The organism is Clostridium polyendosporum (assembly GCF_018332455.1).
Lineage (GTDB): Bacteria > Bacillota > Clostridia > Clostridiales > Clostridiaceae > Clostridium_AY > Clostridium_AY polyendosporum.
Map to the genome: position 1 here is coordinate 57672 of NZ_BOPZ01000009.1, position 50625 is coordinate 108296.

General features: G+C 31.2%; 34 protein-coding genes, 1 tRNA gene, 2 rRNA genes, 1 pseudogene and 1 riboswitch (1 of these 39 cut by a window edge). Of the genes and pseudogenes, 6 read left to right on the forward strand and 32 right to left on the reverse strand.

All coding sequences use genetic code 11. The annotated features are described in order from the left end of the window. The 3 genes from CPJCM30710_RS07125 to CPJCM30710_RS07135 all read right to left on the reverse strand — a co-directional run. On the reverse strand, positions 1-5514 hold the 5' portion of the coding sequence (locus CPJCM30710_RS07125; RefSeq protein WP_212903482.1) for a GH36-type glycosyl hydrolase domain-containing protein. Its footprint begins 3138 nt before the window's first position; the window shows 5514 of its 8652 coding nt (coding positions 1-5514); the start codon lies at positions 5512-5514; its stop codon lies beyond the left edge, outside the window. A gap of 440 nt (positions 5515-5954) precedes the next feature. Then, positions 5955-7250, reverse strand: a complete 1296-nt coding sequence (locus CPJCM30710_RS07130) for a M18 family aminopeptidase (protein ID WP_407644977.1) — start codon at positions 7248-7250, stop codon at positions 5955-5957. Between the two features lie 159 nt (positions 7251-7409). Beyond that, positions 7410-8870: an SH3 domain-containing protein gene (locus CPJCM30710_RS07135; RefSeq protein ID WP_212903483.1), complete on the reverse strand. Its 1461-nt coding sequence runs from the start codon at positions 8868-8870 to the stop codon at positions 7410-7412. Positions 8871-9151: 281 nt separating this feature from the next. Between CPJCM30710_RS07135 and CPJCM30710_RS07140 the strand changes: the two genes are divergently transcribed. Both CPJCM30710_RS07140 and CPJCM30710_RS07145 read left to right on the forward strand, forming a co-directional pair. Further along, on the forward strand, positions 9152-9721 hold the full coding sequence (locus CPJCM30710_RS07140) for a LemA family protein (RefSeq protein WP_212903484.1): 570 nt from the start codon (positions 9152-9154) through the stop codon (positions 9719-9721). Positions 9722-9723: 2 nt separating this feature from the next. Then, a complete protein-coding gene (locus CPJCM30710_RS07145) occupies positions 9724-10530 on the forward strand; it encodes a TPM domain-containing protein (RefSeq protein WP_212903485.1) in 807 nt (268 codons plus the stop codon). A 177-nt stretch (positions 10531-10707) separates the two neighbouring features. Here the strand turns inward: CPJCM30710_RS07145 and CPJCM30710_RS07150 are convergent, their stop codons facing one another. From CPJCM30710_RS07150 to CPJCM30710_RS07180, 7 genes are all read right to left on the reverse strand, one after another. Beyond that, positions 10708-12540 carry an LTA synthase family protein gene (locus tag CPJCM30710_RS07150; protein WP_212903486.1) on the reverse strand — a complete coding sequence of 611 codons (1833 nt, stop codon included), beginning with the start codon at positions 12538-12540 and terminating at the stop codon, positions 10708-10710. 280 nt (positions 12541-12820) lie between these two features. Next, positions 12821-14197 (reverse strand): DUF2334 domain-containing protein, encoded by a 1377-nt coding sequence (locus tag CPJCM30710_RS07155; RefSeq protein WP_212903487.1) that lies wholly within the window; start codon positions 14195-14197, stop codon positions 12821-12823. Positions 14198-14348: 151 nt separating this feature from the next. Continuing rightward, a complete protein-coding gene (locus tag CPJCM30710_RS07160; protein WP_212903488.1) occupies positions 14349-15071 on the reverse strand; it encodes an amino acid ABC transporter ATP-binding protein in 723 nt (240 codons plus the stop codon). Beyond that, positions 15055-15714, reverse strand: a complete 660-nt coding sequence (locus CPJCM30710_RS07165; RefSeq protein WP_212903489.1) for an amino acid ABC transporter permease — start codon at positions 15712-15714, stop codon at positions 15055-15057. Before CPJCM30710_RS07165 ends, CPJCM30710_RS07160 begins: the two co-directional genes overlap by 17 nt. Before the next feature lie 484 nt (positions 15715-16198). Next, positions 16199-17026: an ABC transporter substrate-binding protein gene (locus CPJCM30710_RS07170; RefSeq protein WP_212903490.1), complete on the reverse strand. Its 828-nt coding sequence runs from the start codon at positions 17024-17026 to the stop codon at positions 16199-16201. 252 nt (positions 17027-17278) lie between these two features. Then, a complete protein-coding gene (locus CPJCM30710_RS07175; RefSeq protein WP_212903491.1) occupies positions 17279-18781 on the reverse strand; it encodes a sensor histidine kinase in 1503 nt (500 codons plus the stop codon). Next, a complete protein-coding gene (locus tag CPJCM30710_RS07180; RefSeq protein WP_212903492.1) occupies positions 18774-19457 on the reverse strand; it encodes a response regulator transcription factor in 684 nt (227 codons plus the stop codon). Before CPJCM30710_RS07180 ends, CPJCM30710_RS07175 begins: the two co-directional genes overlap by 8 nt. Positions 19458-19743: 286 nt before the next feature. Here CPJCM30710_RS07180 and CPJCM30710_RS07185 point away from each other — a divergent pair, with 286 nt between their 5' ends. After that, positions 19744-21972, forward strand: a complete 2229-nt coding sequence (locus CPJCM30710_RS07185; protein ID WP_212903493.1) for a S8 family serine peptidase — start codon at positions 19744-19746, stop codon at positions 21970-21972. A gap of 232 nt (positions 21973-22204) precedes the next feature. On the opposite strand, the gene CPJCM30710_RS07190 is transcribed toward CPJCM30710_RS07185, so the two are convergent. The 5 genes from CPJCM30710_RS07190 to CPJCM30710_RS07210 all read right to left on the reverse strand — a co-directional run bounded on the left by CPJCM30710_RS07190 (position 22205) and on the right by CPJCM30710_RS07210 (position 27467). Further along, a complete protein-coding gene (locus CPJCM30710_RS07190) occupies positions 22205-22654 on the reverse strand; it encodes a DUF4342 domain-containing protein (protein ID WP_212903494.1) in 450 nt (149 codons plus the stop codon). 164 nt (positions 22655-22818) lie between these two features. Further along, on the reverse strand, positions 22819-24099 hold the full coding sequence (locus CPJCM30710_RS07195; RefSeq protein ID WP_212903495.1) for an ABC transporter substrate-binding protein: 1281 nt from the start codon (positions 24097-24099) through the stop codon (positions 22819-22821). Between the two features lie 293 nt (positions 24100-24392). Further along, on the reverse strand, positions 24393-25214 hold the full coding sequence (locus CPJCM30710_RS07200; RefSeq protein ID WP_212903496.1) for a carbohydrate ABC transporter permease: 822 nt from the start codon (positions 25212-25214) through the stop codon (positions 24393-24395). Then, the gene (locus CPJCM30710_RS07205; protein ID WP_212903520.1) at positions 25214-26113 is read right to left on the reverse strand and encodes a carbohydrate ABC transporter permease; all 900 of its coding nucleotides are present in this window, start codon (positions 26111-26113) and stop codon (positions 25214-25216) included. Before CPJCM30710_RS07205 ends, CPJCM30710_RS07200 begins: the two co-directional genes overlap by 1 nt. Before the next feature lie 103 nt (positions 26114-26216). Continuing rightward, positions 26217-27467, reverse strand: coding sequence for an ABC transporter substrate-binding protein (locus tag CPJCM30710_RS07210; protein WP_212903497.1), 1251 nt, complete (start codon positions 27465-27467; stop codon positions 26217-26219). Between the two features lie 948 nt (positions 27468-28415). Here CPJCM30710_RS07210 and CPJCM30710_RS07215 point away from each other — a divergent pair. From CPJCM30710_RS07215 to CPJCM30710_RS07225, 3 genes are all read left to right on the forward strand, one after another. Further along, a complete protein-coding gene (locus CPJCM30710_RS07215; RefSeq protein ID WP_212903498.1) occupies positions 28416-29264 on the forward strand; it encodes an AraC family transcriptional regulator in 849 nt (282 codons plus the stop codon). 253 nt (positions 29265-29517) lie between these two features. Beyond that, positions 29518-29919 carry an IS200/IS605 family transposase gene (gene tnpA, locus CPJCM30710_RS07220; RefSeq protein ID WP_212903499.1) on the forward strand — a complete coding sequence of 134 codons (402 nt, stop codon included), beginning with the start codon at positions 29518-29520 and terminating at the stop codon, positions 29917-29919. A gap of 18 nt (positions 29920-29937) precedes the next feature. Continuing rightward, complete coding sequence (locus CPJCM30710_RS07225) at positions 29938-31455, forward strand: transposase (protein ID WP_212903500.1); 1518 nt, start codon at positions 29938-29940, stop codon at positions 31453-31455. A 179-nt stretch (positions 31456-31634) separates the two neighbouring features. Here the strand turns inward: CPJCM30710_RS07225 and CPJCM30710_RS18310 are convergent. The 17 genes and pseudogenes from CPJCM30710_RS18310 to CPJCM30710_RS07310 all read right to left on the reverse strand — a co-directional run. Further along, positions 31635-31775, reverse strand: a pseudogene (locus tag CPJCM30710_RS18310) (LacI family DNA-binding transcriptional regulator); the annotation flags it as partial. A gap of 228 nt (positions 31776-32003) precedes the next feature. Then, positions 32004-33494, reverse strand: a complete 1491-nt coding sequence (gene galT, locus CPJCM30710_RS07235; RefSeq protein WP_212903502.1) for a UDP-glucose--hexose-1-phosphate uridylyltransferase — start codon at positions 33492-33494, stop codon at positions 32004-32006. A gap of 17 nt (positions 33495-33511) precedes the next feature. Further along, positions 33512-34501 carry a UDP-glucose 4-epimerase GalE gene (galE, locus tag CPJCM30710_RS07240; RefSeq protein ID WP_212903503.1) on the reverse strand — a complete coding sequence of 330 codons (990 nt, stop codon included), beginning with the start codon at positions 34499-34501 and terminating at the stop codon, positions 33512-33514. After that, positions 34501-35682 carry a galactokinase gene (locus CPJCM30710_RS07245; protein ID WP_212903504.1) on the reverse strand — a complete coding sequence of 394 codons (1182 nt, stop codon included), beginning with the start codon at positions 35680-35682 and terminating at the stop codon, positions 34501-34503. Before CPJCM30710_RS07245 ends, galE begins: the two co-directional genes overlap by 1 nt. 418 nt (positions 35683-36100) lie before the next feature. Next, positions 36101-38032 (reverse strand): Cache 3/Cache 2 fusion domain-containing protein, encoded by a 1932-nt coding sequence (locus CPJCM30710_RS07250; RefSeq protein WP_212903505.1) that lies wholly within the window; start codon positions 38030-38032, stop codon positions 36101-36103. A gap of 360 nt (positions 38033-38392) precedes the next feature. Then, complete coding sequence (locus CPJCM30710_RS07255) at positions 38393-40522, reverse strand: HelD family protein (protein WP_212903506.1); 2130 nt, start codon at positions 40520-40522, stop codon at positions 38393-38395. 427 nt (positions 40523-40949) lie between these two features. Further along, positions 40950-42929 (reverse strand): ATP-dependent zinc metalloprotease FtsH, encoded by a 1980-nt coding sequence (gene ftsH / locus CPJCM30710_RS07260; RefSeq protein ID WP_212903507.1) that lies wholly within the window; start codon positions 42927-42929, stop codon positions 40950-40952. Positions 42930-43054: 125 nt separating this feature from the next. Further along, positions 43055-44455, reverse strand: a complete 1401-nt coding sequence (gene pepV / locus CPJCM30710_RS07265; protein ID WP_212903508.1) for a dipeptidase PepV — start codon at positions 44453-44455, stop codon at positions 43055-43057. Positions 44456-44501: 46 nt separating this feature from the next. Then, the gene (gene lepB, locus CPJCM30710_RS07270; RefSeq protein WP_212903509.1) at positions 44502-45035 is read right to left on the reverse strand and encodes a signal peptidase I; all 534 of its coding nucleotides are present in this window, start codon (positions 45033-45035) and stop codon (positions 44502-44504) included. Next, positions 45032-45262 carry a DUF3006 domain-containing protein gene (locus tag CPJCM30710_RS07275; RefSeq protein WP_212903510.1) on the reverse strand — a complete coding sequence of 77 codons (231 nt, stop codon included), beginning with the start codon at positions 45260-45262 and terminating at the stop codon, positions 45032-45034. The genes lepB and CPJCM30710_RS07275 overlap by 4 nt, the downstream gene beginning before the upstream one ends. Positions 45263-45571: 309 nt before the next feature. After that, positions 45572-46867: a diaminopimelate decarboxylase gene (gene lysA, locus CPJCM30710_RS07280; protein WP_212903511.1), complete on the reverse strand. Its 1296-nt coding sequence runs from the start codon at positions 46865-46867 to the stop codon at positions 45572-45574. Positions 46868-47042: 175 nt separating this feature from the next. Then, positions 47043-47215: riboswitch (Lysine riboswitch) on the reverse strand. Positions 47216-47407: 192 nt separating this feature from the next. Further along, the gene (locus CPJCM30710_RS07285) at positions 47408-48094 is read right to left on the reverse strand and encodes a beta/alpha barrel domain-containing protein (protein WP_212903512.1); all 687 of its coding nucleotides are present in this window, start codon (positions 48092-48094) and stop codon (positions 47408-47410) included. Positions 48095-48349: 255 nt separating this feature from the next. Further along, positions 48350-48895, reverse strand: coding sequence for an NAD(+) diphosphatase (locus tag CPJCM30710_RS07290; RefSeq protein WP_212903513.1), 546 nt, complete (start codon positions 48893-48895; stop codon positions 48350-48352). Between the two features lie 153 nt (positions 48896-49048). After that, positions 49049-49741: a DNA/RNA nuclease SfsA gene (gene sfsA / locus CPJCM30710_RS07295; RefSeq protein WP_212903514.1), complete on the reverse strand. Its 693-nt coding sequence runs from the start codon at positions 49739-49741 to the stop codon at positions 49049-49051. A 494-nt stretch (positions 49742-50235) separates the two neighbouring features. Beyond that, positions 50236-50310: transfer RNA gene (locus CPJCM30710_RS07300), tRNA-Glu, on the reverse strand. Between the two features lie 6 nt (positions 50311-50316). Then, positions 50317-50434, reverse strand: a 5S ribosomal RNA gene (gene rrf / locus CPJCM30710_RS07305). Positions 50435-50553: 119 nt separating this feature from the next. Then, a 23S ribosomal RNA gene (locus tag CPJCM30710_RS07310) occupies positions 50554-50625 on the reverse strand; the annotation flags it as partial.

Consider the following 50625-nt stretch of genomic DNA (forward strand, 5'->3'; position numbering starts at 1 on the left):
AATATACTCTTCTCTTTCTCTTCTAGAAGTATTTAAAAATAAAAGATGAGAAGTTAGTGATTGATAAAGATTAGCCTGGAAGGATTTTATACCAAGGTATCTCATCTCTAAAGCTGCCTGCTGAAGAGAACTTATAAATACTCTATCTACATTATTTACATCCTTATACTTTTTAGCTAACTCAATAACTTCTTCCTTACTGTCTCCTACTGCTGTTATGTAGTTAACCGTTACTTCACCCCTTGGAGGAATTTCTACCCTTGCTCTCATTGATATAATTGGGTCAAGTACAATTCCTGTAGTGTTTTCTAGCGGTGCATCATTATCCATAACCTTCGGATTCTTTAAGTCTCTATTTCTTCCTATAAAGTTTATTCTAGAGGTTTCATATCCTAAGGCCCCTACTTTTTCTCCTTTAATACTTACTGTCTGCATTAGATGAGGCTTTTTCTGCCCCTTAGCTCTTGGCCTTCTGCTTACAATAACACAATCTTCATCCTTATCATATTCAGAAATAATAAATAAGTTTGAGAAGGTTGGATGAACAATATCTGCATTAAAAGGAGCAAGTGTTACTTCCATATAACTTGTAACTTCAACTACCCTAGAGTGTTCTCCATGATTTTTCAAGGTTATTCTTCTTATCTCTGCATTATCCTCATTAGATACAGCAACTTCTAAAATACTCTCTATATTACCTTCCTTCTTTGTGAATAATGCCTTATCAAGAGTAAATTGTACTCCATCCGCTTCACCTTCAACTCTGCAGGGTTCAAAGGTTGCACTCCAGAATTCATTAGAGTTTAGGTTTTTTAAATAGAAGAACATTCCCCCTGATTCTTGAGTAGAATCTCCCTTCCATCTATAAACTGTCATTTCTCCTTTTTTACTTATACCACTTCCACTATTGGTTATTACTGTTGAATATGTTCCATTTGACAGCGCTAAAGTTTCTGGATTTTCTGAAATTGGTCCATATTCTCTAACTATTAGTGGTTCCTCTTCTCCTTTGATTTCAGGAAGCTCAAATTCCTGCTTTCTTGTGAAGATTTCATGATAATATGGCTTTTCTTGAAGGAGAAGTTCATAAGCTTTAACCTGAGGTCTTCTATGAAATCTTTCTTGAAGTATGTTATCCTTTAGGAAATTATCTAACGCCATAAGAATCATACCCTGATGATGTACCATAAAACACTTTACAGGTACTTCCTTTCTTCCCTTTGGCACTCTCTCTTGAGTATAATCTAAAGCTTCATAGAAACCATATCTCCCCATCATACCTTTATTCGAAAGCTCTCTAATATTTTCTAAAGAAGTCTTTGGTTCAACTGGTAATGCCATTACTGTTGAATATGGAGATACAACAAGCTCATCTACGAGTCCTCTTTTTAAGCCTATACCTGGTACTCCAAAGGCTTTATACTGATAGTTCATAGCAGCATCAAAATGATAATAAGCGGATTCTGAAATACCCCAAGGAATCTTTCGACTATGAGCATATTTCTTTTGTGCAGCTATAACTGATCTATAGGTTACATCCCAAAGAGTTCCCTCATAACATTTCATTATTAGAGCAGGCATGAAATATTCAAACATAGTACCACTCCATGATACCAAGCTCTTTAAACTAAAAGAGGTTGTCATAGCTCTTCCTAGCTTGAACCAATGGTCATACTCTACATCTCCCTTAGCTATAGCAACAAAGGAAGCAGCTCTTGCTTCTGAGGCTAAAAGATCATAACAACTGCTGCCTAAAGTTTCATTTTCCATATCATAACCTATGGCAAATATCTTTCTATGAGAGTTGTATAAAACTTTAAAGTCTGTTTCTGAAGCAAGCTTTTCAAGATTTGTCTTTAATTGTTCTATTCTTATAAGCAGCTTATTTACCTGTTTTATTCCCTTTTCGAGATACTTTATTTTTTCATCCTTCTTAGATTCATTCACATAACAGTTTAAAACCTTTGCAAGATTATCTGTTGATGTTTCTGTTAACAGCTTATTTGCTTTTTCTTCTGTTTCACACCATGGAGCAAGTTCTGCTAACTCTCTAAGTTTAAGAACTACTTCTTTTTTCAACTTAGTTACCCAATAAAGGTTCTCATGAGATTTTTTCTGTTCTATATCAAGGCACTTATCTAATACATCCTTCAATAGTTTAATATAATTTTTAATATCAAAAGGCTTATCTAAGATCATATTTTTTTCATATGTAAATATCTCTTTATCGCTTATCTCCTCTTCTACAAGGGTTATTGTATCTATTAGTGCCTTTTGGCTTTCTATACTTATTAATGGAGCTTTTATATAGTCCTTTAAGGATTCTTCTATAACCCATAGATAACCTACAAGATTTCCACTATCTACAGTAGAAACATATCTTGGCCACAGCGGTCTTTTAGTTCTTGTATCATACCAATTTAGAAAATGACCATGGTACTTTTCTAAGGTTTCCATATTATCTATACTCTTCTCAATTCTATCTACTACTTCTGTAAGAGGTAAATATCCTAGATCATGAGCAACTAAGTTTGAAACTAAGCCCATTGCTATATTAGTTGGTGAAGTTCTATATGCAACTCCGTTATTAGGATCCTCTTGAAAATTATCTGGTGCAAGATAATTATTATCATCATTTACAAAGTCTTCATAATATGCCCAGGTTCTTCTTGAAAGTTCTCTAAGCAATCTATGATCTTCACCTGAAACCTCTCTCAAAGAAGCTTGATCTATGTCTTCTTTACTTACTACATAGGCAGTTAATGGGCTTAAAATCCACAGTATAGCTATAATCAGATTAGTTACTCCAACTTCTATGGATTTATTAAAAGTAAGTAATAAATATGCAATGCCTATTAAACTAGAACCCCACATATACTTTAGGTAGCTTACAAGATTATTCCTACAATTAGCTTCTACATCTTCAGCTGTCTGCCATTCTAAAAGATTTGTCTTTGATATACTTAATCTATAAACTGTTCTTATTATGGCATCTATCATCAATATACACTGGTTAGGTAAAAAGGATACGGTAAGAAATATCTGTTTCAAACTCTTAACAACAGTCCGCTGACGCTTCTTAGGAGTTATAACTAAATCAGTAAAAGCAAAGACAGCTATAGATAGTACTGCTAAAAAAACAAATGTAGACCAATACTCTCCATTGGTTAATAAAAGAGTCGTTAAAAATAAGCCTACTACAACCCAGGGAGCCACAAGACTTCTTCTAATATTATCAAAAATCTTCCACTTAGAAAGAGCTCCAAGTTTATAACTAAATAACCATGGAATCAACTGCCAGTCTCCTCTTACCCAACGGTGAAGTCTTGAAGCATTTGCCTTATAATGTGCTGGATAACCATCTACCAATTCTACATCTGTTAATAATGCACATCTTGTATATTCTCCCTCTAAAAGATCATGGCTTAAAATTTTATTTTCAGGCAATTCTTCTTTAAGTATTCTTAGAAAGACATCTATATCAAGGATACCCTTTCCTGTAAATATTCCTTCTCCAAAGAGATCTTGATATGTATCTGAAGTAGCAGTGGAATATATATCTATTCCTCCATCTCCAGCAAATATCCTTGAGAAAAGAGTTTTCCTTGCACACTGGATATTTACTCCAATCTTCGGCTGCATTACACCATATCCTCTTAAAACTATGTTAGCTTCATTAACTATAGGTTTGTTAAGTATGTGACTCATGGCACAAATCATTTTCTTAGCAGCTCCCATAGGAAGTATAGTATCTGCATCAAGAGTTATGATGTACTTTGCTTTTGTAAGAGGTTCTATATCGCTGCTTATTACAGAATAACTAGTTTTTTTATCTCCCCTTAAAAGAGACATAAACTCCATAAGCTTTCCTCTTTTTCTCTCCCATCCCATCCATACATTCTGCTTAAGATTAAAGCGCTTTTTCCTGTTAAAGAAATAAAAATGTGGTTCTTTTTTAGAGAAATATTTTAAATTAAGTCTTCTTACCTCCTGAAGCCCTTTTTGATTTATGACATCTTCTCCTTTTTCCCTTTCTTGATGAGAATCCTTAAAATCACCTAAAAGAGCAAAATACAGATTATTATCCCTGTTAGCAAGATAATACACTTCTAAATAATCTATTAACTCCTTGGTTCTAGCCTCACTACTTAATATAGCTGGTATCACCACTACGGTTCTACTTTTATCAGGTATTCCATCGTTATATTCAAGCTTTGGAAGAAAACTAGGTCTAAAAAGTCTACAGGTACTCCAATTTATAATTCCTATAACAAGTTCTGTTATAGGAATTAATACTACAATTGCTCCAACTACCTGTTCTAATACTGTTACTCTATAATTTGCAGTATTAGAAATTCCTATAACTAAAGCTTCAATTATTAATGTAAGTACAAATATTAAAATAATGAATTTTCCAAAAGAAGCTCCTTTCTTTTTTGAAAAATATCCATAGTTCTTTTCTAACTCATATGTACCACTATCCATAAGATAATACCCTACATGACTTTTGTATTCTTCCTCGTTTAATCCTTTTGAAAGTTCAGAAAGCTGAATAGCTTTTTCTGCAACCTTCCACTCTTCTTCCTTAACTCTTCTACTGATTTCTTCTAATCGATGCCTGTAATAGTCCTTTGATGTAAAATCCATATGAGGATAAGTGCCTTGTGGATCTTTCTTTAATATTTTTTCTACTCTAGATACTTTCTGAAAAACCACTCTCCAACTTATTGAATCAATGGTTCTTAAGGAAGTTATGTAGTTTCCAATTGCAATCTGAAGCTTTCCTTCCTCAAGGTGCTCTCCTATGATGATATCCTCAACTTCTTGTGTATTTTCCTCTTTATCACACTTTTGCGAGCATTTTTTCATTCTACCTCTTGCAAAGCTATATATTTCTTCTTTATTAATAGAATTATCTCTTAGAACTCTTATGAACTTTTCTATAGATTCAGGTGAAAAACACACATCACCGATTGATAACTCTTCTAACATTTCATCTAAATTATTATTGTTATAGGCATGAATGATTTTATATGCAAGCTCTTCTCCTTTTCTTTTTTCCTTTTGAATATAAGCAAGTTTTTCAGATATCAATCCTATACCTTCAATTAATCCTACTCTTAACATTAGGGGGAATGCCCACAACTCTCCTAAAGTGAGATAATGCTTTTTATCCAAATCATTAAGAAATGGAATAACAGCTTTTTCTTCAATAAACCCCTCGGATTTCTTTAGATATTCTTTTGCTAGTACATATACTCTCGGGCAAGAATTTTCACCTTCTACTAAGGGAAGATTTTCGAAATAACTCCAGGGCATATTGATCTTTATTGTCTTATACTCTTTTTCTATAAGATAAATATTATCTAATAACCACTCTGCTGAAGTTACAATCTCCCTATTCTCTCGGACTTGAGAGTTTATGTATTCATAGTTGTTGAGAATCCTATTATAGTTTTCCTTTAAGGTGTAGATAATTCTTCTTCTGCAACTTGCTGAATCCAATATCTTCATATCTACTCTTCCCTTTCCATTTTTGTTGTTACACCATAGTTTTTCCCTATAATTTTAAAATTATAAGATAGGATTAAATATAACTGAACAGTCATTAAGCTACTTGATTATACACAGGTTTACGGTGTGAAAGGGTATCAAATAAAATCTATCTCACTTATTACGTCATACAACCTGCTGTAAAAAGACCTTCTATAGAAGCTACTTCTCCATGGCTAAATTATGTTTGTGCATGCTATCTGTAGAATTTAGAAAATAAAAAAATCGTAATTGCATTATAATAGCTTCAAACTGCTATATAATATACAATTACGATTTAATGTATTTATTGAAGTAATCTTACCAAAATTTAATATGCATTATTTCCCCAAGCGGACCCACTCCAGCCTACAGAAGTTGAAGAATGTCACTCTTTAGTAAGGTCAACTTACTTTATAAAATTATAATTTTAAAAATTCCTCAAAGGACTTAACACAATAATAGTGGTCCTTAACGCCACCAAGCTCTCTTATTGAATGCATTGAAAGTATTGGTGAACCCATATCTACTGAACGTATATGCAGATGTGTTGAGGATAGTGGTCCTATAGTAGATCCTCCCCTTAAGTCTGATCTGTTAACAAACTTCTGCACTGGAACTCCTGCTCTTCTGCATATTTCTTCGTATACAGCAACAGAATTAGAATCTGATGTATAACTTTGAGAAGCCGCAATCTTTATAACTGGACCTCCGTTTACTACTGGTCTTAAAACAGGATCATGTTTTTCTCCAACGTTTGGATGTACTGCATGAGCAAGATCTGCAGATATTAAGAAGGATTTTGATAGTGCTCTGAAGAATTCCTCTCTTCCTTTTCCTAGGGAAAGCGCTATTCTCTCAAGTATGTGTGATAGCAACTCTGAATCTGCTCCTTGTTTTGTGGAACTTCCTACTTCTTCATTGTCAAAACAAACTACAACGTTTGTAGCCATATTAACTGAAGTGTTTATAAGTGCCTTAATTCCAGCATGAACCATTGAAAGATCGTCTAGTCTTGAGGATGATATAAGCTCCTCATTTAACCCCATGATACATCCTTTTTCAAATTCATAAAGAAATAAATCAAAATCTAAAATATCTTCTGCCTTAACCTTTAGCTCATCTGCAATTAAGTTTAGCAGATATTTATTTTTCTCGAGCTTTTCATTTACCACTGCTAACAGGGGAATGGTATCCTTTTGACGATTGATTTTAAACCCTTCATTGATTTCTCTGTTCATATGTATAGCTAAATTCGGTATAACCAGTATTGGTTTGTTTATATTTACAAGCTTTGATTCAGGAAACAATGGATTTTTACTTCTTAATGTAACTCTTCCTGCAATAGATAAGGGCCTATCAAACCAGGTACTTAAAATTGGGCCCCCGTAAACTTCTGTATTTAACTTAACATAAACGTCTTCTGAAACCATCTCTGGTGATGGCTTTATTCTAAAGGATGGTGAATCAGTATGAGCTCCTATGAGTTTAAAACCATACTCTTCTATCTCTCCCTTACCAACCACAAAAGCAATAACTGCTGAATCATTTTTTGTTATAAAATACTTTCCTTCTTTTTTTAAATGCCATTTTTCTTCTTCCCTAAGTTCTTTAAAGCCTTCCTTTTGCAGTATATTCTTTACATTTTTCACTGCATGAAAAGCAGATGGGCTATGATAAAGAAAATCTATAAGCTCCTGTGCTAATTTTTTTTCCATGACTATCACCTCGTATAATATGATTAGAGTTTTCTTAAACCCTACCAACTAAAGTGGCATGATTCTTAGATAATCCCTCTTAATCAAAATATTATATTTTAATTTTCCCGTAAAAAGCAAGACCATACTGACATAATGACAATATGATCTATCTATATACTAGTTTAATACTCTAACAAAATCAGAATTTACGTAACCTTCGTTAGTTCCTGTACTTGTATTAAACTCAACTTTATACCATCCATTTTCTACTCCTGTTATTTCAACCTTTGTATCATTTAAAAGATATCCTTCAACATCATAATTTACACTAGGTCCTGTTCTTACAGTAAGATTAGTAGATATGTCCGTTACTATACCCTTCTTACTGATTGCCTTATTTTCAGAAGAAAGAGTTATACCGCTGCCAGTTTTAATATAATTCTTAAAGGCATATCCTTCTATTCCATTAGCATTTAGTAAATACCAATCTCCATACTCTTCCTTTATATCTACCTCAGTATCATTTAAAAGATATCCTACAACATAATAATTTACACTGGGTCCTGTTCTTACAGTAAGATTAGTAGATATGTCCGTTACTATACCCTTCTTATTGATTGTCTTATTTTCAGAAGAACGAGTTATACCGCTGTCAGTTTTAATATAATTCTTAAAGGCATATCCTTCTATTCCATTAGCATTTAGTAAATACCAATCTCCATACTCTTCCTTTATATCTACTTCAGTATCATTTAAAAGATATCTAACTATACTATAATCCTTACTAGGTCCACTTCTCAAAATTAAGGCTGAATCTACTTCTACCTTTCCTTTCTTTATAGAAGATTTTTGATTATTTGATGTACTATTGCTTGAAACTTTACTATTACCTTGTAGTCTACGATTGGACTGTGAATTGCTCACTGCTTGTCCATTAATTCCTGTTACCTCATTTGAAACTGCTGTACTATCAGCCACTTTATAATTGTTAGCTGATGAAATAGCTTTCTTAAAATAAACCCACAAGTCTGGTCTATCTTCTATCATCATTTTGGGACATATTTTTCTTGATACATCATAATGCCTTATTACATTTGATGCTGGTATCTTATATTTTTCCATTAAATATTTTGTTAAAGCGATTCCATTTTCCAAAGTTTTGTCAAAGTTGTTATCAGGATTTACACATAACTCAATTCCAATTGTATTTAAATTACTTACAAGTGGATTATCTCCATCTCCAACATGCCAACCATACCAGGTATCTTCAAGAACTTGAATTATATTACTCTGATCAACAGTATAATGAGCTGAAGCTTTAGCTTCTGGATCATTAGCGAAGTAATTTCTATTTGCCATTGCATTAGATCCAAACTGTCTGTTATCTGTATCGTGAATTACTATATATTGGGGAACAATTGTAACATCAGCTAAATAGTTGATGTTTATAAGCTGCTTATTTACCTTAATCCCATTTATTACAGGAGTATTATCTCTCTTATTTCTAATTTTTTGTACATTAACTGATTTACCTAAATTATTATTTTCATTTGCTAAAACAGTCATCGTCTCTTTTGTAATACCACTTGCGACAATGGATGAAGATAATAATAGAGCTGTTAAAACCTTTTTTTTCATGCTAAGTACCTCTCACACCTATTATTAGTAATATTATACCATCTCGTGTAATATAAATGGTAAATAGGTGTAAACTTTAACAATAAGTTCATGTTTATTTTTCCGTTTCATTATGATTAATTTTTAACAATCTATCCTATAAAATTAAAGATAAATAATACATTATTATCAATGGTTCTATAACTTTTACAATAATTACCTCGGTATAATATGTAAAAAATTGTATACACTATATACATTCTTTAAATGTATTATGCCAAATATAAGGAGTGAGTGATATTATGAATAGAACTTTAAAAACTATACTTATAATACTAGCTGTATTAGCAGTATTAATACTGCCTGTTATCAGTAGTTATAACGGTTTAGTTAGCTTAGATCAAAAAGTGAAATCAGCAGAATCAAATATTGATACTCAACTTCAAAGAAGATCAGATTTGATCCCAAATCTAGTTGAAACTGTTAAGGGATATGCGGCACAGGAAAAACAAATTTTTGCGGACATAGCTAATGCAAGAAGCAAACTAGCAGGAGCTCAAAATATTACAGATAGAGCAAATGCAGATAGTCAATTATCTTCAGCCTTATCAAGACTTTTAGTGGTGGTTGAGAATTATCCAGATTTAAAGTCAAATCAAAACTTTAGAGATTTATCTGTAGCTTTAGAGGGTACAGAAAATAGAATTGCAATAGCAAGACAGGACTATAATAAATCTGTAGATTCATATAACACTAGAGTTAGGAGATTTCCAGGTTCAATAATTGCAGGAATATTTAGATTTGAAGAAAAACCTTATTATAAAGCAGCTGAAGGAGCAAAAGAAGTTCCTAAAGTTAACTTTACAAAATAAATATGTTAAAAACAAATAAAGGTTTTAAATTACTATCTAGTATCCTAATTCTAGTGGCGATACTTTTTTCTATCTCAGTTAAAGCTGAGACGAATTTCCCCAAGCCCACTAACCTTAAGTATGTAAATGACTATGTAGGGGTGTTAGATGAACCTACTAAGGAATACTTAGTTTCAGTAGGAAAAGAACTCGAAGATAAAACTAGTGCTCAATCAGTAGTTGTAATTATTAACTCTTTAGAAGGAATAGATATCGAATCTTATGCAAATCAATTATTTAGAACTTGGGGTATAGGTCAAAAAGATAAAGATAACGGTCTTTTAATACTTATAGCTATTGATGATAGAAAGTGGAGAGTAGAGGTTGGAAGAGGTCTTGAAGGAGCCGTTCCAGATATCTACTCTGCTAGAGTTATGGACCAAGTAGCAAAACCTTCTTTTAAAAATGGGGATTTTAACGAAGGTATTAAGAATTCTTATTCTATTTTTGCAGATAGTATAGCTAAAGAATATAATGTTACCCTTGAAAAAAATCTCAATATAACGATGCCAAACACACAGAGTAGCCAAGGTAATGGAAGAGGAACTTCTATGGTTGTATATATTATATTGGGACTACTAGCTGCTGACCTTATTTTTAATAGAGCAAGAGTTATTAGAACTTTAATCAAGATATTATTTTGGAGCTCTTTTTTCAGAGGTCCACGAGGTGGCGGCGGTGGATTTGGCGGCGGTGGAAATTCCGGTGGTGGATTTGGTGGTTTTGGCGGTGGTTCTTCCGGCGGAGGTGGCTCTTCTGGAGATTGGTAGCCCGCATCATTTTCTCTCAATATAAGATTAGATTAGTAATTAGTATATTATAAAAAAGTTTAAGATAGAGTCTATTTCTATATAGTGTGCTACAAAGCCAAAATCTCTATAATTTACTCATACAAAAAAAGATTGCAACCCAGTAACTTAATTAAATTACTAGATTGCAATCTTATATTATTTTTCAACTTGTTTTAAGTAATTTCCCCTTATAAATTCATCCGCAACTTTTAAAGCATTGTTGAGGAGTGATTCCTCTTTTTCGTCTTTAGGCAAACCTACTACCTGTCCATAATTTAATACAGTAGCATTTCTTTCTGTATTTACAAGGACTCTCCCCATCGTACTGTTCTCGAATTTACTTCTATCAACGCCCATAATATACGCCACTGTTGGCATAATATCAATCTGGCCACCGAATTTATCGATTGTCTCTCCTTTTAGTTCAGGATTGTATATAATAAATGGCACTTTTTTATCATCCTTTTGCCACCAATCTCCCTCAAGCTTAACCTCCTTTAAACGATCTGGATAGAACTTATGCACTCCTGTATGATCACCATATATAACTATAACAGAATTTTTAAGCTGTCCCTGATCATCTAGCTTTTTTATAAAAGCCCCTATCTGTTCATCTGTATATCTTATACTTTGAAAGTAAGCTCCAAGAATAGTTTTATCAAATTCTTCTGGAAGACTTAAGTATTTATATTTTTCAGGCATATCAAAAGGACCATGACTTGTTAATGTAACCATATAAGCATAAAATGGCTGTTTTTGATTTTTAAGTTTATCTGCAATCTGTCTTAAGTAAGAACCATCTGACATTCCTAAACCTATTTGTTCATCAACATTAAATTGATGTATGTCCCATATTTCATTAAAGCCTAAAGAGCCTTTATGAGCTTCTGCCCAGTTCCAATTTCCTGCTACCTCTGGATGAGTAGAAATTGAATGATATCCTTTCTCTCCTAAAAGCCTTGGCAGCGACGTATACTTTGTAACTGGATGATTGAAGAAGGTACTACCGTCTCTTATAGGCAATATCCCGGTATTAACCATAAGATCCGCATCAGAACTTGTCCCAACATTGTTTTGCTCATGTATACTATTAAAATATAATCCGTTATTTATTAATCTATTTAGATTTGGGGTTATCTCCTGACCATAAACTTTCTGTCCTACAACAAAGTTTTCTAAAGATTCTACTTGAATAAATATTACATTTTTTCCTTCCATCATTCCTTTATATTTGTTGTCTGGAAGGTTTTCCTTATTACTTTCAAACCAAGATTTAATATTATTGACTTCTTTATTATCAAGCTTTACAGCATTTTTCTCATATATTGCTTTATAAATATCATATCCATGATATCCTAAAGGACTCATGTTAGACATTGTTTGAAATGGTGCCCAAGCTACTTGAAACAGCATTTTTTCCCCATTCGTTGCATTTTTAATATCTATATAATAGTGTGATGAAATAATTGTTATTACTGAAAATACAAAAGTAAATGCAAAGGCAAAAGTTTGTCTTTTTACTGATACCTTTTTCTTCCCCTGTCTAATATAAATTAAAGCAATAGCTATAAAGTCTATAAAGAAAACTACATCTATCGGTTGAACCAAAAATAAATTTTTCCCTAATGGATTAAATATATCAGGGTACAATATGTGTCTAAAAGATAAAAAGGTTCCATTTGCTCTAAAATACCAAATATCAAATAAAAGTAGAAAACTAACTACCATATTTAATAATATAAGATAAATATTTCTCCCTTTTCTTTTAAATAAAAAGCTAAAACTTACTACTAAAACCACAAATGCAATATGTGCCCACATAGGTGGTGGAGTAAAATACATCCTTTCAAAATCTAAGGACGAAGAATTTTGAGTTCTTAACATTGCCAAAAAAAACATGGATTTTATCATTATGACTAATGCTGCTGCTATTACAGTTAAGTATTTGTATATGCAGCTGTTTAGGCACTCTCTGCTCTTTTCCTTCATCTCTACCTCTCCTTTTTCTCTTTCCTTTTGTTCTTGTTTGCAGTCATTTCACAAAGTGAAATCTTGCTAAGAATGAGAGGGTTCAATACCCTTTCATTCTTATTTATCTTAACTAAATAATTATATATTAACTAACTTAATAATACTATAACTTTGTATTTTAATTGTTGACATACTGTAAATTCCAATAAAATATAAAAAAGTAACGATGTCTTTAATCTTAAGCTTTATTTATAAAAGCTCCAAATCCTAGACTCGTTACTTCATACAATTTTTAATATTATCTTATATCTGTTATAAAACTCATTTTATAACCTCTTTTTTCGAGTTCATCTATTATTCTTTTAAGAGGAGCATTCTCATCGTACTGAAATTTCGGTATTCCATCCTCTTCTGTTAAATTTATATACCTATACTCTAACCCTGGATGATAAAAAAGACTTGCTATAGTGTTAGGAGAAAGATTTCTTATTCTACTTATCATCTCATTCGTTCCATTTTGCTTTACATAATCAAGTGGAGTAGTTAAGTAATAACTTTTATTATTATTAGGACTCTTTAATGGTTGATTACTGTAAACTGAGTTATTTCTACTATCTTTAAATGGATGATATATATATGTAAAATAGTCTTCTAAAGCCTTATTTTGTTCTGCAGTTATAGCATAATGTGGGGTTTCAAAGAAAGTGATTGGTATATCTAAATCTTTTGCTATCTTTATTGCAGCCTCTACTCTTTGCCTAAAGTCCTCTACATCTGGATCATCTGGTCCAAACTCAGTTCCTAAAAGTGAATACTCACTCCCTCTTTGGTGAGTATATCCATGAAGACCAATTTGTCCTCCATGATAGGTAATGTAATCGAGGGTATAAATAAAATCTGCAATAGAAAAACCATTTTCTTTAGAAGGGTCTACATCTACATTTATCTTTGGCGCTTTATATCTTGGTACCCAAGCTATATGATAAGGTACACTCCTATCATTTAGAAATCTTGCCATAACTCTAAGTCTCTCACATTTCTCATCATCTTCTGGATCATTTGAAGTAGCTATATCCTCTAACCTTAAGAATCCCATAGTTTCAAGCTTTGATTCATATTTCTTTTGAGCTAATTTTTCCTTATTTACATAAGCTTTTATTGTCTTGCTATCATGATTCCACCTAGTGTGAAAATTCATCATGTTTGAAAAGTCAATAAATGAAATATAATATATTCCTTCTTTTTTTATAATATCTTTCTTAAGTCTAATCTCTTTACCGTTATTATCTTTAAATATATTATTATTTAAATCTATTTTTGATTCTTCGTTAAAAACCTTTAGATTAAGAACCCCTTTCTTCTCTTTTAACTGTCCACCTAATTTATCAATAATTTCTGTAAGAGGAATATAATACCTATTTTTATCAATATAAATTGGCAGTTTAAGTGCTAGTTTATTACCCTCTATATTAAGATTTATATTATCCTTTTGCATATTAAGCCCACTAAACTTTTCATAATCTATTTTACTTATCTTTTTATGCATAAAATTAATATCAATTGGACTAGACACTTCTTTCTCACCATCTGCTTTCTGAACATTACATCCTGCAGCAGAGATACTGAACATAAAAACAATCAGATATTTTACTAATTTAATCACTAAAGATATCATTAAATCACCTCAATTAGATAAACTACTTTTTAGTATATTATTTAATGATACTCCTTTATTCAGAAAAGTATAGCATCTATTATTCTCATAAATAAAAAAATCATGGTTGTGATTAAAACACAGCCATGATTCAAACTACTTTTTGTCCAAATTATAGAACCTTTGAAAGAAAATCCTTTGTTCTTGGATGCTGAGGATTTGTGAATATTTGATCAGGAGTTCCTTGTTCTACTATGTTTCCTCCATCCATGAATATTATTCTATCCCCAACTTCTCTTGCGAAACCCATCTCATGTGTTACCACTACCATAGTCATTCCTTCTGCTGCAAGTCCCTTCATAACGTTTAGTACTTCCCCTACCATTTCTGGATCTAGAGCTGAAGTTGGTTCGTCAAAAAGCATAACATCGGGTTCCATAGCTAATGCTCTTGCAATAGCTATTCTTTGTTTTTGTCCACCTGAAAGGGATGCTGGATATGCATTTGCTTTCTCTTTTAAACCTACTTTCTCTAGAAGCTTAAAAGCTATAACTTCAGCATCCTCCTTTTTCATTCCTTTTACCTTTATAGGTGCTAAAGTAATATTATCAAGAACAGTTTTGTGTGGGAAAAGATTAAACTGTTGAAACACCATTCCCATCTTTTCTCTTATTTTGTTTATATCAATCTTCTTGTTAGTTATTTCATTATCTTCAAATATTATTTCACCGTGAGTTGGTTCCTCAAGCAAGTTAAGACATCTTAAAAAGGTGCTTTTTCCAGATCCACTAGGTCCTATTACAACAACCACTTCTCCCTTTTTTATAGTTTCAGTGATTCCCTTTAAAACCTCATTTTTGCCGAACTTTTTATGAAGATTACTGATGCGTATCACTGACTTTCAACCTCCTCTCAAATGTTCCTAGAACCTTGGATAATGAGAATGTCAGTACAAAATACATAACCGCTGCAATAATAAGAGGTTCGAATGGAAGTGCTGTATTTCCTCTCACTGTATCAGCATTGTACATAAGTTCTGATATTCCTATTATTGATACTATTGATGATTCTTTTATAATAGTTATAAATTCGTTTCCTAATGCAGGTAATATGTTTTTAAATGCTTGAGGTATGATTATGTATCTCATTGTCATTATGGGATTCATTCCTAAGCTTCTTGCAGCTTCGGTTTGTCCCTTATCAACTGCAGTTATACCTGCTCTTATTATTTCCGCAACATATGAACCACTGTTTATGGAAAGAGTTATTATACCAGCTAACATATCTGGTAATCTAATTCCTAATGCAGGCAATCCATAGTAGATAATATATAACTGTACAAGTATCGGCGTTCCTCTTACAAATTCAATATAAACTGAAGCCAAAAATTTTAATGGCTTATACTTGGACAATTTCATAAGACTTAGGAAAAGACCAATTATACTACCGAATATAACTGTAAAAAATGCTAAGAGTATAGTATATTTTGCTCCATTTAGAAAAAATAAGTAGTACTTAGATAAAAAACTAAAATCCACGCTCATTACCTCCCTTATCTAATAAAATTTAATAGGCATCGAGCCTGTTAAGTTTTGCGAGATTTCATTTGTGAAATGACATCAAATAAATATATACAAGTTTAATGTTTAATAAACTTATGAAAGCACATTCATATTTTAGCACATTTTTTATTTAATAAATTTTAATAAACATCATATATTTCACTACGCCATTCTTATGATACTGCCCGTCCCAAAACAAATCAAGTGTAATTTATTCCACGGTATTCTTGTATATGTATTCAACTTCATAACTAAATTTACAGTTCAGGATATATAAGTTCATATTGAATTAATAACTTTAGGAAAATTATTAAATAAAGTATTGAATACTGAAGTTCCTATCCTGAATTGATTAAAAATTGAAGTTGTTTATGCTTAGAAATAAATAATGTTAATGATTTATACATTTTAAAAAGGTGCCAGCAAGTTATTACAGGCACCTTTATTCCCATATTATTAACTATTCAACTTGGTTAGTTGCTTCGATAACGAATTTCTCAATTTTTCCTTCTTTTATTAATCTATCTAATGTGTCGTTAACTATCTTTAAGAAATCATCTGATCCCTTTTGAATAGCTATAGCTGAACCTTTCTCATCTTCTTTAACACTGAATGCTGCATCGGTTATTACTAAGTCCTTGTTCTTATCTGTATAGAATTTAGCAACAGGACCTTCTATAACAGCTGCATCAACCTTTTTATTCCTAAGTTCAAGAACTATATCTGGAATTTTTCCAAGTGACTTAAGCTGTGCATCTTTTATTTGATCTTTAGCTAAGCTTTCTTGAACTGTAGCCTTTTGAACCCCTATCTTCTTACCATTTAAATCAACAAGTGACTTTACCTTATCCTTATCCTCTGCTCTTACTACAACGAACTGATTTGCATTATAGTAAACCTTTGAGAAGTCAACACTCTTTTTTCTTTCCTCTGTAGGGTTCATTCCTGATATTATCATATCAACTTTTCCAGTCTTAAGGGCTGCTAAAAGACCATCGAATTTCATATCACTAATTTCAAGTTCAACACCTAATGATTTAGCTATTTCTCTAGCTATTTCAATATCAAAACCAATGATTGTATCTTTTCCATTTACACTCTTATGGAACTCATATGGTGGATAATCAGCACTTGTTCCAAGAACTAATTTCCCAGCCTTCTTTATTCTATCAACTGCTGATGCCTTTTCTGCTGCTTTCTCGTCCTTATTTGCACAAGAAACTAAACCTAAAGCAAATACACTTATAAGTACTCCAGCAACAACCTTCTTAAATAATCCTTTTTTCATGTTAGGCCCTCCTTCTTAGATTAGCATTTTTTTCGTCTTATGTATAATTATACATTAACTTTTTTTATTTATTCAAGGAAACTTTAAAAAAATTTTAACGTTTTAATTTTTTCTAACAATATATAATAAAGTACTAAAATAATTGATTTTGCATTGATATAAATATACTCCCTATATAATTTCTGCATAACACTATATTTTTATTCTGTATAATATTAACAAAAAAATAAAATTAAGCAGGAGTAGAGGCAATTAGGAACTTAGTGGAAGAAATACTATCATTTTAGTTCCTACATCAATCATACTTTTTACTTGTATCATCCCTTTGTGCTTCATTATTATCCATTTAGCTATGGCAAGTCCTAGCCCAGTTCCTCCAGTCTGCTTTGTTCTGGACTTATCTGCTCTATAAAATCTATTGAATATATTAGGAAGATCTTCTTTAGGTATTCCTATACCGTTATCTTCCACATAAACTACTGCCTTATTTTTTTGCAAATAGCACCCTACTTTAATCTTGCCTCCCTTAGGTGTGTATTTAATACTATTGTCTACAAAGATTCTTAAAGTTTCTTTGATAAGCTTTCTATCAGCATTAATTATTATTTTTTCCTTTATTTCATATAATACCTCATGAGAATTATTTATTAATTTAGTTTCTCTTACTATTTCATCAATAAGTTCATCTATATAAAAATCTTCTTTTTCTATATTCTGAGAGTTTTTATCTCCTCTAGCTAAAAATAGGAGGTTTTCAATTAAATTCTTCATATTGTCAGACTCTGACTTAATGGAAGCTATAGATTCCTCTAGTACTGCAGGATCATTTTTCCCCCATCTATCAAGCAGATTTGCATATCCTTGAATAACTGCAATGGGTGTTCTTAATTCATGAGATGCATCAGATACAAATTGATTTTGCTGTTCATAAGATTTTTGAATTCTATCAAGCATACCATTAAACGTTTCTGCTAAGTCCTTAAGCTCATCTTGAGAACCACTAACATCCAATCTAGTATCTAAAGCATTTATGCTTATATTCTTAACAGTTCTTGTCATTGTATCAACGGGCTTAAGCATTTTTCTGCTGGCCCTAGAACCAATCATAAGTATTACAATAATAAGTACTACAGTGAAAGTTAATAAAGTTGCTAAAAGAATCCCAGCATATACGGTCTCCTTTAGCAACCTATTAGTAATTTGAATATAAACATTATTTGAATTCCATTTTAACCCCTTATTAAAGACCAGCGCAGGTTCATAATTATTATTAATACCGGAACTATGTTTTATTAACATTGAATTAGAATTTAAATCTAACATTTTATTACTACTGAATTTATCATAAAAAACTACTGAAGTAGTATCACTCGTGGTAGTATAAATGACTTTACGATTTTCATCAAATATACTTATTTCTATATTATCTAAATAACACAGCTTATCAATATTTTTTTTAGGAACATCTATGCTATCTTCTAAAAAAGAAGATATAATTTGAAAATCCTTTGACATAGTACTATCTGCAGATTTAACTAAGTATATTAGGAAGCCACTAAATATTGCAACATTAAGCAGTAAAAGTATCTTAGTAAGTATTAGAGCGTAAACTGTAGTTATCTTAAAGGTTATGGAAAACCTAAACTTCTTAATTAAACTTTTATATAAATTAGAAATTAAATTTAAAATTGTTCTACCTATTAAAAATAAGAGATTATAAATATCTTTGTTAGAAGTTTTCTTTTTACTATTCATCTTTTATCAAATATCCCACCCCTCTAACAGTATGTATTAACTTTTTATTATATTTTTCATCAATTTTACTTCTTAAATATCTTATATATACATCAACTACATTTGTGTCACCCATATAATCGAATTCCCATACTGCTTCGAGAAGTTTTTCTCTTGAAAGCACTATATTTTTATTTTCCATAAGGTATTTCAACAAATCAAATTCCCTTTTAGTTAAATCAATAGACTCTTCATTATAAGTAACTGTATACTTGTCTAGGTCTACTTTAAGACTTCCGATTTTTAAAATCTTTGTGTTTTCTATCTTAGAAGCTTTTCTCTTTAATGCTACTCTAATCCTTGCTAAGAGTTCCTCAATGGCAAAAGGCTTTGTTACATAATCATCAGCTCCCATGTCTAACCCCATAACCTTATCCATTGTGTCATCTTTAGCTGTAAGCATAATAACTGGAATCTCTGAATTCTGCCTAAGTCTTCTAAGCACTTCAATTCCATTCATAGAGGGCAGCATTATATCTAATAATATTAAATCACAATTGACTTCACTTGCCTTTTGCAGCCCTTCCCTACCATCATATGCTTGTTCAACTTTATATCCTTCATATTTAAGCTCAAGCTCTATAAATCTCGAAATCTTAACTTCATCTTCTATTATTAAAATTTTCTCTCCTGCCATTTTATCCTCCAAATATATATACAAAACTTTAGAAAAGGTATCTAAAAACTAACACTATTTTCTCAATTTCATTAAAAATTAAACATATATCTTATAATATATTCTAATTATATCCTAAATTCATATCTTGTAGGCATAAAGTAGGGAAAGTATTCGAATATCTACTAATGCTGCGTTAATTTGGAATATTAAAATCCTCTCTATTTTTGTTAATTTATAGTAATATATATATACTCAGCATAATACAATTTATCATATTGACTCTATATTGAAAAGGAGGGAATATATGATGTGTAATTTTCTGAAAACAAAAAAATTATTATCCCTTGTGCTGGCTTTAGCATTTGGATCCACTATGTGTTTTCCAACAATAGCTGCATCTGCTAAAGCAGAAAGTAAAACTAATGAGTCATCTAAACTAAGGAAATCTCAAAATAAAAATGCGGGAAATACAGTGAGGGAAGTACCAAATACAAGTCAAAGCAATCAGGTAAAACCTAACAATCCAGCATGGAGTTCTAAAAAACAAGGTGCTCAATATCGTGCCGGAGAACTTATCGTTAAATTTAAAGAGGCGGCTAATCCTAAAGCTGCCAAATTCGATGAAGAAGCTAAAAAAGTACTAAATGACATCCTTAGTAAAGATAAAATAACTGTTTCTTCAATAAAAAACTTGGGGTTTACAAATGCAAAACTAGTTAAACTAAATACTAATAAAACCCCAGAGGAAGTAGCCAAGCTATTAGCTAAGCATTCAGCGTTAATAGAATATGCTGAACCAAACTATATTATATATGCATCTGATATTAGCCCAAGTTGGGTTCCTACAGATCCATACTATCAAAACTTATGGGGATTAAGGAATGTTGGACAAACCATAGGTGGACAAACTGGGATCGCCGGAATAGATCTTAATGCTCAAGTTGCATGGGATACAACACGAGGAAGCAGCAGCGTTGTAGTAGCAGTAATTGATACAGGGGTTGATTATAACCATCCTGATTTAAAGAACAATATGTGGGTAAATACTAAAGAAATAGCTGGCAATGGCAAAGATGATGATGGCAATGGATATATAGATGATGTTAGAGGATGGAACTTCTATTGGTATAATAATAATCCATATGATGATCATGGACATGGAACTCATGTTGCAGGTACAATTGCAGCATCAACAAATTCAACTGGTGTAATTGGAGTTGCACCTAATGTAAAGATAATGCCTTTAAAATTTTTGGGTTCTGATGGTAGTGGTTATACATCAGATGCTGTTTTAGCAGTTGACTATGCAAGAAAAATGAATGTAAAAATATCTAATAACTCATGGGGCGGCGGAGGCTATAGCCAAGCTTTATATGATTCAATTAAGAATTCCGGATCACTATTTGTAGCAGCAGCTGGTAATAGCGGTATTAATACTGATACTTCACCTCACTATCCATCATCCTATAATCTATCTAATATTCTTTCAGTAGCTGCTATTGACAATAGAGGAAGTTTAGGATGGTTTTCTAACTATGGAGTTAACAGTGTTGATGTCGCTGCAGCAGGTGTAAATGTTTATAGTACTAAACCAGGTAGCTCTTACCAGTATTTAAGTGGTACATCAATGGCTACACCTCATGTTGCTGGTGTTGCAGCTCTTGTATTAAGTAGAAATAGTAGTATAACTCCATTATCAATAAAAGATACTATAACTAAATCTGTTGTAAAGCTTTCCACGTTACAATATAAAATTGGTACAGGTGGAATGGTTAATGCAGCTGCAGCTATTGGCGCAATACCTGATGATGATATACCAGGTATAACTTTAAGTGGTAGTACAGTTAGTGGATCACTTAATATGTATACTGATATAGATGATGTATATAATGTAAGCTTAGTAAAAGGTGATGTAATAACTATAACTCTTTCAGGGGCTGCAGGAACAGACTTTGATCTTTATCTATATAATAAAACTGCAACTACTGTAAAGACTAATGCAGGTATTTTAGCCTATTCTGAAAAGGTAGGTACATCTACTGAAAAGATAATTTATTCTATACAACAGGATGGAACTTATTTCATCGATGTATACTCCTTTACAGGAACAGGAACCTACACACTTAATTTCCAAAAGGGTTTAAAAGCAGGAAGCTATGAAGATAACTCCGGTATCATACCAAATGACGGTAACTGGCTAAAGGTAAATGATGTGTATAGCTCAGGTGGATCCTACACTACTGGAAATTCTTCAGGAAGTATTCTTACTTTAAAATTTACAGGAACAGGAGTTCAACTTACATCATTAAAGAACAACAAACAGGGAATCATTAAAATTACAGTAGATAGTAGTGTTTATTACGTTGATTTATATTCTTCAACAACGTATTATAAAGCAGCAGTATTTACAAAAACTGGTCTTACTAGTGGAACCCATACTTTAAAGATAGAATGGACTGGAAAGCCTTCAAGAAATGCTCGTAAAGCAACTGGTGGTACAATGATAAATATTGATAAGCTTACAATATATTAATATTTATATCTGTTAAGTAATTGTTGATAAAGATAAACAACTTCAATCTTTAAATAATTCAGTTATGAAGTTGTGTATCTATATAAAAACTTAATATTAATTTAACTAATAATTATGAGAAGCAGACAGGAATTGTCTGCTTCTCTATTTATTGCTGTCGCAATAAAAATAATATTCTACCAAACATTAACTGATTTATAGAAAACCATACTCCAGCCTCTATAAGCGGCGGTTATTTACTGGCATCATCTTCTGTTAACTTTTTCTTTGCTGTATCTACAGCTACTGATATTTTATCAAAGGTCTTATTTACCTTCATATTTTCACCATTCTTACCTTCAAACTTTATTCTATACCCAGCAATTAAAGCTATGCCTAGAGATAATATAGTAATATGAGGAGCCACAACAGTTACTACACCAGCTAAAGTAACTGGAACACTAATTGCTATATTTTCTTTCTTTTTAACTATAAACTTTGTGCTATTTCCTTTAGCTAAAAGCTTTTTCATCTTTGTTAATAAACTGTTATCCTCTTCACTCTTAACCTTGTTTTGCTTTTCAAGATAAACTAAAGCTTCTAAAATATTCCCATTGCATTTTTCTAGTGCAGCCTTTGCTTCCTCATAGCTGACATTAGCTCTTTTTCTTAATTCATCAATTAATTCTAGGTTTATATTCATATAATTTCCCTCCAAATATTTCTAATTTACTTTATACTATGATTATACAAATATAAAGTTAGAGGAAAATTAATGAAAGATTAGAATTTGATTAGAAAAATATCACTACTTTCCACCAGTAGAAGCTATACCTTCGATAAATTGTTTCTGGAATACCGTAAACATTACTTTTCACTAGCTAAATAATCATTCATTTTCTTAGCTAGTTGGTTACATCCTTCTTCTACCGTAAGTTCCTTTGTCCAAACTTTAACCATTATTTCATTTTCAACCTGTGACCACTTATTTCTTGTCTTTGAATTTGGCATAATAACACCATAAGACATCATTTCTGGATAAACTTTTAAATTGAATTCCTTAGTAAACTCTATCCAGGGTTGTTCTGTACCTTTAAATGCTGGTATTGCTGCACCATTTAAAGCTTGAATAGTATTAGCTTCTTCTGTTCCTAAGAACTCCATAAACTTCCAAACTTGTTCTGGATATTTGGTTTTAGCAGCAGCCACATTACCTAATCCATTATAAATAGTTGCTCTTGTTTTTCCATGAGGAATAACAGCTACATCGCAATTATTCTTTATGTAATCATTTGACTTAAACTCACTTACCATCCATGATCCAAATAACCCCATAGCAACTTTTCCAGACTCAAACATTTGAACAAAATTTGCATCTGTAAATTGCTGATGAGTTGGAGAAACTTTTTCTTTTTGACTTAAATCTAGTTCCCACTGTATTGCTTCTTTTGTAGCTTTTAAGTCATATCCTGACTTTTTCTTATCAGGAGAAATTATATTTCCTCCATTCTGATAAGCAAAGTTATAATATCCTTGTTGTGCGTCTGCAGGAGCAGCAAACCCATATACCCCTTTTGAAGTATCTGTTAACTTTTTAGCCACTTGTAATAACTTATTCCAATCCCATGTGTCATCTGGATACGAAAGATTTGCCTTATCAAACATAGTTTTGTTGTACCATAACGCAATCGTATCATAATCTTTAGGAATCCCATAATTCTTTTCATTAGCCGCATATAAATCTACAAGGGGTTCTGGGAAGTTACTCCATTTCAAGTCATTACTATCTTTAGCTTTATCAGTTAAATCCATTAGCATCCCACCATCAGCATATTTCGTAAAATAGCTTGTATGCATCCAGAAAACATCTGGAAGTGACTCAATTGTAGCAGCTGCTTCTAATTTAGTCCAATACTGGTCCCAAGGCGTAACTTCAACTTTAACTATTATATTAGGATTTTTCTTTTCAAACGCATCAATTATTGCCCTCATTGCAGATTCCTGATTCTTGTCCCAAACTGCATAAGTGATAGTTACAGGACGAGATGAAATATCTTCAGCTTTTTTCCTAGCACATCCTGTAAAAGTAGAGAATATTGCTATAGAACTTATTGTAATTGCAATAAACTTTTTCAGCTTTTTTTTCATTCCTAGTCTCCTTATCTTTTAAACGCAAAAATTTCTTTAAAGATTCCTGCAGATTTATTACTAATTATTTATAATTTGTGGCGTAAAATCTTGTGGTACAGGTAATTCATAGAGTAACTAAAGATAAACTTAATTATAACTTAAATATGTAAAATAGGAAGGTGATGACTACCATCTACCTTCCTAACTTCCACTCTCAAATGTGAGTTTTTTACACTTTTTTCAAATCTCATGTTTCATTAATACTCAAGTGAATACAAAACCCTTTTAAAGTAATATAATTTTATTTAATATTACTTCACTGCTCCTTGAGTAACTCCATTTATAATCCACTTCTGAGCTATGATATACACAAGAACCATTGGTGATAGAGCCATTAAATAAGAAGCAAAAGCTAAGTTATAATCTGTTCCAAATTTTGATTGGAATACATATTGTGCTAAAGGTAGTGTGATATCTGCTTGATTGTTTAAAATAATCAGTGGTAACATAAAGTCGTTCCATGCCCATAAACATGTAAGAATTGCAACAGTTGCATTGATAGGAGACATTAATGGGAAAATAATTCTCCAGAATACCCCCCAAGTGGTGCATCCATCTACGATTGCTGCTTCTTCTAAATCTATTGGAATTGAACGAATATATCCTACATAGATAAAGGTATTAAATGCAATTCCATACACAACGTAGAGGAATATAAGTCCTGCTGGGTTATTCATACCTAAAACAGATGTCTGCTTTACAATTGGAAGCATAATAATTGGAAATGGTACAAACATAGCACTTAAAAAATAGTAGTATAGGAAGTTAAAAAACTTTTTACGCTTCATATATCTAGCAACGGCATAAGCGACCATGGAATTTGTTAAAACAGTTAAAACCACCGTAACTATTGTTATAAATGCACTGTTTTTTAATGCATTGAAAAAGTTTGTTGCTTCAATTGCTCTCGTAAAGTTTTCAAAATGCAAACCAACCGGAAGTGAAAATAACGAATTTGCTAATTCTTGTGGTGTTTTTAGTGCGATAGAAACTGCTATATATAATGGAAATAGTATAAAAATCGTTCCAACTGCTATTAAAGAAGTTACAACCCAATTTGTTTTCTGTTTCATTACATGTCCACCTCCCTTTTTTGTAGGAACTTAATTTGTAAAATTGAAATTATTATAATAGCGATAAAGTATACAACGGAGTTTGCTGATTGATAAGCAAATTCGCCTCCTGAGAATCCTGATTTATAAATTAAGAATGCAATAGATTCAGTTGCTCTTCCTGGACCACCACCAGTTAACGCTACAACTTGATCAAAAACCATTAAGAAGTTTTTCATAGCAAGCACCATATTAATTGTGAAGAACGGTGCAATTATTGGGAAAGTAATTTTCCAAAACTCTTGCCATTTATTAGCTCCATCTAGTGCTGAAGCTTCATATATATCTTCAGGTACTGTTTGTAAACCTGATAGGTATAAAATTGTATTGAACGCACAAGCTTGCCATACGGCAATAACTACAACTCCAATCCAAGCTAAGTTTTCATTTCCTAAGATATTAGCAGCTAATGCTTCTATACCAAGCTTTGTTCCTACTACTGGAAGAACATTAGCAAATATATAGTTAAAAATAAATCCTATAATAAGCATACTTAAAACATTAGGAAGAAAATATGTTGCTCTAAAAAAGTTCTTAAATTTTATTTTAGAATTAAGTCCTAGTGCAATTAGAAGACTTAATACATTTACAATAATAGTAGTAATAATTGCAAATTTAAATGTAAACAAATAAGAATTTAGTATATTAGCATCCTTTAGAAGATTTAAGTAATTTTTTAACCCAATAAAATTATACTCTAAACTTAATCCATCCCAATTGGTAAATGAATAATAAATTCCTTGTAGTACCGGAAATGTGTGGAAAGCTGCAAATAAAAGAACTGCAGGAATTGTCATTAAATATATTATAATATCAACTCCTTTTTCCTTTACAGCTTGTTTTTTCTGAAATGGAATCATTTTTTTCAAAGTAATTGACAAATTACTTTCACTCATAAACTCTCCTCCTTAATTTTAGGCGGAAAGAAATTGAACTTAAAGCCCAACTTCTTTCTTAAAACCTTTATTTTTTACGGCTTTGTAAGCTATCCCATTGTTGATCTAAATTTGTTAAGAACTTATCTACATCCTTGCTCTTAACTAATGTTTGAAGTTCTCTATCTATGCTAAGTGCAGGTGGAATACGATGATCTGGGAAGTCAACCAATGCACCCTTTTCGAAGCTTTCTTTTAACCCACTAAGAGCTGAATCTTCTTGTGTAATACCTGTAATAGCTGAAAAACATTTTTGTTCATTAATATATGTTTTTGCTGTTTCTTCTTTTAATAAGAAATCAATAAATTTTTTCGCTTCTTCTGGATGTTTTGATGTTTTACTTAATGAAAGAAGTAAATCTACACCAGAAACGACTTTTGTTTTTGATGGATCGTTTGTTGCTGGAAGTGGGAAAACTCCTAAATCAACATCTGGATTTGCTTTTTTAATTTCTGCAAGTGCCCAAATTCCTTGTAAATACATCACTGATTCACCTTTAGCAAAAGCTACATTTCCATCAGAATATGTCTTACCAAAAATATCACTTTGACCATATTCTGTTAATTTTAAATATTTATCAGCTGCTTCTTTATACTTTTCTTTAAAAGTAGTTTTTCCTGCAGCACGGTCAGCAAAGAATGTATCCCCTTGTGTATTTCCAACAAGAACATTAACTGGTGGTAAAGTTGTCCAAGCATCTTTTAATGTTAAATAGAATGGTACTTTTCCAGCAGCCTTTATTTTATCAGCTACAGCCAAAAATTCATCCCAAGTTTTTGGAACAGTAAGTCCAAGTTCTGTAAACATCTTTTTGTTATAAATTACCCCAACCCCATTAGCAGCGTATGGAATAGCATAAACCTTATCTGATTCCGCTACATCTTTTACCATTTGTACATATGCTGGTTGAATATTTTTTATTTGTGATGAATTTGATAAATCTTCAAATACTCCTGCTTTTGATACATCAGCAAAAGTTGTATCTGCTCCAACAGCAACTACATCTGGAACATCTTTTTTGGCAACACGAGTTCTAAGAACCGTTGCTGTATCAGGTGTATTAGTTTGAACTACCTTAATATTAGGATTTTCTGCTTCAAACTTTGCAATCAGCTTATCAAATGTACCCTTTGCTTCAGGCTTATATTGCAAAAATTCAATTTGTATCTTTCCATCTGAGTTGGATTGTGCTGTTTTGCTACCGCATCCTGCTAAAGTAGAAAATACTGCAACTGTGCTTAGTGTAACTGCAATAAGTTGTCTTAAATTTTTTTTCATTCTCAAATCCCCTTCCCTTTTACAGACAGTTTTTTAGAAATTGAAATTTTGTTAACGTTGTTAAAAAATTAATTTTATGATTACTAGGTTGATAATTAAATCTTTTATACTATAGAATATTGTTTTAGAATTTTTACTAATTAATTCACATTAACCTATACTTTTTATAATTTTACTAATGAAGTTTACCTCGATAACTAATTATACTTAAGCTGTTGAATTAAAGAAATGTCAAAGTTTTAACAACGTTTACATGACCATTAAAAAAATATGCTGAATATCATTTTCTTAATAAAATTGGTAAAAAGTACTGTTCTTAGAATGAATTTTTAGTAAATTTTTTACTTCTTGTCTATTATTATACATCGCACTGAGCTAAAATAAAATATATACATGTTATAAAAATATGGTTAAATGTTAGATGTGCTGTGGTATATTTATGAATAAATGTAATTATCAACAAACGACACATAATGATCTCTAAAAGCTACATGTGTAAAACTATGTAAAAATATGTGTTTAACTTCATTTACATTTAGCCTTACATTAGTTATCTGTAAACTTTGATTATTTTACCCAAAATAACACTATTTAGACTAATGGCTTAGAAGAAATACCCGTGCAAGATTACAATCTAAAAAAAAGCTAGCTACATTCTTATAAAATGCAACTAGCTTTTGAATAAAAATATACTTAAATATATTTTAAGTTATTAAAATGGGCTATTTATAAATTACTTTATTGAAAGCTAGTTTATCGAAAGTTTACTTACTCAAAATAACGTTTACACAGTTATTAAAAAGATATTTCTATATGTTATTTTTATTTAAAACTAAATTTTCAACAAAAACCTCGTCTACACCTAGTATTATATACTATACTGAGTTACAATAATATATATATATGTAACAAAAACATGGTCAGATGTTAGAAACGAGGTAAATATTTATGGATAACTTTAAATATTTAGAAACGGCTAGAAGAGATGCCCTAGATTTAGCTAGAAGAGATACCTTAGATTTATTTGTGTGCTATTGTGGAATAGAGGAATGTAAGCCTGGGTACTCTTATGGTCCTGCAATAAGAAGCCAGTATTTAATACATTATGTTTTAGATGGAGAGGGAACATATTATGTAAATAATAAAACATATAAATTGAAAAAGAATCAGGGTTTTCTTATTTGTCCAAATGTTATTACGTTCTACAAAGCAGATACAGAAAATCCATGGACGTATATTTGGATCGGTTTTGATGGAATAAAAGCTAGTACTTACTTAAAATATGCAAATCTACATAAAGATAATCTTATCTTTGAATATGACGAAGATGATGCATTAAAAGAATATATTCTGGATATGTTAAAACATAATACTTTAAATTATGGCGATGAATTGAGGATTCAGGGACTTCTGTACCTATTCTTATCAAGATTAATCCATACAGCTCCCCCTTATTTACAACCTAAAGATAAGGCATCTAAATTATATATAGTAAAATCAATAGAATTTATTGAAAAAAATTGTTCTAATAATATAAAGATAACTGATATTGCACATTATGTCGGTTTGAATAGAAGTTATCTTACATCATTATTTAAATCAAATCTTAATATGTCACCTCAAGCATTTTTACTTAACTTTAGAATGGATAAAGCATGTGAACTATTAGGTAATGTGGAATTGTCCATAGGTGATGTTGCTCGTTCGGTCGGGTATACAGATGCTTTGGCATTTTCAAAAGTTTTTAAAAAAAGTAAAGGGATGAGTCCTAGAGAGTATAGAAGTAAGATTACATAAAAACTAAAAACTAGCTGCATTCTTATAGAATACAGCTAGCTTTTAGCATAAAAATATATTTTTAATTTTAGTAAATGTGGGCTACATAATTGTAAATTGCTTTATTAAAATTACAATATTGAGCGGAAAGTCCATTCCCCTTTAGGGGTGGGATGGATAGCGTCTGTAGAACGAAGTTCGAGCCAATGTTATTTTTTAAAATGATGTGTACAATGTTGTTAACAGCATACACAAAATAGTGTATTATTAGTATATGAATAATAAATATAGAACAACAACTACTACTGTAAGTTTAATTAACTATCACTTTGTATTTTGCCCAAGATATAGAAGGAAGATTTTTAATATTCCTAAAGTTGAAGAAAGATTTAAGGAGTTAGTTAAAGAGATTTGTGATGATTTAGATATAGAAATAATAGCAATAGAATGTGATAAAGACCACACGTACATGTTTCTAAACTGTCTTCCTACTTTAAGTCCCTCTGATATTATGCAAAAAATCAAGGGCGCAACAAGTAGAGAATTAAGAAAGGAATTTGCTATATTATCAAAAATGCCTAGCCTATGGACTAGAAGTTATTTTATCTCTACTGCTGGAAATGTATGTAGTGAAACCATTAAGCAATATGTTGAAAATCAAAAAAATAGATATTAGACAGGAGGTGAGTATTGTATGGCTAAGAATGCTCCAAGTTATGTATTAAATTTAAAATTAGAAACTGAATTATTTCAAGAGGATATTCTTGATATGAGGTTTGAAATTGGAAGAAAACTATATAATTCTATTTTAGGGATAGCTCAAAACAGATATATCGAAATGACTAAAACCAAAACATGGAGAGAAAATCAAAAGAATATATCTGATGTTTATAAAGTTGAGAAAGATTTGGAAAAAGCTAAAAAACTCTGTAAACCTTATTTTAAAATAAGAAAAGATCTGCAAATAAAATATAGCTGTACTGAATACTCACTTCACGAAGTTGTTAAAACAATGCAGCATCATTATAAAAGAAATTTAGATTCTTTCACTTGTCAGAAAATAGCTAGTAGAGTTTGGACTGCGTTAGATAAAGTTTTATTTGGAGACGGTGAAAAACTTCATTTTAAAAAATATAATCAAGGTTTAAATTCTTTAGAAGGAAAAACAAATGAAACTGGAATTAGGTATAAACTCGATACACATACTTTAGAATGGAATGGTTTAGTTGTAAAAGTCCAATCCAAATTAAATAATTATGAAATCAAAGCTTTAAGATATAAAGTTAAGTATTGTAGAATAGTAAGAAGATTTGTTAGGGGAAAATTCAAATATGTTCTACAATTAGTTCTTGAAGGTATTCCACCACTTAAAATAGAAAAGGGAACTGGAAGAATCAAAACCGATATAGGTTTGGGGGATTGTGGTATAGATATTGGAACACAAACCGTAGCTTATACAACAGATTTTAATTCTAAATTATTAGAGTTAGCACCTGGAGTTCAAAATATAGAAAATAAAAAACGCAAATTATTAAGATATATGGATAGAAGCAAAAGAGCAACTAATCCTAATAATTTTAATGAGGATGGAACTATTAAAAAAGGTGTTAAATTAGAATGGAATTTTTCTAAGAAATATATAAAAGCAAGAAATACTCTTAAAGATTTATATAGAAAACAAGCAGATATAAGAAGGCAAGACCATAATATTATGGCTAACGAAATAATAAACCAATGTGATACTGCCAAAGTAGAAACTATGTGTTTTAAAGGTCTTCAAAAAAGAGCTAAAGAAACTAAAATTTCTAAAAAAACAGGTAAGATTAATAGGAAGAAGCGATTCGGAAAATCTTTAGCAAACAAAGCTCCGAGTATGTTCTTGACTATTTTAGAAAATAAATTAAAAGTTAAAGGTGGATTATATGAGGAAGTTAATACTTATGAGGTTAAAGCTTCTCAATACAATCATTTAAATAAGCAATATAGTAAAAAGAAACTTTCTCACAGATGGAACTACTTTGAGTATAATGAAAAGAAAATCAAGGTCCAAAGAGATATCTATTCAAGCTACTTAATTAAAAATGTTAAACAAGATTTAAAAACAATAGATAATGATTTATGCATTAAGGATTTTGAAAAGTTTTTAGAACTTCATAATAAAGAAATAGATAGACTTTCTGTTTTAGAAAATCTATCAAGTATAGGTATATAATTTTTAAAGGTTTTGAAATGAGCCTTTATACTATCGATAATGAGTTGGTTGCAACTCTTGATAGTGAAAGTCTTAGGGAACCAGACCAGTCTCTATATCTTTCGAGATGTATTGGAAGTCTGAGTACCTAAGAACCCCATGCCTTCAGGTGTGGGAGTTTCAGGAGTAGTACGTTTTTCATAGGAAAGTTCTTCTGCAATCTCAAATATTTTCTTTTTTGTTTCATCACCTACAGATAATGTTAAATCATAATTTAGTACCCTAGAGACAGTAGCAACTGATACTCCTGCCTTATCTGCTATATGCTTAAGAGTAGCCATATATATACCCGTCCTTATTTTTCCATTTTATTGTAAGTCTTATTTAGTTATAAAAAGAATACCTGACTTTATTTTAGAATATAAGGAAGGAAGTGTAGGCAATGACCATCACCAGGAAGTCCTTATATCGCTAAGCAAGACCCTAGGTAAAGATATACAATTTCACTCCCTAGACAATTCAGTTATGAAGTTGTATATCTATATTTTCTAGATCTTATTCTATACTAACTATCTATTTAAAGTTTCTATAAATTGTCTAAATGCATCTATACCTTGGTCATTTCGTTTAAATACTCCTGCATCTTCAAGCACTCGTAAAAATTTAGCTGCTGTTTCTCTCTTTACAACTTCTTGTATATTCTCTTCACTTACTTGATCTTTGTATTTTTCTTTTAATTGTTCTCCCCACTGCTTATGGTAATCTGCAATATTATTTTCATTGCCTAATAAATATTTTTCTACTTCTTGTAATTCTAATTTAAGTCTTGCTGGCAACACAGCTAGTCCCATCACTTCGATTAAGCCAATGTTTTCTTTTTTGATATGTTGTACATCTTCGTGAGGATGAAAAATTCCTAAAGGATGCTCTTCACTGGTACGATTATTTCTTAATACAAGGTCTAATTCAAATAAACCGTTTCGTTTTCTTGCAATTGGTGTGATAGTGTTATGCGGAGTTTTATCTGTGTATGCATGAATTTCTACAGATGGATCGCTATACTCTCTCCAGCAGTTTAGAATATAATCTCCTGCATCTACTAAGACGTCTTTATCTTTACTTCTCAAACGAATAACAGACATTGGCCACTTTACAATAGCACATTCTATGTCTGGGAATTTATCTAAATTGAATTGATACTCATCTTCTGCTTTTGCCATAGCAAACTCATATCTACCACCTTGATAATGATCATGTGATAATATTGATCCTCCCACAATTGGTAAATCGGCATTAGAACCAACAAAATAATGTGGGAATTGTTCTACAAAGGATACTAATCGTAAAAATGATTGACGGCTAATTTTCATATCTCTATGATCTTTTGATAGTACAATGCAATGCTCATTGTAATATACATAAGGAGAATATTGTAAAAGCCACTTTTCTCCTAGCAGATTCATGCGAATCATACGATGGTTAGAACGTGCTGGATGCCCTATTCTACCTGCATAACCTTCGTTTTCAACACATAATAAACACTTTGGATAATTTGTACTCTTTACTGATTTTTCTTTTATAATATCCTTTGGATTTTTTTCAGGCTTGGACAAATTAATTGTTATATCTAGTTCTCCATATTCAGTCTCAGCCTTATAATTAATATTTTTCTCAATACGTTTTGTTTGTATATAGTTACTATTTTTACTTAATTCATAAAAATAATCTGTTGCCCCTTCTGGATTAATCTCAAATTTTTCATAGAAGGTTTTATTAACTATGGATGGATTAGGCAGAAAGCAGTCCATTATCTTGCTTGCTAAAATTTCTTTCTCATCAAATAAATCTTCAATAACTTCTTGTTTACATGCATAATCTACTAATTCCTCTAACAAATCAGGTATTTCTTTATTCCCTTGAACTGATTCCTCTAACACAAAATCATTTATTCCAAGAAGATCAAGTATCTTATTTCTTACATATATTTCATCTTCTTGTTCAATATATCCCAAAGAGATTTCTAGGTCAATTAACTGCTGAATTACCTGGTATATATTCATATATGTCTCCTCCTTGCTTAATCCTCGTATCCATTTCTATTATTTTCATGCCATTTCCATGCATCTGAAATAATTTCATATATTGATGTACGCTTTGGCTGCCATCCTAGTATCTTCTTAGCTTTTTCAGAGGAAGCTATTAGTTTACTTGGATCTCCTGATCTTCTTTCACCAACTTTTGCTGGAATAGGATGTTTTGTTACTTCTCTTGCTGCGTCTATAATTTCTTTAACAGAGAATCCCTGACTGCTTCCAAGATTAAATATGCTGCTTTCTCCTCCATCCATCAAATAAAGCATTGCTAAAATATGAGCTTCAATTAAATCCTCTACATGAATATAATCACGAATACAAGTACCATCTTTTGTATCATAATCTTCACCATAAATAGTTATGAATTCACGTTTTCCTAATGGCACTTGAAGTACTAATGGAATCAAATGTGTTTCAGGATTGTGATCTTCTCCGATAACCCCATTTTCTCTAGCCCCTGCCACATTGAAATAACGAAGAGATACATACTTAATACCATAGGCAACATCGCACCATTTCATTAACTTTTCCATTGTGAGCTTTGTTTCACCATACGTATTAGTTGGAACAGTTGGCATATCTTCAGTAATCGGAACTTGTTTAGGTTCACCATAAGTAGCTGCTGTAGATGAAAATACAATATTTTTTATATTAAATTCATTCATTACTTCAAGAAGTACTTGTGTACCATATACATTGTTATCAAAATACTTAATAGGATTTATCATCGATTCACCAACAAGAGAATTAGCTGCAAAGTGAATAACTGCATCAATTGTTTCTTTTTCAAAAACATCTCTTAAAAAATTCTTTTCACGAATGTCACCTTTATAAAAAGTTGCTTTAGGGTGAATAGCTTTTTCATGACCTGTTTGTAAATTATCTACCACTACCACCTCATAGCCTTTATTTATTAACTGGTAAACTGCATGTGAACCTATATAACCAGCACCACCTAAAACTAAAATACTCATTATACTACCTCCTGTGTGATTTCTCTTGCACCATCTCCAATATTTGCAACATAGAATGCTGCTTCATAACCAATGGCTTCTTTATAGATTCTTCCAACCTCGTTAATAAAATTATCTGTATGCTCCTTTTCAACAATAGCAATAGCACAACCGCCAAATCCTGCACCTGTCATACGTGCACCTACTACTCCTGGCTGCTTCCATGCTGCTTCTGCTAGAGTATCAAGCTCTTTTCCTGTAACCTCATAATCATCTCTTAAAGAAATGTGTGATTCATTCATTAACTTACCAAATGCTAATAAGTTACCTTGTTTTAGCTCTTTTAAAGCTTTTATAGTACGTACATTTTCATATACTGCATGTTTAGCACGTTTTATTAAAATATCATTATCGATAACATTTTTATACTTCTCAAATGATTCTTCAGTTAATTCCCCAAGAGAAATAATCTTAGTTTCTTTTTGCAATCTACTCAATGCTTCTTCACATTCGCTTCTTCTTTCATTATATTTTGAGTCTGCTAACTCACGACGTTTATTAGTATTCATAATAATTATATTGTGATTGCTTAATTTAATAGGTGCATAAGAATACTCTAGGGTTTGGCAATCAAGTAAAATTCCATTACTTGCTTTTCCCATACCAATTGCAAATTGATCCATAATACCGCTGTTTACACCTATAAAATTATTTTCTACTCTTTTTCCTACCCTAACTAAATCAATACGATTTATTTCTAAATTAAATAAGCCTTCTAGCACCACACCTGTTGCTAATTCAATGGAAGCGGAAGATGATAAACCTGCTCCATTTGGGATGTTTCCGTAAAACAGAATGTCCATCCCTGAATTAATACCATAGCCATCTTCTATTAAATAGCGGATCATACCCTTTGGATAATTCGCCCAATCATCATTCTTTTTATAATCTAAATCTTCTAAGGAAAATTCAATAATCCCTTTTTCTTCAAAGTTCATAGAATACACACGAACTATGCCATCATTATTTTTTTGAGCTATGGCATATGTGCCAAAAGTAATTGCACAAGGAAATACATTACCCCCGTTATAATCAGTGTGTTCTCCAATTAAATTAATTCTTCCTGGTGAGAAAAAAATTCTGTAGTCTCCTTGGTTAAACTTTTCTTTAAATACATTTTCACATTTTTGAAGATTTATCATGGTTCTCCTCCTTCTACTTACCCTAATATAGTTATTTAAATGTTTACATAGATGATTTTAATTTACCTTCATCATTTATGGACATATAATCTCATAACTGAATGCATACTTCATGAATTGTTTAAGGATTAAAGTGAACTATCTTTACTTTAAACTATGCTTACTTATATATGACTAATAAATGTTTTACTAAAAATACACTGTTATTTTACTTATATTTTACTCCTTATTTACTAAAGAAGTCAACTTTTATTATTGTATTTTTGTAAATAATTTGCATAATATTACTTAACAACTAAAAAACTAGCGGCAACTAAAAAGAGGGCAACCCCAAAATCACTTTAAGGATACCCTCTCTTTATATATATACACAAACTTTATAACTGAATCTATAATCCAGATATGAGATTGTGTATCTTTAGTTATATATATCGGAAAATTCGATTTGTATTTTCTCGATATTTGTTAAATCTCCTTTTGGCTCTTGCTTAACATGATTAGAAACAATCCTAAAAGGTAGGCTTACTATAAATTCAGTACCTTCGCCATGTTTACTCTTTACATCAATTTTACCTTTATGCATTTCAACTAAGGATTTAACTATTGATAATCCTATGCCGCTACCTTCATGATTTCTGTTTAATAAATAATCTACCTGCTTAAATCTTTCAAAAATTTGTGATAGTTTATCATCTGGAATTCCTATTCCTGTATCCTTTACAGAAATTACAACATAATTACCTTCGTCATATACTCCAACTTCAATTGTATCTCCTGGTCTAGTAAATTTAGTAGCATTAGAAATTAAATTTAGTAAAATTCTTTCTATTTTATCTTCGTCAAAAGCCATGACTTTCTCTTCTCTATTCGTATCAAAAATAATAGTTCTTGACATACTTTGTACATACTCAACAGTTGATAATGTTATTTCCTCAACAACTTCTACTATATTTTGATTCTTTAAATTTAATTCCATAAACCCAGAATCAATTTTAGTAATATCAATTAGATTATTTACTAATCTTAGTAACCTATAACAATTTTGTTTTATAGTACTTGTGTATTGGCTTAATTTCTCAACATTATTTAAACTTTCACCTTTTCTTATATATAAAGAAAATAACTGAGCTGTAGAGAAAATAATATTTAAAGGCGTCTTTAATTCATGAGACATATTTGCAACAAATTCTGTTTTTAACTTTTCATATTGCACTGTTTCTTCTAACAACCGCTTGTTCTCAGATATCATCTTATTAAAGCTATTAGATAACATTCCTATTTCATCTTTACTATCTATGTCTGAACGCACTGTTAAATCTCCGCTACCAGCTATTTCTATATATGATTTTAATTTATTTATTGGCCTTACTAAAGTGTTAGCCATAAATAAAGCTATAATTGCCCCTAATACAGCTATTGCCAATCCGCTAAATAGTGTTGTATATAGTATTGATTGAGATGAAGATTTTAAATCATCATAATTAGCTGTAGTAACTATATACCAATCCCAGGGTTCAAAATATCTATAGTAAGATATCTTGTGAACACCATCAAGTGTGTATTCAATTGTTCCATTTTTAGTTGATATTATCTCTTTAGTAAAATCATATTTACTCAAGTTTTGCTCATATGTTCTAGTATTAATAATTTCATTTCCTTCTGAATCCATTATAGATACGTAACCTGTGTTCCCAACTTCAATATCACTTAATCCTCTTATTAAATAATGATCAATAATCTGGGTTGCTAAAGCTATTGCTCCTATAACTTTATAGTTTTTATCCAGTAAAGGTTTAACTATTGTTAAATAACTTTCACCTTCAAATGTAAATCTACCACAGTATATATCATTATAAACTATTTTTTTGTAAATATCTGAATCACTAGATATATATGTTCCAACAGCTCTATTTTTGTTACTTTGAACAAGATTAGTAGACACTCTAATTAGCTTACTATCATTTAGTAAATATATAGTTGCTGTAGTACCTGTAGACTTATATATTTTATCAACAAACTCAGTATCTAATGATAATCTCCTTTCTCCAGCATATAAAATTGGTAGATCATAATCACCAATTTTTATACTTTGAGTATTATCTATATTTAAATCGCCAGAGCTCTTTAATAGCATGTCAGCAAAATGTACATCACTATAAGCTTTATCTATGAGTACACCATTTTTTATGGTTAATGTACTATTTGCTAATTCAGTTATACTTTTACCTTTTTTCTCTACCTCATTAAAAATTGCATCTTTTGATTTTTTCCCAATTAAAAATCCTAAAACACTTACTGTAAATATAATTAACATTAAATAACTAATAATCAATTTAATCTTAATACTCATTGTACTTTAATTCCTTCCCTTTGGATTATAAAAACGTACTCTATAGATACACAACTTCATATCCTAGAAAAAGCATTACATGTCGAGGTTATTTTCAGAAATTGTTTAAGGATTGAAGTGACTATCTTTACTTTAAGTTATACTTACTTATATATAACGAATGAATATTTACTAAAAACATATTGTTATTTTACTTCTTTTTTACTAAAGAAGTCAACTTATATTATTCTACTTTCTTAAATAATTTACATAATATTACTTATCAACTCTAAAAAATTAGCAGCAACTAAAAAAATAAAAACTTGAAAAATCCCTTTAATAATTAAAGCAATTTCTCAAGTTTATTACATCGTGTATCTTTTATTTTTTTAGTTTAAAATCCTTAAGTCTATGAAGTGCTCTTGTGCACATTATATATTTAATTAAATCTTCTTCATCTTTATTTTCGTTATAATCTACAATAATTACTCCATCAAATTCTAGGCCCTTAGCAAAATATGAAGGAATTATAACTATTCCTGACTTATAGATTATATCTTCTCTATGGAACTTTATAAGAGGAATATGCTCTCTAAGCTTAGGATAAATTCTATTTAATTCTTCAACATTTTTTGTTATTATTGCAATACTTTCAATATCTGCATCTCTATAATACTCAACAGACTTTAGAATTTCATCTATCATATCTTCCTCGATAGAAAACTCTATGCTTTCAACAGCTTCTCCATGACGAACTAAAGGAACTATTCTCTCCTCTTTTAGGAAGTTATTTGCATACTTCATAATTTCCATAGTTGATCTATAGCTATTAGTTAAATCAAAATGTTCTACTTCAATATCTTCAAAATTCTTATTTATTTCAAGCATAGGTGCTACTTCACTATGCTTTACTAATCTTTGATTAACATCGCCAACTATAGTGAAATTTCTGCAACCAGTTAGATCTCTAATAACCTGAAATTGAAGAGCACTATAATCTTGTGCCTCATCAATTACTATATGTTTTATGTCTATCTTAGTTTTTTTACCTTCAAGCTTTATCATCATATATAGTATTGGTGCAAGATCGTCTCCAGTAAGCTTTTTATAACCATTAAACTTATGGTATAAGCTTATTGTCGGCTCATTATCAATCCACTCTTCAAGGGCTGCTCTTGAATTCATTACTTCTCTTACTATTTCTCTAATTCTTATTCTTCTTTTAAATTCAATATTAGTATGCTCCATAATAAGTTCATCTGAAGTGAGAGATTTCTTATATTCTTCTATTTCTTTATTAAGTTCCCATACCTTCTCGTCTCTCTTATCTTTAATCTTAGAGATTATTACTCTCTTTATCTTTTGACTTCTTCTGAATAAAGGCATATATATATAATGTTTATTAAATAACTCTTTAATTTCATCTACTCCAATGATTTCTTCTCCAAAATAAGTAACTGGATTAACTTCAAAATAGTTTTCTTCTATACCTTTAATATAATCACTGAGCTTTTTAAAGAAATTCTCTGAGTTCTTATATTTAGCTTCCTTTATAAATTCTTCATCACCAGATAGTATTCTTTCGATATAATTTGAGAAATCCATTATTTCATCATCAATATCAATTTCATTAAGGACAAAGTTAGTGAAAGTTTGCTGCCTAACTCCAACCTCTCCAAGACTCGGAAGAACCTGAGAAATATACTCCATAAAAATAGAATTAGGACCAAGTATAAGTACTTTATCGTGAAGCTGCTTTCTAAAATTGTAAAGTAGGTATGCCACTCTATGAAGAGCTATTGTAGTCTTTCCACTACCTGCAACACCATTTACCACCACTGTTTTATCCCTTGAACTTCTTATTATTTCATCTTGCTCTGACTGTATTGTCATTATAACATCTTTTAATTTTTCTCCTGAATTTGAACTTAACACCATCTGAAGAATTTCATCCTTAACATCAATGGCAGAGTCAAACATCCCCTGAAGTGATCCTTTTTTAACTATAAGTTGTCTTCTACTTAAAATCTCTGTATCTATGGGACCTCTAGGAGATTCATAAGTCGCATCTCCTAAACCACCATGATAGAAAAGTGATGCTACTGGTGCTCTCCAATCTACCACTACAGGTTCAAAGCTTTCTTCAGGAGTTAACCCAAATCTACCTATATAAAGATTTTCTGCTAATTCTCCTTTTTCTTTAAAAGTAATTTTTCCGAAATAAGGTGATTCTTTTAATATCGTAAGCTCCTTAAGTCTCTTATCTATAGTCTTAAAAGCTTCTTCTTTTACATATCTTTCATGATCAAAGTATTCAACCAGCTTATCTTCGTCATCTCTATAATCCTCTAAAACCTTTTTTCTGTAGTTAACAATATAATCAGTTATATGCTTTCTTTTACTAATGTAATTTAATATTTCTTCATTTATAGTATTTATAACTTCTTCTAGTCTCTTCTTTTCAACTAAAAGTTCTATTTCCTTTTCTCTATTAAAATTTACTTCTTGCATGCTATCCTATCCTTCCTATTATTTATTATTATGGACAACATATTACATATTCTTGCTGTATATGTATACTTATAGATAATCAAAATTATTATACCAAACTTGAAGGTAAATTAGATACACAACTTCATAACTAAACTTATAATTCAGGCTATACAAGTTCATATTGAATTAAAAATTTTAGAAAAAGCATTGAATGCTGAAACTATATGCTGTTATTTCACGAAGTGAAATCTGACTAAGGCTAAAAGGGCTCGATGCCCTTTTAGTGTTATTTCCCTAAAATTGGTTAAGAATTGAACTTGTATATCCTAGAAAAAGCATTGCATGTCGAGGCTATTTTCCTGAATTGATTAAGGATTAAAATTGTTTATCCTTAAACACAGAAAAAGTTCCCCTAGGGAAACTTTCCTGTAAAATCATAGATAGCCTAAATTCCTTTTTCTTCTTCTACTTCAACAGCTGCTTCTTTAGAAGGTTCCGTTTCCAATTTTACTGTTTTATCTTCATCAGTAAGTTCTATCTGGAAATCTTTACTTTTTTCAAATCTATTTTCTAAGGCTTTCTTCTCTGCTTCCTTGTTTTCTTTCTCTATTCTTAATTCAGAATACTTTTCATAAACCATAGCCATGAATTCTTCACCAGTAAGGGTCTCTTTATCAAGAAGTGCACAAGAAATCTTATCTAATAAATCTCTGTTTTCTGTTAATAAATCCTTAGCTTTCTTATGACATTCTTTTATAATTTTTAAAGTTTCTTCATCAATAATAGCCGCAGTTTCAGCTGAACAGTTTTGTATTGGTCTTCCATCAAGATATCTATTTGTCATTGATTCAAGAGCCATCATATCAAACTTTTCAGTCATACCATAGATTGTTACCATACTTCTTGCTGATTGAGTAGCTCTTTCAATATCATTTGATGCCCCAGTAGATATTAAGTTAAACTCAATTTCCTCTGCTGCTCTCCCTCCAAGCATAACCATTATTTGATCTATCATCTCATCCTTTGTAACAAGATATTTTTCTTCTTCTGGAAGCTGCATTGTATATCCTAAAGCTCCCATAGTTCTTGGTACAATGGTTATCTTATGAACAGGATCAGTATTTTTTAGAAGAGCTGCCATAAGTGCATGACCAACTTCATGGAAAGCAACAATTCTCTTTTCCTTTGGTGAAAGAATTCTATCTTTCTTCTCTTTACCTGCGATGATTACTTCCACAGCTTCCTCAAGGTCCTCTTGAAGCACTACCTTTCTATTATGTTTAACGGCTCTTAAGGCTGCTTCATTAACTATGTTAGCGAGGTCTGCTCCTACAGCACCTGGAGTTCCTTTAGCTATTGCTTCTAGGTCAACATCATTGCCAAGTTTAACTTCTTTAGCATGAACTTTTAAAATCGAAATTCTTCCCTTAAGATCAGGTCTATCTACAATAACTCTTCTATCAAATCTTCCTGGTCTTAAAAGTGCTTTATCTAATATTTCTGGTCTATTAGTTGCAGCTAATATAACAACACCCTTAGATGAATCAAAACCATCCATTTCTGCTAAAAGCTGATTTAATGTTTGCTCTCTTTCATCGTTACCTTGAGGTGAAGAGTCTCTGCTCTTTCCTATGGCATCAATCTCGTCTATAAATATAATACAAGGCGCCTTTTCCTCAGCCTGTCTAAATAAATCTCTAACTCTAGAAGCTCCCATACCTACAAAAAGCTCAACAAAATCTGAACCTGACATAGAGAAGAAAGGTACCTTTGCTTCTCCTGCAACTGCCTTTGCAAGTAGAGTTTTTCCTGTTCCAGGAGGGCCAACTAAAAGCGCTCCCTTAGGAAGTTTAGCTCCAATATCTTGATACTTTTTAGGATCATGTAAAAAGTCTACTATTTCCTTTAAGGATTCTTTAGCTTCTTCTTGTCCTGCAACATCTGCAAATGTCTTTCCAGTTTCATCTTCAGCATAAAGCTTAGCGGTATTTTTACCGAAGGACATAACTCCTCCGCCCATCTTCTTATCTATCTTGCCAAACATCATCCTGCCTAAAAAGAAGAAAAATATTATAGGACCAATCCAATACAATATTAAATCTATTAAAGGAAGTCTTTCAGGAAGTCTTCCTGTAAATTCAACTCCAGCACTTGAAAGCTGACTTATCAGGTCCTTATCCCCAAGATTAACAGTATATAATGTCTTTCCATAATCACTGCTCTGTTTATTTGGCTTTATAATCAACCTTTCGCTTGTAATGACTACAGATTCAATTTTCTTCTCTTTTAACATTACTTTAAATTGATTATATGTAACATTTTTCGTAGACATTTCTGTTTTCATATAATTAAATATAAAAAGTAATCCTATTACCATCAATCCATAGATTGCTAAATACTTCAGTTTTTTATTGTTCTTAAACATTATTCCACCTCTTTTCATTTGTCTTGTTTTTCAAATACATTAAATTAACATAAAGTTTTACCTAGAGACAAGGTATTAAAACTTACGTAGCTTTAGAAAATTCTTAAAAATTGACTTGAGTATTTTTATCTAGCAAGTTCATATATAGCATTTCCATAAATCTTAGAGCATAGTACAAGTTTTTCTATTTCTATATATTCATCTGGTTGATGATCTAAATCTGGATCTCCAGGAAATATAGGCCCATAAGCTACTATATTAGGTATTGATTTTGCATAGGTACTTGTTCCAATAGCTAATGGTTCTATGATTTCACCAGTTTCTTCTTCATAAACTTTTAATAGCTTTTTAATTAAAGGATTGTTCTTTTCATAATACAATGGATTATCATATGCTAAATTAATAAGATTTATTCCAGTACCTTTTAACTTTTCTCTAATAAGATTTTCTACTTGGTCCATTGAAAAAGTAACAGGAAATCTTACATTTGATATAAGTGATATTCTTTCACCATCAAAATCTACCATGCCTATATTCTGAATTAATGCTCCTGATGGTTCATCACTTATTGCAATTCCTAAACTCTCTCCTCTAGTCTCAAAACCAATCTTACTATAAAAAAAATTTATGAAATCTCCTAACTCACTTCTTTTTTTAATTATTTCTCCAAGAAAAGAAAACATTGCCATAATTGCATTCTTTCCAAGCTCCGGTGTACTTCCATGAGCTGATTTTCCAAAGCTTTTTATTTGGACATTTCCTTCTAGAAGTGTGCCTTTAAATACAAAGCCTATTTTCTCACCAAATTCTTCAGCTATATGTATAAGACTTCCTGGGTCATCACATTGTATAAGAACTGTGCAAAAATCTGGTACCATATTAGGTCTATTTCCACCAAATAGCTTTAGAATATTATATTCTCCCAAAGAACCTTTAACTCTTTTGATAAAATTTAATATCGCTATACCTTTTTCTGCAAAAATGACTGGAAAGTCTGCATCTGGGGTAAATCCTGATACAGGGGGTTTTTCCCTCTTAACATAATATTCTATATCATCGTATCCTGTTTCTTCATTTGTTCCAAAAATTATTCTTACTTTCTTGGAGAGTTGAAGGTTTAATTCCTTAATTGCTCTTAAACCATATAAGGCAGCCATAAGAGGACCTTTATCATCTAAAGTGCCTCTTGCATATATCTTATTATCATGTATTTCTGCTTTATAAGGGGGATAAGTCCATCCATCTCCCTCTGGTACTACATCAAGATGTCCTAAAACACCAACATATTCCTCTCCCTCTCCGTATTCCGCATATCCTATATATCCATCCATATTAACAGTTCTAAAGCCAAAATCTTTACACAGAGCTAAGGCAAATTCGAGAGCTTCCCCTATTCCTTTTCCAAAAGGTCTATAACTTACTCCTACTTCTTCTTTTATCTCTACACTTTTTATTTTCAATATTTTTTGTGTATCTTTTATAAGTTCTTCTCTCAACTCTTCTATTTTCAATGATATATCTTGCAACCCCTTCACCCCTCTATAGCACCCCAAAAGTAAGCTTAATTATTAATTATCTTACAAATCCTACTCTGTCAAAAGGATATACTCTTAGCTTGGCTGTTCCTTTTATATCACTGCCATCAATATAAGGGTTATTCCAGTATCGTGCATCTAAAGAATTACTTCTGTTATCACCCAGCATTAAGAACTTTCCTTCAGGCACTTGAAACGCTCCTGTTTTCTCACTATGGTTTTTTACATAGTCCTCAGCTAAATGCTGTCCATTTATATATACTTCTCCATCATCCTTAACTTCAACCTTATCACCAGGAAGCCCTACGACTCTTTTAATTAACATATCATTTAGCTCCTTAGAGTCAAATACAACTATATCTCCCCTTTTTATATTGCTTATATTGTAAACCTTTGTTACAAATATCTGATCTCCCTTTTTTATTGCGGGAAACATTGATTCTGATGGAATGGATACTTTAAATACTAAAAATGCATTTATAAGCTTTGCTAATATTATTGCTGCAACTATCGGTAATACCCAATCTAATAATATCTTCTTAAAAGTAAGATTATTCTCTTTACTAATCATTCATCCCACATGCCTTTCATTAAATCTTTTATTTCTTTTTTTCTTTTTAAGGTCATCTCTATATCTATTTGATATGTAGAATTCCTTAATACAAGTACATCTCCTTCTTTAGGATTACCTTTAACAACTTCTAAACTTATATTTTTCATTTTTCCATCTTCTGCTTCACATACTACAACATTGCCCTCTAGTCTATCAACTATATATATTTTTCCACCAACATCCATATTCTCACCTCTTAAAAAAAACATACCATATATAAGTATATCATAGTTTTTTATAGCAGAGGCCTATAGAAATAATAATTAAACATTAATTATTATTAGATTTTACATTAAAAATGTGAAAATTTTATGAAAGAAATGTGAAAAAATAAAATTGAATAGGCATCAGCCTATTCAATTTTAGTCAGATTTCGCATTGTGAAATTACAGTAAATAAAACTGACCAGATATTGACCTTGCTCTGCTTTAGCCAGATTTCACTTTATGAAATGACAACATATAAAGACACCAATTAATTGGTGCCTTTTACCTTTATCTTAATTCATTCTTTATTACGTCCTCATAGCTTTCTCTCTTGCAAATAACTCTTGCATCTCCGTCTTTAACCATTACTACTGCTGCTCTTGGAATCTTATTATAATTGTTAGACATTGAGTAGCCATAAGCTCCCGTTGACATTATCGCAAGAATATCACCACTTTTAACAGTAGGTATACTTATATCGTTAAGAAGTATATCTCCTGATTCACAGCACTTTCCTGAGATTGTTACTTTCTCATCTGTGTCATTTACAACCCTATTAGCAACTCCACATTCATATTGAGCTCTATAAAGTGCAGGTCTTATATTATCAGTCATTCCGCCGTCAACTGATACATATTTTCTTATTTCTGGTACTTCCTTTATTGAACCTATAGTATATAAAGTAAGTCCTGTATTACCTACGATTGATCTACCTGGTTCTATAGTTAATATAGGCATGCTCATCTCTAATTCTTTACATACTGTCTTAGCCTTATTTAATATAGCTGTACAATATTCCTCTGCTGGTCTAGGCTCATCATTTTCTGTGTAATAAATTCCAAAGCCGCCACCTAAGTCAAGCTCCTTTATCATATATCCTGTTTCATCATATATCTTCTTAATAAGGCTTAACATTATTTCTGCTGCATCTTCAAAAGGTTCAACGTCAAATATCTGTGAACCAATATGACAGTGTAAGCCAGCAAGTTCTATATTTTCTAGTTCTATAGCTTTTCTTACTGCATTTATAATTGTATCTCCTATTGCTGCAAATCCAAACTTTGAATCAAGTTGACCTGTCTTTATATATTCATGAGTATGAGCTTCTATTCCTGGTGTTATTCTTAAATATATCTTTTGTGTCTTATTATTCACCTTTGAAATTTCATTTAAGCTATCCATTTCAAAATAGTTATCAACTACAAATCTTCCTACACCAAGTTTTACACCCAACTCTATTTCATCAAGAGTCTTGTTATTTCCGTGGAAATATACTCTTTCTAATGGAAACCCTGCTTTATGTGCAGTATATAACTCGCCTCCTGATACTACATCTAAATATAAATTTTCTTCATTTATGATATCACACATAGCAAGAGTTAAGAATGCTTTTCCTGCATAAGCTACCCTATTCCCTGTCTCTTTACACTTAAAATGTCTATAATATTGTCTGCAATTATCCCTTATAAGCTCTTCATCAAAAACGTATAACGGTGTTCCAAACTTTTCTGCTAAAGCTGTAGCTTTTATTCCTCCAATGCTTAGTACATTGTCTTCTACATTCATTGTCCCAAATAATTTCATATTCAACTTCCTCCACATTGTTTTTTTTAAAAACAAAACGTCACAGAACACTCTGTGACGGGTAGAGTTTGCTTAAGGTATAATTGCGGAAATATCCCTAATTTTAGAACAACATCTTCTAAAACTAAAGCGGCAAAGGAACACCTTTGCTGCAAGAATATATATTGCAACTAGCGTACCTTGTAGCTCTCCACTTCATTCTTAAGTGACAATCATACACATATTTTGTGCACAACCAGAAGTAAGCCCCGCCGAGTTTACTCCTTCGGCCGCAACCCCTTTCTCTGATGATCAATGCCTGCCAACTCCCATCAAATACTCTTGATTAACAGCACCTCTACCCTAGGTCCTTACGTGTTCAATTTTATTTTATTCATATGATATTTAATATGATACCATAAAAATTGTTTTATGCAATATGTTTAAATAAAAGATTCGAAATTTTTTATTTCTCGTCGAATCTTGTATATATTAACTTATAATATACATTTTATAAATATATAAACAAGAGAATGTTGTAATTTTATTAATATAAAATATTTAATAATTCCTATATTTAGCCATAAGCTCACTAAAGATTTCTCCTGAACTTGGAGGAGTAAAAGTAATAGCATTTGCCCCTGCCTTTATAGTTTCTTTCATTGTTTCTGTTGTTGGTCCACCAGTTGCAATAATAGGAAACTCAGGAAACTTACTTCTTACTTGTTTTACAATATCAACAGTACTTTTTCCTCCTGATACATTAAGTATTGTTGCTCCGGCCTCTATTCTACCTTCAAAATCATCATTCTCCGATACTACTGTTACAATTACAGGTATATCTATAGTTTCCCTTAAGTTTTTTACAATTTCATTGGAGGTTGGTGCATTGACAACAACTCCCATAGCTCCTTTAAATTCCGCATCTAAGGCTAGATTTATTACTCTTTTCCCTTGAGTAATTCCACCGCCTACACCACAAAACACAGGGACATCAGCTGCTGACATGATTGCTTGAGTTATTATAGGCTGTGGTGTGAATGGATAAACTGCTATTATAGCATCCGCATTAGTATTTTTTATAATGGCAACATCAGTGGTAAAAACAAGTGACTTAATTCGCTTGCCAAATATTTTTATACCACTAGCCTCTCTTATAACTTGTGGTACCTCTATCATGTGGTTTCTTAATGCTCCTCTAATCTCTGGTACATATTTTGGTTCTTTATTAGGTACAATTCCATTCATAATAGAGATCCCCCTTTTTCTCCTCATATTATAAATCATATATTAGCTAAAATTTTATTTGTGTAGCTATAGATATACAACTTCATAAATGAATTGTGTAAGGATTGAAGTTGTTTATCTTTAATTATAGTTTGTCAGTATTGTTGACTACCGTCAAGTGTTATTCATCTCCCACCTTAAAGAATGTGAAAATTTAGTCAAATTAGGTTAAAGTTATTATATTAATAACTAGCATTAAAACAAAGGCAACTATAATTAATCTCTAATCTTATATTCACTTATATTACATTTACAGATCATTTCGTCTGTATATCCAATTTCCTTTAATACCTTTCTTACTACTCTCTTACCTATTTCATCTTCATTCATTTCACATATGGCATTTTCTATATTACTCCAATCCAACCATTCAACTTCTGAAGATTTATTAATTTCTCCTGATTCATAGTAAGCCATATACGTAAGCATTAAAAGCTCTTTTCCCTTAACAAAGTCACTTCCTAAGTATTTTATATCTTTTATAGTAATTCCTGTTTCTTCTTTTACTTCCCTATAAACAGTATCTTCAACGGTTTCATTTACTCCTACATATCCTGAAACAAGCACCTTAGAATTCTTAAAAATATAACTCTGCTTTAAAAGTAATATTTTATTATTTTTAATTACAGCAACCACTACACATGGTTTGGGAATATCAAAAAACATCATATGATGCTCAGAGCAATATGGAACTCCACCTTCATCCCAGCTGTCCTTTGTTTCTAATTTTCTCCCACAAAGTGGACAGTATATAAACTTCATTTTATTTCCCTCCAGTACATACAAAACATACACAGGTTGAATCTTTAATTAACTTGGAAAATAAACAATATGTTTTATACTTTCTCCAAACTCTAAGCCTAGTTACCAAATTGTTTACTTGCATATATTACCATATTACCATTTTACCATTAATTAAAGCTTAATTTCTACTGACTTTTTAATAATTATACTATTCATTGTAACATTGCAGCAGTATGCCATAATATCAACACCATTTTTATGTGCAAATCTTAGAGCTTCTCCAAATTTAGGATCCATATCATCATAAGGCATAAAGCACTCTACGTTTTCTAACTGAATTAGAAATATTACTCCTGCTCCTTTACCTTCTTTTATAACCTCTACAAGTTCTAAAAGATGCTTTCTTCCTCTTTCTGTAGGCGCATCAGGAAATTTTGCTATTCTATTATTTTCAAAGGTAACTCCCTTTACTTCTAAATAGTATTCCTCACCTTTAGAATTTGAAAGCTTAAAATCAAACCTACTATTACCAAAAGTTTTCTCTCTCAAAATAATATCATATTTATCAAGTTTTTTAATCTTTTTTTCCCTTAGTGCTTCTTCCACAACTTTATTAGGTATATGAGAATCTATACTTATTAACTCTTCTCCTTTATAAGCTGCAATTAAATCGTACGGTGTCTTCCTTGTAACATTTTCTTCTCTTCTTAAAATTACAGTCGTATTGGGAGTTAAAATCTCTTTACACCTACCTGTATTAGGAACATGCACCATAAGCTCAATACCATTTAAAATAATATATGCCTGAAATCTATTTGGTCTTCTAATAAATTGTGCTTCAACTATTGGTTTTTCAATTCTCATTTTTCTCACCTTTTTCTAATATGTAATGACTTTATCCACATTATCCACAGTTTTTATCCACAACTATGTTTATAATGTTAATAAATGAATGATAATATTAACTTTTTATTACTTATATTAACTTAAGTGTAACATTATGTTAATGTATGTTGTTGTATGTCTAAGAGTAAAAAAATATATAATATCCTATAAGATATATTTTTTTATATAAGAATAGTACATTTACAAATAAACCTGTGTATAACTTTAAATATTTCATAACTTATCCACAATTATCCACATTTATACACATATAAAGTTGTTAATTTGTGGATAACTCCAGTTTTTCCATTAATGAATTGTGAATAAGTATTACAATGAGTATATTAAATAGAAGAATATATTTCGACAATAACTATCTTTGGTTTAATTCTCTTATTAATATGAACTTGTATAAAACAAATAAAAGAAACTCGATATACCTTTAAAGTATATCGAGTCATAAAATTCATTTATGGTGACTCCTAGGGGAATCGAACCCCTGTTACCACCGTGAAAGGGTGGTGTCTTGACCGCTTGACCAAGGAGCCATATTGACCTGGCAACCTCCTACTCTCCCACACAGTCGCCCGTGCAGTACCATCGGCCTCTTAGAGCTTAACCATCGTGTTCGGTATGGGAACGGGTGTAGCCTCTAAAAGCATCATCACCAGATTAAACTTTTTATTAACTTCGCTCGTTGCTTTCGCATACTGCTTGTACTTAAAAAATTTAAAATTTATTGATGAGAATTTTTATTCCATCAAAATTGCACATAAGTTTTAGCCTTTTTATTGGTCAAGCCCTCGACCTATTAGTATCAGTCAGCTTAACATGTTACCATGCTTACACCTCTGACCTATCAA

Excerpts from the sequence above, each read along its gene's own strand:
- CPJCM30710_RS07250 (WP_212903505.1), bottom strand. The coding sequence starts at position 38,032 with ATGAGTATTAAGATTAAATTGATTATTAGTTATTTAATGTTAATTATA.
- CPJCM30710_RS07225 (WP_212903500.1), top strand. The coding sequence starts at position 29,938 with ATGGCTAAGAATGCTCCAAGTTATGTATTAAATTTAAAATTAGAAACT.
- CPJCM30710_RS07205 (WP_212903520.1), bottom strand. The coding sequence starts at position 26,113 with ATGATTCCATTTCAGAAAAAACAAGCTGTAAAGGAAAAAGGAGTTGAT.
- galE (WP_212903503.1), bottom strand. The coding sequence starts at position 34,501 with ATGAGTATTTTAGTTTTAGGTGGTGCTGGTTATATAGGTTCACATGCA.
- CPJCM30710_RS07255 (WP_212903506.1), bottom strand. The coding sequence starts at position 40,522 with ATGCAAGAAGTAAATTTTAATAGAGAAAAGGAAATAGAACTTTTAGTT.
- CPJCM30710_RS07210 (WP_212903497.1), bottom strand. The coding sequence starts at position 27,467 with ATGAAAAAAAATTTAAGACAACTTATTGCAGTTACACTAAGCACAGTT.
- CPJCM30710_RS07150 (WP_212903486.1), bottom strand. The coding sequence starts at position 12,540 with ATGAAGGAAAAGAGCAGAGAGTGCCTAAACAGCTGCATATACAAATAC.
- CPJCM30710_RS07200 (WP_212903496.1), bottom strand. The coding sequence starts at position 25,214 with ATGAAACAGAAAACAAATTGGGTTGTAACTTCTTTAATAGCAGTTGGA.
- tnpA (WP_212903499.1), top strand. The coding sequence starts at position 29,518 with ATGAATAATAAATATAGAACAACAACTACTACTGTAAGTTTAATTAAC.
- sfsA (WP_212903514.1), bottom strand. The coding sequence starts at position 49,741 with ATGAGAATTGAAAAACCAATAGTTGAAGCACAATTTATTAGAAGACCA.
- CPJCM30710_RS07155 (WP_212903487.1), bottom strand. The coding sequence starts at position 14,197 with ATGATATCTTTAGTGATTAAATTAGTAAAATATCTGATTGTTTTTATG.
- CPJCM30710_RS07175 (WP_212903491.1), bottom strand. The coding sequence starts at position 18,781 with ATGAATAGTAAAAAGAAAACTTCTAACAAAGATATTTATAATCTCTTA.
- CPJCM30710_RS07215 (WP_212903498.1), top strand. The coding sequence starts at position 28,416 with ATGGATAACTTTAAATATTTAGAAACGGCTAGAAGAGATGCCCTAGAT.
- CPJCM30710_RS07145 (WP_212903485.1), top strand. The coding sequence starts at position 9,724 with ATGTTAAAAACAAATAAAGGTTTTAAATTACTATCTAGTATCCTAATT.
- CPJCM30710_RS07140 (WP_212903484.1), top strand. The coding sequence starts at position 9,152 with ATGAATAGAACTTTAAAAACTATACTTATAATACTAGCTGTATTAGCA.
- lepB (WP_212903509.1), bottom strand. The coding sequence starts at position 45,035 with ATGATTAGTAAAGAGAATAATCTTACTTTTAAGAAGATATTATTAGAT.
- CPJCM30710_RS07290 (WP_212903513.1), bottom strand. The coding sequence starts at position 48,895 with ATGAAGTTTATATACTGTCCACTTTGTGGGAGAAAATTAGAAACAAAG.
- CPJCM30710_RS07275 (WP_212903510.1), bottom strand. The coding sequence starts at position 45,262 with ATGGATGTTGGTGGAAAAATATATATAGTTGATAGACTAGAGGGCAAT.
- CPJCM30710_RS07130 (WP_407644977.1), bottom strand. The coding sequence starts at position 7,250 with ATGGAAAAAAAATTAGCACAGGAGCTTATAGATTTTCTTTATCATAGC.
- CPJCM30710_RS07170 (WP_212903490.1), bottom strand. The coding sequence starts at position 17,026 with ATGAAAAAAGGATTATTTAAGAAGGTTGTTGCTGGAGTACTTATAAGT.
- CPJCM30710_RS07180 (WP_212903492.1), bottom strand. The coding sequence starts at position 19,457 with ATGGCAGGAGAGAAAATTTTAATAATAGAAGATGAAGTTAAGATTTCG.
- CPJCM30710_RS07135 (WP_212903483.1), bottom strand. The coding sequence starts at position 8,870 with ATGAAAAAAAAGGTTTTAACAGCTCTATTATTATCTTCATCCATTGTC.
- CPJCM30710_RS07245 (WP_212903504.1), bottom strand. The coding sequence starts at position 35,682 with ATGATAAATCTTCAAAAATGTGAAAATGTATTTAAAGAAAAGTTTAAC.
- ftsH (WP_212903507.1), bottom strand. The coding sequence starts at position 42,929 with ATGTTTAAGAACAATAAAAAACTGAAGTATTTAGCAATCTATGGATTG.
- CPJCM30710_RS07190 (WP_212903494.1), bottom strand. The coding sequence starts at position 22,654 with ATGAATATAAACCTAGAATTAATTGATGAATTAAGAAAAAGAGCTAAT.
- CPJCM30710_RS07185 (WP_212903493.1), top strand. The coding sequence starts at position 19,744 with ATGATGTGTAATTTTCTGAAAACAAAAAAATTATTATCCCTTGTGCTG.
- CPJCM30710_RS07285 (WP_212903512.1), bottom strand. The coding sequence starts at position 48,094 with ATGAATGGAATTGTACCTAATAAAGAACCAAAATATGTACCAGAGATT.
- galT (WP_212903502.1), bottom strand. The coding sequence starts at position 33,494 with ATGAATATATACCAGGTAATTCAGCAGTTAATTGACCTAGAAATCTCT.
- CPJCM30710_RS07195 (WP_212903495.1), bottom strand. The coding sequence starts at position 24,099 with ATGAAAAAAAAGCTGAAAAAGTTTATTGCAATTACAATAAGTTCTATA.
- lysA (WP_212903511.1), bottom strand. The coding sequence starts at position 46,867 with ATGAAATTATTTGGGACAATGAATGTAGAAGACAATGTACTAAGCATT.